This is a genomic window from Halapricum hydrolyticum (assembly GCF_025517535.1).
Lineage (GTDB): Archaea > Halobacteriota > Halobacteria > Halobacteriales > Haloarculaceae > Halapricum > Halapricum hydrolyticum.
This window is the reverse complement of sequence record NZ_JAOPKC010000005.1, coordinates 1-56,097: the sequence shown is the minus strand read 5'-3', so window position 1 is coordinate 56,097 and position 56,097 is coordinate 1. Positions and strand designations below refer to the sequence as shown.

Below are 56,097 nucleotides of genomic sequence, written 5' to 3'. Positions count from 1 at the left end.
GCGGCAGACGGTTACGACTGCCCGCCATGGTACACTCGGTCCTCACGGACCGTTTTCGACGGACACCGCGACTGATACTGCTGATTGTACTAGCCTGAAAGTATACGGCGTGCCGATTGACAACCGTTATGATGACTATTCAATCGTCGGATGGATGCCAGAGCGAACGGACGACCGGCCTCGCAACGGCACGCCCGACAAGACCCGTTCCAACAACGATGGTTATGAATCCAACTGTTGGCCAAACGGCATCGTTACTCTCACTCACAACCAGAAATCCGATAATGGTCAATTGCACACCAGCGAAGGCAAGTGATGTTTCTTCATTCATTGATAAATCACGTTGTTGTGTCAGCTTCCCCTGATCCTACAGCAATTTCATCTTCCCATAGAATAGTGCAGTTTTCCAGGTCCATCGTTATACCAACTGGCCCTATACCTGTTGAAGCTTCAGCATCGACTGGTCCGGGTAGATTTGTTAGATTGATGAATGGAGTGACGCTTCACCTCCGACCACGATGAGTCGGGGTACTCACGCTGTTCTCCTTATAGAAGGACTTTTTATCTCAACACGCTACTTTCGAAAATTTCGAGATGGAAGCCTCGCACTTCAGCGCCGGGGGGATGTCAAATCACCACCGACCCCAATCTGGTACTGCTGGCTGTGACAGTTCGAAAGAATTCGGCCCCCGAGGTGTCGAATATCTTTACGAATGTGCAGACAGCAGTATGAAAGGGAGCCCCTAGTCCGCCCGGAAGCCTTCGAGGACACCCTGTCCGTCAGTAACGCCGATGTCCGCGAGCGTCGCCCGCTCGGGGTGGGGCATCAGGACGGCGACGTGATCACCTTCCTCGCCCGTGACGCCCGCGATGCTGTGTTTCGAGCCGTTGGGATTCGCTTCTGGCGTGACGGTCCCGTCGGCTTCGCAGTACCGGAAGAGCACGCGCCCCTCGTCTTCGAGCGTCTCCAGGCGATCGTCGTCGATCTCGAATCGTCCCTCGCCGTGGGCGATCGGGAGTTCGATCACGTCGCCCTCCTCGTACTGTCGCGTCCAGGGCGTGTCGGCGTTCTCGACCCGGACGTGGACGTGTTCGCACTGGAAGCGGGCACTCTCGTTGGTCGTGAACGCACCGGGAGTCAACGAGGCCTCACAGCCGATCTGGGCCCCGTTGCAGATCCCGAGCACGGGCGTGCCAGCCACGGCCGCGTCCCGGACCTCGTCCATAATCGGCGAGTGGGCGGCCATCGCGCCGGCCCGGAGGTAGTCGCCGTAGGAGAACCCGCCCGGCAGGACGATCCCCTCGACGTCCGCGGGCAAGCCATCTTCGTGCCAGACGCGCTCGGCCTCGATTCCGAGCGATTCCAGCGCCTGGACGGTGTCCCGGTCGCAGTTGCTCCCGCCGAACTGAACCACGGCGACCGTCATCGCGGCCACCCCACAGGAGCGTCGTCGAGGAGTGTCTTCGTCGGGCGCGTCATCGTTCCGTCACGTCGACCTCGTAGTCGTGGATCGTCGGATTCGCGAGCAGACGCTCGGCCATCTCCTCGGCACGCTCGCGCGCGTCGGTCGCCGACGCCGCATCGAGGTCGATCTCGAAGCGATCGGCCGACCGGAGGTCCTCCAGTTCGAACCCGAGTCGCTCTAGCGCCTGCTGGGTCGTCTCGGCTTCCGGATCCAGCACCCCGCTCTTGAGGCGCACTGTCACCGTCGCAGTGTAGCCAGTCATTACTGAATCGGCCGTGTCGTCGGGAGAAAACGCTTGTGGATCGGCGTCACAGCGATCGGTGCAAGTCGGTACTCGGTCGACCACCGCAGGACGGGCGGTCGCACCGGTGCGTGGTTACAGAAATACAGGAGAAAGCCCACGACTTCAGTCGTGTGGAGGACGTCAAACCGGCCACCGTCACTCTCCGTCGATGTCGACCACGAGCACCGGCACGTCGGCGTTCTTGACGACGCGCTCGGTGACGCTGCCCAGCGTCGCGATCCGATCGCGTCCCGTGCGGCCGTGCGTCCCCATCACGATCATGTCGATCGGCTCCTCGTCGGTGTACTCCAGGATCGACTTGTAAGGGATCCCGCGCAGTCGCTCAGTGGTGACCTCCGCGCCGTGGTCTTCGATCCGGGTGACGGCGTCTTCGATCGCCCGGTCGCCCTCTTCCTCCAGCGACGCGATGACCTCGTCTTTGGCGTCTTTCGAGGCCGCACGGTAGAGGCGCTCGTCGATCACGTAGAGGACGTGGACGAGTGCGTCGTTGTTCCGGGCGATCGCGCTCGCGTGATCGATCGACTTCGCGGTCCCCTTGCTCCCGTCGGTCGGCACGAGGATGTGATCGTACATCACCCACCTATTCGGGCGCCCCCATCATAGTTGTACGTGAACATGCCACTCGGGTGTCTCCCGGTCTCCGCTACGTCGACTCGGTCTCTTCCTCTTTGAGGTCCTCGAGTTCGGATTCGACTTCCGACTGATTGATCTCCGCCTCGACGTCGACGTCTTCGACGTCAGCCGCCGCTTCATCGCCGGCCCCGTCTTCACCCGGAGACGCAGCAGTGCTGTCGGCCGACTCCGTTTCGGCCTCGGAGTCGCCCATCTCGGATTTGAGCGTCTCCAGTTCGGACTCGACTTCGCTGTCGGTGCCCAGTTGCTCCAGTTCTCGATCGATCTGGTCCTTGTCGGAGATGACGTCCTCGAACGCACCCGTCTCCTGGAGTTCGTCCATCGCCTGGGCGCGTGCCTCCATGTCTTCGGTGCGCTCCTCGGCCCGTTCGATCGCACGCCCGACGTCCTCGAACTCGTCGCCGGCACCGGTCATCGCCTCGCTGACCTTCGAGGACGCTTCGGCGGCCTCGTAGCGCGCCTTCATGGTCTCCTTTTTGGTCCGGAATTCCTCGATCCGGCTCTGCAGGGTGTTTTTCTGCTCGACGAGTCGGTCCTGCTGTTGCTGGAGGTCGCTGATCTGAGTCTCCAGTTGCTCGATCTGGTTCATCTTCTGTTTTTTCTTCTCGAGGGCTTTCCGGGCCAGATCTTCGCGATCCTGTCTGACCGCCTCGCGAGCCTGGTCGTTGTGTTTTTCGACGTTCTGTTCGAGACGGCGCTTCTGGATCTCCAGACGCTTCTTCTGAGTCGTCAGATCGGCGATCCCCTGTTTGACGTCCTGTAGCTGATCGCGGAGCTGTTCGTAGGAGTAATCGAGTGTCTCAGCCGGGTCTTCAGCCCGGTTGAGGAGGCTGTTGACCTTCGACCGGATGATATACGACGCGCGCGAGATGATTCCCATGCTCGTCGTTTGGGGGTGGCCACCCTTAAATCTCTTACACGATCAGCCGAGCTGTGCGTGCTCGAACCGCCAGTAGCTCAGCGCCAGCGGGAAAACGACCCAGACAGTGAGAGTGGCGAACATCTGTGCGAGTGCCGTTCCGATCACTCGCGTCCTGCAGGCGATGGCGAGCCCCGGGTTCCAGCAACATCTCCTGCGAACCGAAGGATGGCTTCTTCCCCGGAAAGACGTGTTCGACTCCGCTGCAGCCGACGAGACGCTGGGTGTACACGCGGAGATGCTTCGACTCGTCGGCGAACACGCGCTGCCAGGCCCCTACACCTCTGTCTGGGAGAGCCAGGCCTCGTCGATTGCGACGCACGTCAACGCCGTCCTCTCACGCGAGCAATCCCCACAGGCAGGGCTCGAATCGCTGGCGTCCGAACTCCGGCGCATCGAACGGAACGTCTGATACTGCCGGCGATACGTTCGGAACGATAGTCGGCACGCCGTCGGATTGAAGCGCGACGAAGGCAAGGCATCCGTATGGCCGATCGCGTTCCGATACCGGGTGGTCGCGACGTTCGTGCCGTCAGAGACGGCCCCGAGAACCCAGAGTCGATCGTCGTCGCGTGCCCGCCGCATCCACGGCAGGGCGGTTCGAGAGCCGACAGCCGATTGACCAGCGTCGCCGACGCGCTCGGGGAGCGGTCGATTGCGACGCTACGGTTCGATTACGGGCCCTGGGACGACGGGCGTGGTGAGGTAACCGATGCGGTCGCCGTCTGTCGATGGGCGCGCGATCGATACGATCGCGTCGGGCTGTTCGGCTACAGTTTCGGCGGCGGGGTCGCGATCCTGGCCGCACCCGAGGGCGGACCCGACGCGCTCTCGGTGCTCGCGCCCGCGGCGACGGTCGGCGATCGCGACGTCGCGGCGGCCGTCGGCGACGTCGACGTGCCGCTGCAGGTGGTTGTCGGCGAGCGCGACGAGACCGTCAAGTGGCGACACGTCCTCGAAGCCGCTCGTGAGCGCGGTGCCACCGTCGAACGCGTCGGCGGCGACCACTTCTTCGCCGGCCAGCGCGACCGGATCGCCGAGACGGTCGCGTCGTGGCTAGCAAGCGAACTCGCATAGCGGCGATCGGACTTGGCACTCACGACTCACAATCTATCCATAGCGATTCCGTTCACCGCATCTGTGAAGTACCCCGCGCACGGTGGCGCGGGGCGTCCGTGTTTACTCCGGCACTGCTGAGGCAACGGACTTGAATTCCCCCCGCGCTTGACTCTGAGAGTCGTGCGCCGACGTTCCGTGTCGGTCAACACCCGAACCCGAGCTGGGTCCGTGAGAGTCGGGGCCTCCACCAGCCCCCGATGCCGCCCGTCTCACCGTTCACACGCGTGGAAGGGTGTCGAGAGACGGCACAGTTCCATACTGCTCGTCCAGCCACTCCTGCACAACGCACACCGCCGCTTTCCTATCTGCATGGTCCTGGAACCACATTCACGGCACTTGAACCGCTTCTTGTGCCGATTTGCCCGCTCTGTATGCTGACACGCAGTACGCGGGCATCGCTGACTCGTATACTCCGGGTCAACATCGTCTGATGGAATCCCCAACCACGCCGCCTTATACGAGATGAATTCTCACAACTTGGCGAACGGAAGGCTAGCAAGCGACGGTTCATCCCGACCTGCTCGATGTCAGGCGGGTCCAGAGCCGGGACGGTACCGTCGAAAAAGCGGTGGTCGTCGACGCGGTCCGGAAAACGCGTCGCCGTTCCCCTACAGCGCGTCGAGGAGGTTCAGGTAGCCGCTGCCGTAGAACGTCTTGTCGTAACCCTTGGGGACATCGGCGGCTCGCTTGAGCGCTGACTCGACTTGGCTGGCGTTGTAGTTCGGGTTCGCGCTCTTGACCAGCGCCGCGGCGCCGGCGACGTTCGGCGCGGCCATCGAAGTGCCGGCCTTCCAGCCGTAGCCGGGCACCTGGGTATCGGGTTCGTCGTCGCCGTCGGTGTCCTCATAGGTAAACACCGTATTGAATACGAGGTCGTTGAACCACGGAACGCCGGTTCCAATGGCGTCGGAGTCAGCATCACCGCCCGGCGCAGCGAGTGTGACGGCGTTGGTGCCGTAGTTCGTGTAGAACGCCGGGCTCTCAGGCGGGGCGGCGAGATCCGTCACCTCGCCGTCGCCATCGGCGTCCCAGCCGTAGCCGATTGGGCCGGTCGCAGATACCGACAGCGCCTGTGCCCCCTCGTTCGGCAGGCTGATGAAGTTCTTGTCGTGCTGGAGGTCGGCGCTGTCGTTCCCGGCAGCGATGACCAGCAGGGTTCCCTCCTTGTTCGCGTAGGTCATCGCGCTGTTGAGCACCTTCCCATAGAACTCGCCGAGGCCCTGCCGCGGGACCGGATACGCCCCCAGCGAGAGATTCGCCACGTCCGCGTCGATGTTCGCGCTGTAGACGACCGCCGCGAGGATGTCAGCGAACGACGCGGTCGGCCCGGAGAACACGCGGCAGTCCACCAGGTCGGTCTTTGGTGCCGTGCCGTTGACCCCTATACCGCCCCCGTTGTCTGCGGCGACGATGCCAGCGACGTGGGTGCCGTGGTCGTCGCCGCCGACGGGATTGTGGTCGCCGCCGTCGTCGGTGAAGTTCCGCGAGAGATCGAGGTTCAGCGGTCCGGCGAGGTCCGGGTGGGTCTCCAGTACGCCGGAATCGATGACGGCGACGCGTGTGCCTTCACCCTCTGTCGTCTCGTGGGCCACTGGGACGTTCAGGGCAGCCTTGTCCCACTGCAGGAAGTCACCGGGCTGGCCCTCGTAGTCCGAGGCGTCGAAGGACGGCACCTCCGCGTTCACCGGCGGCTCGTTCAGTTCGAACTCGACGTCCGGCGCGAATCCTCGCACCCCCCTCGACGACTGCAGCGCTCCCTCAGTTCCGGAAACGGCTGCCAGGTCGGTCCCCGGCATCTCGTGGACCACCTCGATGCTCTTCGGCAACCCGCGCCCCTTGGTTTGGACGATGAACCGGTCCGTCGAAGTCGCCGCCGTAACCGTAGTCCCGACCGCGATCCCCCCGAGCAATGCTCCGCTTATCTTGAGAACGTCTCGTCTGGTACTGTGTACCATGATGTCACTTGAGAATCATGTGGGCATAAGCGTTATGTATGGGGGCCAATCTTTCCGGTAGAACAGGCTTCACATCGAGGCGATCATTATCGTGGTCGTCTGGGAGTTCAGAAAATCAAGCGGTCTAAGGGGAAAGTCGGGACCAGAGGCGAGCGCAGGACACGACGACCAGTCAAAGACCGAAGCCGAACTCGTCTATCGTCTCAGCTGGTTCTTCGAGGGAGACATCCAAGTCATTACGCAGTTGATGACGCTCGCCTGCCAGATTCATCTGCGGACAGACGAGACCGAAGCCTCTAGGACCTCTCAGAGTACCCTCCATTCGACCGGAACTAACGACCGTTCTCGCACAGACCATAGCAGGAGACCTTCTTTGACGTGGGCTCACCTTCCCTCGCAAATGTATGGAGAGAAAGCTGGGCTCGGCAATCAGAGCCGTTCGCGGACGGTCTCGAGGACATCCTGCCGGACGGTGTCGGGCGGCCGTTCGGCGTCGATCCGGACGAACCGATCGGGCTCGGTCTCGATTAGCCGTTCGTAGTTTGCGGCGACCGACCGGAGATAGTCCGTCTGTTCGAACTTGTTGGTCGCACCCGCTCGCTCGGCTCCGACGGCCGGCGAGACGTCCAGATAGATCGTCAGATCCGGCGGGCGCGTCCAGGGGTCGTGGATCTCGCGGACGAACGCGAGCGGATCATCCAGTTCGGGGTGGTCAGAAAGCGTCGCACCCTGGTAGGCGTACCGTGAGTCGGCGTAGCGGTCGGAGATCACGACATCGCCCCGGTCGAGCGCGGGCCGGACGACGCGCGAGAGGTGGTCGGCGTGATCGGCCGTGTAGAGGAACAGTTCGGCGAGCGGATCGGCGTCGTCGTCGGCGATCGAGCGGGCGACGGCCTCGCCGTACCACGACTCGGTCGGTTCGCGCGTGAACGTCGTCTCGACGCCCAGCCCGGCGTCTCGAAGCGCCTCCCAGGCACTCGTTTTGCCGCTGCCGTCGATTCCTTCCAGCGTGACGAGCATATCCGCACCTCGCGGCCCCGGCCCGTAAACGCCGCGCTTGCCCTCGTAGTGAGTACTGTAAGTCTGTTCCAGGTCGACCGCACGATGTAGTGCGGTCGCACCGGTAAATCGTTACAGTAATCACTATCAGCCCGGGCGGTCACATCCGTGGACGGTTTCAACGCCCGGCGACCGAACCGGTTGCGGCAGGGATTTATCAAGGATCCGACCTTGTATATCGACATGCGCGTCCTCGTAACCGGCGGTGACGGCTTCGTCGGCCGTCACCTGTGCGCCGAACTGACCGATCGCAACCACGACGTGGTGAGCCTCTCCCGGGATCCGGACCCGTCGGTGTTACCCGACGATGTCGAGACCGTCCGTGGCGACGTGACTGATCCCGATTCGCTGGACGGCGCGTTCGAGGACGTCAACGGCGTGGTCAACCTCGTGGCGCTATCCCCGCTTTTCACGCCCAGCGGTGGCGACAGGATGCACGAACGGATCCATCTCGGCGGCACCGAAAACGTCGTCACAGCCGCTGAAGAGGCGGGCGTCGATCGGATCCTCCAGATGAGCGCGCTCGGTGCCGACCCCAACGGCCCGACACACTACATCCGGGCGAAAGGACGCGCCGAAGAAGTCGTTCGGGAGTCGGACCTGGAGTGGACGATCGTCCGGCCGTCGGTCATCTTCGGCGAGGGTGGAGAGTTCGTCAGCTTCACCAAGCGTCTGAAGAAGCTGTTCGCGCCGGGCGTGCCGATCTATCCGCTCCCTGGCGGCGGGACGCACACGCGATTCCAGCCGATCTGGGTCGGCGACCTAGCCCCGATGCTCGCCGACGCGGTCGTCGACGAGGCACACGCGGGCGAGACCTACGAACTCGGCGGCCCGGAGGTGCTGACGCTCCGGGAGATCACGGAACTGGTCTACGAGAGCGAGGGCCGCTCGATCAAGATCGTCAACCTCCCGATGGGGCTGGCCGGCATCGGACTGAAGACGCTCGGCGTCGTTCCCGGCTTCCCGATGGGGGCCGACCAGTACCGATCGTTGCAGTTCGACAATACGACCGACGACAACGACCTCGACGCGTTCGGGATCGACCCCGGGGCGCTGACCACGTTCGCGGAGTATCTCGAGAGCGACTGATTCCTGAGCCGTGACTCCGCGATCATGTCAGTTAAGCCTCTCTTACCTCGTTGTGTGTTATTTACACACTATCGCTGTTCTTAGAAATGATAGTCGGGCACAAGGCTTTTAATGGTTATACGTTTCTTTTCGCGTCGAGAGACAGCTATGAAGCTCGCGATGATTGGCTTCGGGCAGGCCGGCGGGAAGATCGTCGACAAGTTCCTAGAGTACGACGATCGGACAGGAAGCGGAATCGTCCGCTCGGCCGTGGCGGTCAACACGGCGAAGGCTGACCTGCTTGGGCTCGAACGCGTTCCGGAGGAGAATCGGGTATTGATCGGCCAGACACGCGTGAAAGGTCACGGCGTGGGCGCCGACAACGAACTCGGCGCGGAGATCGCCGAGGAGGACATCGACGAGGTCCAGAGCGTCATCGACAACATCCCGGTCCACGAGATCGACGCGTTCCTCATTATCGCCGGTCTCGGTGGTGGAACCGGGTCGGGTGGATCGCCGGTCCTGGCGAAACACCTCAAGCGGATCTACACCGAGCCGGTGTACGGCCTGGGAATCCTGCCCTCTAGCGACGAGGGTGGGATCTACACGCTCAACGCCGCACGGTCCTTCCAGACGTTCGTCCGCGAGGTCGACAACCTGCTGGTGTTCGACAACGACGCCTGGCGCAAGACCGGCGAGTCCATGGAGAGCGGCTACGAGGAGATCAACGACGAGATCGTCAAACGGTTCGGGATCCTCTTCGGCGCGGGCGAGGTCACCGGCGGCAGTGAAGTCGCCGAGAGCGTCGTCGACTCCAGCGAGATCGTCAACACGCTCGCCTCAGGCGGCGTCTCGACGGTCGGCTACGCTGCCGAGCAGGTAACCGACGATTCGAGCAGCGGGCTGCTCTCGCGGTTCAAGAGTGACGGCGCAAGCGACAGTATGGACGCGGCGAACACGACCAACCGGATCACGTCACTGGTCCGGAAGGCCGCACTCGGCCGACTGACGCTGCCCTGTGAAATCGACGGGGCAGAGCGCGCGCTACTCGTGCTGTCGGGACCACCAACGCAGCTCAACCGGAAGGGAATCGAGCGCGGTCGCAAGTGGCTCGAAGAACAGACCGGCAGCATGGAGGTCCGTGGTGGGGACTATCCCGTCTCCGATTCCTCGTACGTGGCCAGCGTCATCCTGCTGTCGGGCGTCCACAACGTCCCGCGCATCAAGGAACTCCAGCAGGTGGCCATCGAGGCCCAGGAGAACATCGACGAGATCCGCGCCGAAAGCGAAGAAAACTTAGAGCAGTTGGTCGAAGACGATGAAGATGAACTCGATCCCCTCTTCTAAGGGTACGGCGGCACTGGTAGCGCTTTTGATCGCGGCGGCGGCAGTCGTCGGCACTGCCGCGGCTGTAGAGGCGTCTGATATCTCCGCGCCGGACGAGGCGCAGGTCGGCGAGGAGGTCACTGTCGAAGTCACGATCACAGAGCTGTATGAACCCGACAGCGACTGGACGCTCCGGGGAGCGACTCAGCTTGAGAACGTCACGGGCTGGCAGGTGACCCAGACCTACCCGAACGGGACAGCCGTCGAGGAGAGCTACGAAGGCGAATCGGAGTTCGAACTCGAGGTCTCCGACAGCGATAACTTCGAGTCGATCACCGTCTCGATAACCGGCGACGCGCCCGCAGTCGAGACGTTCTCCTATCAGCCACCGCAGTCGTTCGAGGCTGCCGAGCTGATAAAAATGATCGGTGACGGCGAAAGCGCCATCGAAACTGCCGAAGTACACCACTACACCGAGGAGAGCCGGAACGCACGCCAGACCATCGAGAGTGCCGAAGCAGCCGTCAACGACGCGGACAGCGCCGACGCGGAATCTGACCTGCAGAACGCGATCGACTGGTTCAACGAGGGCGAATTCGACCGGGCGGTCAGCAACGCTGAGGACGCCGAACAGACCGCCAAGAACGCCTCCCAGTCCCAGGACACGATGCGACTCCTCCTGTACGGTGTCGGCGTGCTCGTCCTCATCGCGCTGATCGGTGGCGGCATCTACTACTATCGCAGCCAGCGGGACGACTACGACAAGCTCCGGTAATGCACGTCGTCGTCCCGTTCGACGCTCGCGAGCCGAAAACCCGTCTTTCCCCCGTTCTCGACTCCAACGAGCGTCGCGAGTTCGCGCGTGTGATGCTCGAGACCGTCTGTACAGCGATCGCGAAGACGGGTCACGAGCCGACTGTCCTGTCGACGGCCGATCTCGACGCCGAGTGGCCCGTCCGCGTCGACGATCAGCCGTTGAGTGACGCCGTCAACGCGGTGCTTGCGGATCGTGACGGGGCCGTGGCAGTGGTCATGGCGGATCTCGCACTGGCGACTCCCGAAGCGCTGGACCGAGTCTTCGAAGCCGACGGCGAGGTCGTCTTCGTGGCAGGGCGTGGTGGCGGGACGAACGTCGTCCTCGCGCGCCACCCCGACTTTCGCGTGGACTACCACGGCGTCTCGATCCGCGATCATCGCGAGCGGGCCGCCGATATCGGGACCGAAACGACCGCTATCGACTCGTTTCGGCTCGCGACGGACGTCGACGAACCGACCGACCTGGTCGAGGTGTTGCTCCACGGCGAGGGCGAGACGGCCGGCTGGCTCCGAGATCACGCTGTCAGCGTGACGGTCTCCGGCGGACGAGCGACCGTGGAAAGAAGTGAATGAATATGCTCTCGATCCCGTTCCGAGACCGACTCCGCAGTCTGGCCACAGCCGACCGGCTCCTGCAGTTCATCGCGGTCGGGACGATCGGCGCGAGCGTCGACATGTCGCTGCTCGTCGTCTTTCACAGCGTCGTGGGCCTGCCGCTGGTCGTCTCGAAGCTGACGGGCGCGGAGATCTCGTATCTCGTGATGTTCGTCATCAACGAGCGGTGGACGTTCTCGTCGTTCGGAAAGACGTCGCTCCGTGCCCGGCTCCGGCGACTGGGAACGTCGAACGGTGTCCGCCTCGGCGGGCTGGCGACTGCGACGACCGTCCTGGTCGTCCTCACGGAAGTCGCGGGCCTCTGGTATCCACTCGCCAACGCCATCGGGATCGGCGTCGGCTTCTTCGTCAACTACGCCTTCGAGAGCCTGCTCACCTGGCGCGTCCACCGGAACTGATCAGTCGCAGTGATATGCCTGCTTGAAGGCGGGGATCGTCGATACCGGCGTCGAAGGATCGTCGCTGTCACGGCCGCTCGAAAGCAGGGGCGTCGTTGATACTGGCGTGTGGGTTTGTCTCCCAGACGGGCGGCGAACGGAACGCCCTTTGAGGCACTGGTTCGAACGGTCAGTCCTCGATGAATCCTCTCCAGTCGGTCCGGCAGTCCGTGGGAGCGTTGCGTGGCGAGGGTCACGGTCGGATCCTGGTCGCGATCGCGTCGGGCTGGGGACTGCTCGTCGGGACGCGGATGACCTACCCGGTCCTGTTGCCGTACTTCCGGGCGGAGTACGGGCTCTCGCTGTCGGTCGCGGGGCTGCTCGTGACGATCCTGTGGCTCGGCTCGGCCATCGGACAGTTGCCAGGCGGGATCCTGGCCGACCGCTACAGCGAGCGGCGCGTCCTGACCGCCGGTCTCAGTGTCGTCGCAGCCGCGCTGACGGCCGTCGTGCTGGCCCCCGGGCCGACCGTCGTCTTTCTCGCGACCGGACTCGTCGGCATCGGGCTCTCGCTGTATCCGATCGCCCGCATCACCGTCCTGTCGTCGATCTACCCCGATTCGGTCGGGCGCGCACTGGGGATGACGATGGCGACCGGTGACGTCGGACAGACAGTACTCCCGCCCGCGATCGGATTCGTCGCCGCCGGCGCCGCCTGGCAACTCGGCCTGGGTGCGCTCGTTCCGGTCTTTCTCGTACTCGCAACAGTCGTCTGGGTGGTCGTCCCCGACGGCGGCACGGACTCGGGGCGTGACGGGATCTCGGCCGAACTGGCGCGGGACGTGTTCGCGGTGTTGCGCACCCGAACGATGGCACTCGTGACAGTCGTGCTTTTCTTCTACATCCTCGTCTGGCAGTCGTTCACAGGGTTCTATCCGACGTATCTCGTCGAAGTGAAGGGGTTTTCCGAAAGCGTTGCAGGTGCGGTCTTCGCACTGTTTTTCGGCTTCGGCGTCGTCGTGAAGCCGATCGCCGGGACCGCCTACGACCGCTTCGGGATGCGCACGTCGCTGCTTTCCGTGTTGATCGGCCCGGTCGCGGGACTGGCCGCGCTCCCGTTCCTGGACGGTTTTTGGCCGATCGTCGCGCTCACGGCGCTGGTCAGCACGATGCTCGGTTCCGGGGCGATCACGCAATCGTATCTCGCCGACGCGATTCCCGAAGACATCCGGGGGACGGGACTCGGCGTCGTCCGGACGACGGCGGCGTCGCTGGGAGCGCTCGGACCGGTCGCGTTCGGATCGCTCGCCGACCGGGGATACTTCGACGCAGGGTATGTCGTCCTCGCCGGGCTGATGGTGCTCATCGTCGCCCTCACGACGCGGATGCCTCGATCGTCGTAGCGGGGTGGCGGTCGCCACGAGACCGGAAATATCGACCAGTGACGGTACGCTTTTCCCCGTGAGTCGGATATCGTTCGATGTGATTCCAGGGGCCGAGTCCCACGGCGTGAACGTCGACATCGATCGACAGGAGGTCGAGCGCCTGCTGTCGGTCACGCCGGCAGACGTCGAGGCAGCCGACGAGTTGACCTTCGCTCGAAACGTCTTTGTCCCGCTGACGACGGCCTGTCGGTACACCTGCACTTACTGCACCTACTACGACCCCCCGGGACAGGCCTCGCTTCTATCGGCCGAGGAAGTCCGGGATATCTGCCGGACCGGCGCCGAGGCGGGCTGTACGGAGGCGCTTTTTACTTTCGGCGATGATCCCGACGAGCGCTACACAGCGATCCACAGGCAGCTGGAAGCGTGGGGATACGATTCTATCCACGAGTACCTGCGAGCGGTCTCGGAGATCGCCCTCGAAGAGGGGCTGTTGCCCCACGCGAACCCGGGCGATCAGACGCGCGAGCAGATGAGCCAGGTGGCGGACGTGAACGCCTCGATGGGCGTGATGCTGGAGACGACGGCGGACGTCCGGGCCCACGCCGGTCCGCGATCGAAGTCCCCCGGCCAGCGGCTGGCGACGATCCGGACCGCCGGCGAGCTGGGGGTGCCGTTCACGACCGGCATCCTCGTCGGGATCGGCGAGGACTGGCGCGACCGCGCCGAGAGTCTCCTGGCCATTCGGGAGTTGCACGAGCGACACGGGCACGTCCAGGAAGTGATCGTCCAGCCGGTCGTCGAAAACGAGCGCTGGGACAGCGGCTCGCCGGATCTGGCGACGATGCGGCGGGCGACGGCGATGGCTCGTGCCGCGCTACCCCCGGAAGTCAGCGTCCAGTCGCCACCGAATCTCGCGCCCGTCCCCGAGTTGCTGGACTGTGGCGTCGACGACCTGGGTGGCGTCTCGCCGGTCACTGACGACCACATCAATCCCGAGCACGCCTGGCCCGCCGTCGACCGGCTCAGGGAGATCGCAGCCGAGGCCGGCGTCCCGCTGTCGGAGCGGCTCCCGGTGTACGAACGCTATCTCGACGACGGCTGGTGCTCCGATCGGATCGAAACCGCGATCGAGACCGATACCGACGCCGGGAAGCGGTTCCGGGCCGTCCTGGACGACGGTCAGTAGTCGTACCGGTTCGGCTGCGGACCCGTCGTTTCGCTACAGCTCGGACGCTTCTTCCGGTGGAGCCCGATCGGCGTCCGGGTCGTATTCGGCCAGTTCCTGATGCTGGGCCGGCATCCCGAGGACGTACAGCGAGTCGCCGGCCTGCAGCGTCACGCTCGCCTCGGGAAACGGGATCGCCTCGTCGCTTCGCTCGATCAGGAGGACCGCTCCTGGCAGCCATCCGACGAACTCCCCCTCGAGCAGATCGCCGGACGAGACCGTCGTGGTCGTCACCGTCGCCTCACTCTCCCAGACGTGCTCGGCCAGTTCGCGGGCGTCCTCAACCGCGGCCGGGCGCACGAGCAGTCGATACTGTCGGTCGCCGTCGAGTGCGAGCGCGTCGTCGGTATCGACCACGGCCGTCGTCACGTCGCCGTCGGTCGCGCGGACGCTGCCGGTCGCAACCGGCTGGGTCGCGTCGCCGCGGTCGTGCCAGACCTCGACCGGATCGCCCGATCCGACGGATGCGGGCGGATCGGCCTCGATACCGACGGCACTCACACCGGGCGGAAGGCGGGGGCTGAGCCCGCTCGGGCGTGCGCCGACCGCGAACCGCTCGACCGTCCCGCCGAGTGCGACCTCCGCGTGGACGTACTCGACGTCGAAGTCGTCCCGGACGCGTTCGGCGAGCCGATCACCGAGTTGGTCGGCGTCGAGCCGGCGCGGAAACAGCATGGTCCTGTCGGCCAGTCTGGCTCGCGTCGGCTCTCCGATCGGTTCGTAGCCGTCGAGTCGTTCGATCGTGTCCGGGACGGTCACGGACACTGCGAGACTGGCAGCGCGAACGAGCGCCGCCGCTGCCCCGCGGCCGGCCACGTCGTCGATGTCGTAGACGTCACACGCGAGTCGATCGCCGGTCCGGCGACCGGCCTCGGCAGCGATCGCGGCGGTGGCGAACACGCCGAGGACGTACGCGCCACTCGCCCGATGGAACAGCGGCGTCGGGGACACGAGCGGCCCACCGGCCGCCGTCCCGGCGTACAGCCACGCCGAGGGAATCGACAGGCCGGCGAACAGGCCGACACCGAGCGAGAGTCGCCCCCGGCTGTACCACCGGTAGACGAACGCGACGGTGACAGCGACGACGCCGGCGAGCAATCCGAATCCGAGTATCCGGACGAGTGCTCGAATCGTCCACTCACTGACGATCGCCAGCGGGATCACGAGCCATCATCCCCGTGTCGTCTCGCGTCGAAGCGCCTGAGGACGTCGCTTCCCGTCGTTCCAGCGACGAACGCAGTCCGGCCCGGCTCCAGTGCCTCGTGCGCCGGCGCGAACAGCCATCCGCCATCGAGCGCCTCGACCGCGAGCACGTCGACGTCGTCGCTGCGGAGTTCGGTCGGATCTCCCTCGCCGACGAGCACCTTCCGAACGGATCGACCTGCCCGTGAGAGCGCACGGAAGGCTTCGAAGGCGCTCGTCGTCCCGTCCGAGGTCACGACGACGTGGGCCCGGTCCACCCCCAGCAGTTCGCCTGCGTCTGCGGTCGGCACGCCGAGCGTGATGCGCGTCTCGCCACCGGCGGCGGTACCGTCGTGATCAGTCTCCGCCGGACCCGCCCCGACGTCGAGGACGGTCCCGTCGACCGACAATCCGTTCGTGTGAACGACGACGGCGTCCCCGGGCGAGAGCCCGGTCGGCGCGATCGCGCGTACCGAGACTGCTCTGTGGTCCGCCCGGAGTCGCGACGCGAGAGCCTTCGACGGCGGTGCCGCCGCGATCGTCGCCCGGCCCTGCGGGTCGATGTCGACGGAGACGGCCTCGAGATCGTACTCGGTGACGAGCGTCGCTTCGAGACGGGACGCGATCTCCGATAACGGGAGGTCGGCCGGGAAACGCCAGCTATCGTCGGCGATCCGGGTACGGAGCGCCGGCGGCAGCGGCGGATGCCCCTCCAGATCGCGGACCCGGCTGGCTGGCCGCACCGTTACCTGTCCGAGTCCGTCGATCCCGTCGATCGCGTCCGCCGAAAGCGTCCGCTCCGGTCTGACGGCGGCACCCACGTTTCGCGGGAGTGTCCGTGCGATCCGCTCGCCCTGACTCGCGGCGAACACCGACAGCAACACGCCGACGACGAGCACGACCGCGCACCGGGCGGCCAGGTCAGTCTCGAATGCGATCACGTCGGCGTAGGACGCGCTCGCGCCGACCGACGGCAGTGCGAGCAACGCGGTACCCGACGCCGGAACCCCCCGATCGGTGACGGACGTGACTATCGCATGCAGTACCCCCAACGCGATCGCCGGCAGCATGCCGGCGAGCAGTCCGAACGAGATCCCCAACAGGATCTCGACCGCGATATCCCCCATACGACCACGATATCTCTCGTCAACTAAATTAATGTCGATATACATCTGATACAGTAAATTCATCCAACGTTTTAAATACGAAGACGAGGCGATCGGGTGCGTGACAGACACGTATCCAGTCCACGTTCGGACAGTGCCGGCAGTCGACTACCGCTCCCAGACAGCGACGGACAGGCGCCCGGTTTCGACGACTCCCGGAGACGTTCGAACGGGGATCGGCCGCACGAACACGTCAGCCCGTTCCGGTGGGTCGACAGAACCGGCGTCATAGACACTCCCGTCCGGTGCGTACATCGCCTCGCCGTCTGCGTCCCATCCGTCGTCGGTGAGATACGTGACGTCGACGTAGACGTTGAATCCCCGGGGTAGCGCCGAGCGATCGACCGCGTTCGACGGGTTCGATAGCGTCCCGGTGTCGTAGACGCCGTCACGTTCGAGCTGTCCCCAGACGCGTTCCGCCGTCACGTCCGCCGGCGCTCGATCGGACTGTCCGGGCAGCAGATCCATTAGCACACCCCCGTACGTCGTGATCGCGATCGCGATCACCACGACGGCGAACAGTGCCGCGATCGGCTCGGTCTGTCCACGATCACATCGTGAGGAGGACGGCACGGCGCTCACCTCCTCCGACCTCGTAATCGACGACGCGCACGGACAGCGTCTCCCCGGCAGCACGCCACTCCGGATCGACCGAATCGACGCTCGCCAGCGCGGCCGCGACGTCCTCGTCGAATTGCCGCTGCGGTGATCTGGTAGCGTTCGAAGGATACACGTCGGTGAGACGCTCGCCGTGGAGGACGCGTTCGAGTTCCAGGTCGTCCCCGATCGGGACGACGGGACCGTATGCGAGCGTCGCCTTCGTGACGCCGTGCTCGTTTTGCATCGCGATGCGCTCCCCGTCGATCCAGTAGAAGCGAGCGTCGTGGTCGTAGGTCGCGCTCCCCTCGTGGGCGCTGCCGGCGGCGCGGTCGATGGCGTTGGCGGCCGCGTTCGCGTCCGGCGGTGGCCCCGACGGAAACCCGAGCGCGATCCCCATCGCGGCGACGCTCACCAGGGCGACACCCACCCAGACGTACCAGGCGTCGGCCGGTGCTTCCAGATCCATACCGTCGCTGGTCCGGCGATCACATATAAATCGTCACATCAGCTGTCCGACGAGCACGACCGATCCGACGTACAGCGGCATCGCGGTCAGCAGCGATCGGCCGACGCGATAGCCGACCAGCGGACGATCGAGACCGTGCCGGAGTCCGACCGAGAGCGTCGTCAGCACGACAGACATGATGAGGACGTAGACGCCGACGACGAGCCCGAGCGGTTCGGTCGCCAGCGGTTCGGCCCCGAATTGGCCGACTGAATCGGTCGTGCCGATCACGTCCGCAAGCGCCAGCACCGTCCCGGCGATGAGCGGGCCGAAATACGCAGCGGTCGTATCGAGCGTCCCGGTGACCGTCGAGAGCTGGCGCCTGGCCTCGCTTTCGACCTCCTGGAGTTCTTCGAGGTGGTCGGCCATCGAGACGACGGCACGACCGGCGGGCTGCCCCTCTTCGGCCGCGATCGAGAGCAGCGACGCCGTCCCGTGTGCGCGAGCGCTCGGGATGTCCCTGAGTGCACCGTATTCCCCGAAGAACGCCTCCTCGACGGTGAGATGGAGCCGCTTCTGGACGCCGGCGGCCCGTTCGAAGACCGCACCCGTTTCAGCGGGGACGCGATCGCCGGCCTGTCCGAGCGCGGCCTCGACGGCTTCGCCCTCCGAGACCTGACGGCCGACGAGATACAGCGCGTCCGTGAGGTGGGCTTCGACGTTCCGAACGTACTCGCGCACGTCGGTGATCGGGTCGAAATACGACAGCAGAAAGCCCCCGACCCCCATCCCCCCGCCAGCGACGGGCGAGAGATACCCGACGCCGAACAGCGAGGGGACGACGTACCCGATCGCGCCAACGACGGGTCCGATCACGAACGGCAGCCACAGCCGATCGGGCACGTCGGGATGGCTACGATCGACCCGTGGCGGTGGGAAAGCGACCGGGCGTCGCACGAGCAGCCAGACGCTGGCCCCGATCAGCACCGCCGGCAAGACGACGTCGTAGAGGACGACGAACGCCCAGACTGACACCGGCACGCCGGCCATCGCCGCGGCAGGAACCAGTGCGATGGCTGCCATCGGGATCATCACGCCGAACGCGTACAGCCCGGTCGTCGGTCCACGGATCGCGTTCGTGAAGTCGGCCATCTGCTCGCGCGTCCCGTCGAGTATCGCCTCCAAAGACCGATCGAGCGTGCGTGCACGCTCGCCGTCCGGTGCGTTTTCGGCCGTCGAAAGCAGATGTGCGGCTCGTCGCAGCGCCGGGAAATCGTCGGCCCAGTTCTCGGCGAACTCGATCAGCCCCGTCTGGGGCGTTCCCATCGCCCGATCGATACTCGACTGGAGACTGGCAGAGAGCGGTCCCCGACCCGTCTCGGCGGCGAACGCGACCGCCGTCTCGGTGGCCGGGTGGATCTCCATCCGCAAGACGGCACGCCCGATGAGGTTCGGAGCATCCCCCAGTGCCCGGGCGCGCTTGAACGCCGCGAGCAGCGCCGGGAGTTCGTGCACCGCGTGGACCGAGCCCAGTGCCAGTGCGAGCGTTACCAGCACGGCGACCAGTGGCGGCGTGGGCACGGAAGCGAACAGCCCGACGCCCGACACGACGCCGACGATTCCGGCACCGTATCCGGCCCGAACGACCGTCTCCGGGTCGTACGGCGCCTCGATGAACGCGACTGCGTACGCGAGTTCGTCCGACGGCTCCGCGTCGACCGGGGCGAGGAGGGCGAGCAGTTCGATGATGGCCACGAGCATGTTCTCACCACGGGTCCCCGACCGCAGTCGGGCGGTTGGCTGGCTGACCGGTGCCCCGGTTTCCGTAGGCGACGGCGACTTCACGGGGGTCTGTCGTGCCGTCCGCCGCGAGGTCAGCGAGCGACTGCCTGCGTGCGTCGACGAGCGCGACGAGATCGGCGTACTCCTCGGTCGGCTTCGCGAGTTGTCCCACGAGTCGACTCTCACCGCGGCCGATCCGGTCTGTCGACGTCGCCTCGTCACCGATAGGTTCGTACAGCGGTTCGAACCGAAGCTCCCCGTTCTCTTCGACGACTTCCTCGATCCGGGAGAGTCGACGCGTGCGGCCATCAGGTGTCTGATACGCCTGGACGGTCACGACGAGATCCGTCGCGCTGAACGACGACGGCGGCACGTCCAGGTCCGACACCACGCGCTCGTAGACGTCGGCCGCGCCGTCGCCGTGGATCGTTCCGAGGACTGCGTTGGCGTTTGCCCCGACGCGCATCGCCTCGTAGAGGACCTGTGCTTCCTCGCCGCGGATCTCCCCGACGACGAGAGCCCCGTCTCCGAGTCGGAGCGCCGTCCGGAGCGCGTCGACGACGGTGATCTCGGGACCGTCGCCGGTCCCGGTTCGCAACGCCTGTACGTCGCGATCGACTCGCTGGAGCTGTTCGACCGGGAGTTCCGGCGTATCCTCGATGACGACCGTCCGGGTCCCGGGCGCGAGTTCGTACATGAGCGTCCCGAGTAGCGTCGTCTTCCCGGCGCCGCGCGTCCCCGCGATCAGCGTCGCGGCGTTTCGCTCGACGGCCACCGAGAGGAACGCCGCGGCCTCGGCCGTGAGCGTCCCGTTCGCGATCAGCGCCGGAAGCGTGAACGCGTCCTCGGCTCGTTCGCGAAACGCGAAGGCGGCCCCGTCGGCGACTGGATCGGTCACACCGGCGATCCGGATGCCGGTTCCGTTGTTCAGCGACGCCGTGGCGTCGATAGTCGGACTGGCCCGAGAGAACGCGCGTCCGCTCGTCTTTCGCACTCGCGAGGCCAGCGCACCCCCACCGCTCCGGGTCACGTAGACGTTCGAGGAGAGGAGCTCGCCATCGACGACGACCCGGACCGGATTGGTCGTGACCGGCGACGTGACGTACACGTCGGTCACGCGCGGATCGGCGAAAAAGTCCTCCAGGATCCCGTAGCCGCTCGTGTGTTTCTCGAGCACCGCTGTCACGCGCGGGTCGACCGATCCGTCGGCGACGTATTTGATCGCTTCCGAGGCCAGTCGCTGGCCGTCGACCAGTCCCTTCGCGATCGCCTCGTACCCCTCCAGGACGAGCTGGCGTTGCTCGGCGTCGAGATCCGTATCGACGAGATCGAGCGCGTATAGCGGAACCCCCTCGGGTCGATCGTAGACCCGCGCCCGACTGCCCGTCTCCAGGGACGTAACGTCACGGAGTGACGCACGATCCGAGACGCGCCGATCGAGGAAGTAGTGTCCGACCGACAGCCCGACCGTCGGCGACAGCACCGCTTCGTAGTCATCGATTCTTCCGGCGGCGTCGAGCAGCCCGGATCTGCTCGCGATGTTCGCGATCGGATCGACGCGGTCGCGCAGTTCGTCGGCGACCGAAAGCGGATCGGTCACGGCTGTCTCCGACAGCCGGTCGTGGCGATCGCCGAGCAGGTCGACGAACCGGGCCCCAGCGGCCAGCAGGTCGACCGCGCGGTCACTGTAGCCGTACTTCAGGCCGCGGTCGCGGACACTCAGCTCCGTGACGCTACGGTCGACCATCGTCTCGATGACTGTTCGGCGACAGGCCGGTGACGCCGCCAGATCGCCACTGCAGTCCGAGGCGTCGACCCGCAACGTGCCGTCCGCAACCGTCGTCGTGCAGGTGCATGCGGGCGGTTCCCCTCCGGGTAGGATCGGATCCAGCAACGACTCGACACCCAGCGACGCAGCAACGGACCGGGCGGTCGTTCCGGCGGTGCGTCCGGACATACCGCGTGTGGTCTCCCGATCGGATTTAAACTCGCGGGTGGCTGATGGACGCTGAGACGACTCACGATCTAGCAGAGGACGGAGAGCGGGACGCCCAGGCGGATGAGGCGTCCCCGTCGGTCGATCAACAGTGGCGGGGCGTACACCGGGAGGTGACACCAACGGGGGAAAGTTAGTGTCGGGGACCTGCTGTCCATAAATACGAGGGGCACAAGTGTAAATCATATTGGAGAGACAGGACGAGCCGCTATCTCGGAGAGGTCACGAGCGTCCAGTCCGAACGTAGCGTGGTCGTCCGGGCACAGTGAGCAGGCGAGTCTGGGACGATCGACAACGAAGAACCTTACAGCGTCGGCGCCGAACTACCGGATGATGTCTGTACCGACAGTCACGCTTCCGGACGGTGAATTGCCCGTCGTCGGCAAAGGGACCTACCGACTCGACGGCGACACGGCCAGGACAGCCGTCTCGGCGGCTCTCGAAGCCGGCTATACCCACGTCGACACCGCCGAGGGCTATCACAACGAGCGCGAGGTCGGCGACGTGCTCGCCGACCACGACCGCGAGGACGTCTTCCTGACCTCGAAAGTATTGGCGAAAAACCTCGACTACGAGTCGGTGATCGACGCCTGTGAGTCCTCGCTGGACCGACTGGGAACGGACTACCTGGATCTGTACCTGATCCACTGGCCGAACCCGGCGATCTCGCTACGGGAGACCCTGAACGCGATGGCGACGCTGCGCGACCGCGGACTCGTCCGCAACGTCGGCGTCTCGAACTTCAGCCGGTATCAGCTCTCCGCGGCGCTGCACATCTCGGACGTCCCGATCGCAGTCAACCAGATCGAGTTCCACCCCTACCTCCAGCGGCCCGAACTGGTCGAATACTGCCAGGACAACGACGTCGTCGTCGAGGCCGCCGCGCCGCTGGCCCGCACAGAGGTGCTCGACGATCCCACGATCGAGGACATCGCCGAGAAACACGATCGCACGCCGGCACAGGTCGTTCTCCGGTGGGCGATCGAGAAGGACGTGGTCGTCCTGCCCCGGTCGACCTCCGAGGAGCACATCCAGCAGAACTTCGAGCTGTTCGGCTGGGAACTCGACGCCGAAGATCGGCAGCGAATCGACGACCTCGACCGCGACGAGCCCGTCTATGACGTCCGCGGCCGAAACTGGGACGACGACGTCTGGGGGATCTCGGAGTAGTTCCTTTAAGTGCTTCTCGTCGCAATGGCTGATAGTGAGCCTTCTGAGGTGCCCACTTCTGCAGCGCCCGCTCTTCGCTGGCCCGTTGTATCACCCACTCTTCGCTGGCCCACCCGCTTCGCATCCGGACGGCAGTCGCGCGCGGCGGAACGCTCTTGAGCTGGCCGGTCGAAGCCCGCGCTATGGCCGCCGCGGCGTCGCTGACCGAGCCGCACGTACTGGCCCACACGAAGAGCCACCTCTTTCCGGACGACGAGGGCGACAGCTACGTCGTCGCCGACACACAGTTCGCCCAGGATCGGTGGGTCGACGACCGCCCGATCGACGCCGGGACCAAATCGCGACTCGCGCCGTTCAACCACGTCCGGGTCGGCTCTGGCTATCCCGACCTGGTCGGCGTCCGGAGACTGGACCCGGAGTACCTGGCAGTCGAGCGGCTCGGCGAGGAGCCGCCGCTTGTCGTCGTCGAGGCGAAGGGTCGTGGCAGCGGCGGGGTCGACGTCGAGCGCGGCGTGATCCAGGCCTACGACCGGCTCAACGAGGCCAACGTCGCGTTCGTGAGCGCACCGGCCGACGCGATTACTGCGACCGACCGGACGCTGGCCCGACAGCTCAACGTCGGCGTGCTCGGCGTCGACGCGGACGGCTCGATCGCGGTGCTCGAACGACCCCGGGTCGTCGGCAACCGAACCGCGGACGAGGCCACGGCGATCCGGTTTCAGGCCAGCGCGCAGGGCGTCGCCGACCGCAACTTCAGCCTCAACCATCCCAAGAACTATCTGGCGGTCCCGCTTTCGATGGCGGGCGGCCGCGACCACCGCGAGGCGATCGAGGCGCACGTCGTCAGCGCGGTCGACGGCGCAATCGAAGGCGCGGCGTTCCTGGGGCTGATCGAGGAACGCGGGCCGGACTACCGGCTCACCCCGCTCGGCGAAGAAGTCGTCCGGTTCGGGCTCCGGGAGTATCCCTCGCTGGACGATGCGCTTGCGACCTTCGAGCAGTGGCAGCGCTCCCGAAAGCGCTTTCTCGACGTCGCGCCGCGCTGGGGCCAGCTCGCCCGCCGGGTCGTCTTCGACTATCCGGCCACCGAGTTGCTCGTCACGGAACTGCAGACGATGCACGACGACGGCCTCGCCAATCCGTCGCTGGTCGAGATCGTCGAGTGGCTCCACGGCCAACATCCGACGTTTACCGTCGAGTTGTTCCTGCGAGGAGACGAGGACGTCCGCGAGCGTGCGCTGACCGACGACGGTCGCCTCCGGACGCCAGTGCTCGAAGAAGGAGCGAGCTACCACTCGCCGACGGTCTTCCAGCTGAAAGCAATGTTGTTCCACGCCGGCATCCTCACCGAGCGCGGCAGCGAGCCCGCGAACCTCGATCCCCGGGACGACGAGTGGGCGCTCTGCGAACCGCTGGCTCGTCGGCGATAGGATCGATCACTGCTCCGGACCGGTCGGTTACGCGTCGTCGAACGTCTCCCACTCCGCTTCGGTTCCCAGAATGTCCGCCAGCGAAGAGACCATCGACTGGAGTTCCTCGATCTGTCGTCGCTGCTGTTCGACGACGTCCTGCAGTTCGTCGACGGTCGCCTGCGTCTGTTCGGACTTGGCAGTCGCCGTCTGTGTCTTCGACGAGAGTCCCTCGATCGCTTCCGAGAGATGCGTGATCTCCTCCTGGGTTGCCAGCCCGTGCTCCTGGGGTTCGCGGAGCATCTCCCGGTTCGTCACGATCGCGTCCGAGACGCTCGTGCTCCCGTCCGGAAGCGCGATAGTCAGCCTGGGCGAGTTCGACGCGTCGTCGCTCGGTGACTCGGTATCATTCGGGTTCGGATCCGCGGGTTCGCTACTCATACACACAGATCTGTCCCTCAGCGACATAAACTACCGTCAGACAATCAAATGGATACTGATACGAAAACGACATTCACGAGTTGTCGAGCCGGCCCTGCCATTCCTGCACTTTCGACAGCAGCTCGACCGGGGGCGTCTCGTCGACATCGATCCCGGACAGTGCTTCCAGCACCTCGTCGGCGTCTTCCCCGAACTGCTCGGCGATCGTGTCCTCGGTCGCCCCGCCGTCCGCGCTGGCCGATCCGTCGCTGTCACCCGTGAACTGCCCGGAAGAGAGATCGAAGACGGCCTGGGTCGTCCCGCCACCGCCGCCGCGGACGTCGATCGCCTCGTCGTTGCGGAGCCGGTCGAGCACGTCTCGCGAGCGCTCGACGACCGGCTCGGGCACACCCGCGAGATCGGCGACGTGGACGCCGTAAGAGCGGTCGGCCGGCCCCTCGCGGACGGTCCGCAGGAACGTCACCTCTTCGCCGTCGCGGTCCGAATCTGGGTCGCCGTCGACCGCTACGTGGACGTTCTGGACGGGATCGAGTCGGTCGCCCAACTCCGTCAGTTCGTGGTAGTGAGTCGCAAACAGCGTCTTCGCGCCGACCTCGTTGACCAGGTACTCCGTCGCCGCCCAGGCGATCGAGATGCCGTCGAAGGTCGCCGTCCCACGCCCGACCTCGTCGAGGATCACCAGCGACTCGGCGCTCGCGGAGTGGAGGATGTTCGAGAGTTCCTGCATCTCGACCATGAACGTCGAGCGGCCCTGCGCGAGTTCGTCCAGCGCGCCGACTCGGGTGTAGATCCCGTCGACGAGGCCGATCCGCGCGCTCCTGGCGGGCACGAAGCTCCCCACCTGCGCGAGGAGCATGATCAGGGCGGTCTGGCGCATGTACGTCGACTTCCCGCTCATGTTCGGGCCGGTCACGACGAGGAACCGTCGGTCGCGGTCCATCCGGATGTCGTTCGGAACGAACTCGGTCGTCCGCTCGACGACCGGGTGGCGACCGGCCTCGATCGTTATCTGGTCGCCGTCGGTCAATTCGGGGCGCGTCCAGTCGGCCCGGACGGCGTGGGTCGCCAGGCCCGCGAGAGCGTCGACCTCCGCGAGCGTCCGCCCCACGTCCTGTAAGAGTTCGGCGTGCGTCGCGACGTCCGCGCGGACCTCCTCGAACAGCCGGCGTTCGAGGTCGTGACGTTGCTCCTCGATCCGGAGGAGTTCCCGCTCTTTCTCTTCGAGTTCGGGGATCGTGTACCGCTCGGAATTCTTCAGCGTCTTGATCTGCTCGTAATTGTCGGGAACCGCGCCAGTCTCGCTCTTGCCGACCTGGATGTAGTAGCCGTCAGTCTTGTTGCGGTCGACCGAGAGATGGGTGATCCCGTGGCGTCGCTTCTCGCGTTTCGGGAGTTCGTCGAGCCAGCCCAGGATCTCCTCGTGGCGCTCGATCAGCGCGTCCAGCTCCTCGTCGAATCCCTTGCGGATCAGCCCGCCCTGAGTGATCGTCCCCGGCGGGTCCTCGACCAGCGCGGCCTCAAGCGTCGCCCGGAGGTCACGTGCTCGATCGAGGTCGGCCTGGTCGAGGACGGACGCGAGCGGCGAGTCGGCCAGCCGATCGGTTTCGGCGACGATCTCCCGGACCGTCGGCAGCAGGGAGAGGGTCTCGCGGGCGGCGACCAGATCGCGGGCGTCGGCACTCCCGGAGGCGGCCTTGCTCGCCAGCCGTTCGAGGTCGTAGGCGTCGCCGAGCACCTCCCGCAGCCGGTCGCGGGCGAGCGCGGCCTCGGCCAGCGCAGCCACGGCAGCGTGGCGCCGTTCGAGCTCCGCGCGGTCCCTGCGCGGTCGCTGGAGCCAGCTTTTCAGCAGGCGGCCGCCGGCGCTGGTGACGGTGTGATCGATCGTCTCGAACAGCGATCCAGAGCGGTCCCCCTGCATCGTCTCGGTCAGTTCGAGGTTGCGCTGGGTCGTCGCGTCGAGTTCGACGTGATCGCCGTCGCCGTGGGCCTGCAGCCGGGTGATCGAGGCCAGCACGCCCTGGCCGGTCTCCTCGACGTAGTTCAACACCGCCCCAGCCGCGCGGACGGCAGCGTCGGCCTCGATCCCGACGCTTTCGAGTGCGCCCTCGCCGAACTGCTCGCGGACGCGGTGGCGTGCCCGCCCGGGGGCGAAGGCCTCGGTGGTATGCAGCGTCAGCGCAGCGTCGGTCCGCCCTCGAAGGCGCTCCAGCAGGTCGTCGTCGTTTCGCACGTCGGGTCCGGGCAGGATCTCGACGGGATCGAACCGGTAGATCGTCGTCAGCAGTTCGTCGGCGTCGGCGGCGGTCGTGACGTGGAACCGGCCGGTTGTGACGTCCGTGAACGCCAGGCCGTAGACCTCGTCGTGGACGATCGTCAAGAGATAGCGCGCGTCGGCGTCGGTCACCGCAAGCAGGGTCCCGGGCGAGACGACGCGGGTGATCTCGCGTTCGTGGCCGTCGCCCGCCTCGCGCTGGTCGGCGACGGCGACGCGGTAGCCGCGTTCGACCAGTGCCTTCAGATACGGCGTCAGGTCGTCGACCGGGACGCCGGCCATCGGATACGAAGAGCCGTGGCTCGACTTCTGGCTCACCTTCAGGTCGAGTTCGTCAGCGACCAGTTCGGCATCGGAGTCGAAGAACTCGTAGAAGTCCCCCACCTGCATCGCGAGTATGTCCGCGTCTGTCTCGGCTTTCAGATCGAAGAACTCGCCGACGATTCCCGTCGCCTCGCTCATATCCACAGGTGAGTGCGGTATCGGCTAAAACACTTAGGAATGTCTCTGTTGAAACTCTCAGTGGTTGATACAAACGGCGTGTGCATATAGAGCGTATAGTCAGCATAGCGCTGTGCTTCTTTTCACCACCCCGATGCTGAACCAACTGCTCACTAAACATACACACTGAGCACAGACGGGGTATCCAGTTTTCCGCTCAGAGCGTAACACCCGCAGTGTCTTGACCTGGCCGGTTCCCGTCAGAACCGCCGGCAGGATATCGCGAACAGGTCAGCAGTTCGGCGGAGGCGGCCCTACTCAGTGTCGGTACTCGGTGGCCACGATTCACAGGGTGGCGTGAAACTGGTGACCGACGCATCGATTTCGATTTTCAGTCTAACCGAAGTACAGGCACTCTCAGTTTCGGATGAGACCGCGTGTGCGTTCCACGAAGGGGTCGCATCGACTCTCGTGTACACAGTCCAGTTGCCGGTCCCGTCAGTCCACGTGGAGTTGTTGAGAACGGCGAGGTCGATACTGAGATCTGCCTCATTCGAAGTGGACGAGACTCCATCCAACACGACCGACGTTCCGTACACAGGCACGGAGTCGCGCTCAACGAGAACGTGGACCCTGTGAGTGGTGTTATCGGCGTTCTCGACAGTGATTCGTCCCAGTTCCGTGTTGTTGGCATCGCTCCCGCCGGGCATCGCTGAGCATCCAGCAATCAGGATCATCGAACAGGCCAAGACGGTTGCGACTGTTTGTCGCCTGTCCAAAAAGAGGGCCATACTAGCGTTATTTCAATGATCTGTAATAAACGTTTTGTGTTTTCAGGGATGCATTCGAAGGGCTCGACAAGGAGTTCAGGATGCTCCTCCGAATTCGTGCTGTGTGTCTTTTTTGACGGTGCAGATTCCGTCTGAAGCTAGTAGGCCCCTGTAGTCAATTCGCGCTATGTCTCTTTCACTATGGCCACAAATAATATATAAATTGACAAATAGCTGTTTCTGAGCTGCCGGAATTCGGACGTCTCACGCCTGGAAAGGGGATTCGTTCGACAGTCGGACAAGCGCCTCCAGCGCCCATCGCCGAGATTCTTACCGAAATTACGGCCGACAGCCTCTGAGTTCGACGTTTCGTGTTCTGCTGTTGGAATGTGTTTGCTTTCGTTCGATGCGCAACCGGGTGAGTGGTGGCCACGGGAGTTCGCATCCATCCACACTGGTCGCAACAGAGAAAATCAATCGCCGATTGACACGACAGTTTCATATTCTGCCAGAATCCGCGTGCAAGACTTAGAGATTCAATACAGTACAGTCGCAGCTGTAGCTAGCCAATGTCGCGCCCTTGGACGGGTTCGGGAACCCCGGGAAATCTTACGAACGGTTGTTCAGGCCGTTTGTGTCGGCGTCCACGTGTATAGCTGGTAGAACATGCGCAGGACGGCAACGAGAATCGCAGCTTCCACCAGAAGACCGAAATAAGATGGGGGGTCCGTCACGGAGGAGAGCACGCCGATGGCAGCCACGGCGATGCCCACACGCAAGAGGGTGTTACCTGCAATGTCTCGGACGACATCGTCGGGGACCGGTGATGTGGATTCGCTGTAGCCAGCTAACAACCACGTCCAGCCGACGAACTTCACTAATCCGCCGAGCACTGCGACGATAGCGCCAGCAGCCAGCCACTCGACTGCCAAGGGACCAATGTCGAGCATACTCGAAGGTACAGACCAAGCGATGAAAAACGTTCCCGGAAATTTCAGAGATCGCAACTACTCCTCGCACCCGCCCCGATACCGTCGGCCAGAGATTCGTTCAGGCAGCGATTTGCTGTTAGCTCGCGCACGTATCTACCATGGGGTTTACCGTTGAACAGCGGGCAAGATACGCGCCTTCCGTCTTGCACAGGCACTATCGATCTACCTATTCCTTGTCCGAATCAGCGTGACCGACTCAGAGGTTGAACGAAGCATACAGAGTTGGTTTAATTCACGATTCGGAGGCTGAATCATCCGGTGGGTGGAAGATGCATCTATGATGTCCCAGCAAGGGGAAGAGCGACGAACGCCACGTACGACAGAGCGGTCGCCACTGATGGACCGATGATCCAGAACGCAACGAACCGCACGACTGCCGAGCGGTCGAAGAGCGCCGTCGCGTCTTGAACGTATTCAGGGTCTTCTTCCCCGGCACTCGACACGTTGTTCGGCGTGTCGGCCGTCACCGCACCCACCGCGATATCTGCTTCGAGATCGCCTCGCACCAGGTCGGTCGCCGCTGTCGGACGCGTCGCTCGGCCCCAGCCGAGGCCGACGATACACATCACCGTCGAGAGAGCCAGACTCATCGGGACTCCAAGCGCCGACGCTACGGTCGTGATACTCGCAGCCACGACCATGACGATTGTCGCCGCTAACAGCGGTAGATCAGTGAGATCGTTGCCAACTGATTCCATGGTCCGGCGGGCGATCGTGAACGCACCGAGTCCGATGGCGATCGTCCCTAATCCGACACCCCTCTCGACGCCGATTAGTCCTCCACCGACGAGTGGTGCGACTGCGTTCGCAACGTTACTTGCACCGGCACTAAACGCCATATAACAAGCGATCGCCAGCACTATCCCCGTACTGACCACCTCACGAGGCGTCGTTCCTGGCCCCAGTGTCGGCACGGGAATCATCCCAGAGCGGTCGAGCGTGAGAAGCGGCCCATTGGATTGTTCGAGTGCGATCCGCTGATCGAGATACGCATAGAAGTAGCGGCCGATGATAGCCCCGAACCAGAAACCAACAACCGGTGCGATGACCCACCAGACCATGATCGATCCAACCACGGCGTAATCCAATTGTCCCGTAGCGAGTCCCAACCCGGCAATCGCACCTACAGCTGTCATCGATGTCGAAACCGGAACGCCGTAGAGATTGGCAAGCAACATCCCTAATCCGATAAAGCCCAACACGACGACACTTGCTTCGGCAGAGAACGCTGTCGTCGGCACGAGTTCTCCGCCGAGCGTGTCGATCACGTTACGACCAACTGTCCATCCACCGAGGAAGACGAAAAACGTCATTAGTGCTGCGGCGGCGGTTTTATTGATGATTCGGGCACCGACAGGTGGCCCCCAGGCGACGCCCGTAGATGACCCGCCGATATTGAATCCGACGAAGACTGCGGCCGCAAGGGCGACGAGGAGGAGGATAGAAACCATACTATAACTTATGGATATAATCGGCATATAGGTTCTGATTGCGTTATCGACCGCGTCTCTATCGGTGTTTTATTCTTACTCCATCCGTAGCTATGGTATGACTTCACGCATCCTCGTCCCGATGGACGACTCGGAGATGGCCGAACACGCGCTCGAACACGCGCTCGAAACGTACCCTGACGCGGAGATCACGGTCCTTCACGTCGTCGGAGAGCCCTCGGGGATGATGGGAAAGGCGACGAGCCTCGCGCTGGCTGACGATATCGAGGAGGCCGCCGAAGAACGTGCGTCGGCGATCTTCGACCGGGCCCACGGGATCACCGGTGACAGGGAGATCTCGACCGACGTCGCGTGGGGCAACCCCTCGAAGGTGATCGTCAACCAGGCCGAGTCGTTCGACGCCGTCGTGATCGGTAGCCACGGCGGTTCGCTGGCCGACCGCCTCTTCGTCGGCAACGTCGCACAGCAAGTGTTCCGTCACTCGCCGGCCCCGGTGACCGTTGTTCGATAGACAATCTGTCTCTACCGATCTGTCTCCTCGTCAGTTGCCGAAAGACCGGTGACCGATATGCGCCCTGGGCCTTGTTTAGCTGAACACAGGCGCTAAGCCCCCGTCGTTAACGAGCAACACAGGCCGAAGGCCGAGTAGCGCAGTAGGGCGGGGATACAGCCACCGTGTTAACTTTGGCATCGATTCCACCAGACGGCGAACGCTTCGAGCCAAGACTCTGCTGTCGTCGGCTCGACGTTGCTAAATGTATTTGAAAACGAGGATGTTCGTCGTTTTACCTCACGAAAGACACGTTCGACGCTATTCCGATTTCCGTGGCGACGGATATGAAATCGGAGTCCGAGTCGCGACAGTGCCGCTTGGAGATGGTCGGCGTCGTCGATGAGAAACGTTGCATCGTCGATGTCGTGTTTCTCGCGGAGTTCACGCAGAAACACGTGCGTTAATCCTGAATTCGCGGTTGGAAACAGCCGCACATGCAGGAATTCGTTGGTCTTGGGATCGACGGCGGCGTACAGCCAATAGCGCTCAGTCCCGAGCTGAATTACAGTTTCGTCAAGCGCAACGTAATTCGAGGTTCTCGTACCCTTCGGCTGTAGATCGGCCTTTTGTACCCAGTTGTGGATGGCCGTGCGACTGCGTTGGACACCCAACCACTCAAGATGTTGTTTTGTATTTGAAATCGATAAGACAGCCAGATGCAACTGAATACCCATTTCAACGACCTCCTCGGGTGTCCGCTCGCGCTCCATAAACTCCAAATCAATCCAGCCGCTATCTCCGTTGAGGCGGTCGAATTCTGGCATAGAGCACTAGAACCGTCGGCCGCCTCATCCTTATCTTAACACGACGCGGATCACCCCACCACAGTCACGGAGATGCTAGTTCGTCGTTGAGGGGTCGGAGACGGCGACGACCTGCTTGCCGATGTTGTCGCCGGAGAAGAGCCCGAGGAACGCGTCGGGCGCGTTTTCGAGCCCGTCGACGACACTCTCACGGTGACTGATCTCGCCGGACACGACCCACTCGCCGAGCTGCTCGCTTGCCGCTTCGAACCGGGTAGCGTAGTCGCCGACGAGCAGCCCCTGGACTTTCGCGCGCACCGAGATGAGCTGGGGGAGTTTTCGCGGCCCGGTCGGCACGCTCTCGTCGTTGTAGTGAGCGATCTGTCCGCAGACGGCAACGCGGGCGTCGAGATTCAGCTTCGTGAACACGGCATCGGTGATCGGACCGCCGACGTTGTCGAAGTAGACGTCGACGCCGCTCCTGGCGGCGTCGTCGAGTGCTGTGCGGTAATCCTCGACCTGTTTGTAGTTGATTGCGGCGTCGAAGCCGAGGTCGTCGGTGAGCCACTCGACTTTCTCGTCGGTGCCCGCGAACCCGACGACGCGGCAGCCGTTGAGTTTCGCGATCTGGCCGACGACGGAGCCGACCGCGCCCGCGGCGCCGGAGACGACGACGGTGTCGCCGGGTTTGGGCTCGCCGACTTCCAGCAGCCCGAAGTACGCGGTCCGACCGGGCATTCCAAGGACGCCGAGGTACGCCGGCAGGTCCGCGACCGACGGATCGACGGGGGCGACGCTCTCGGCGTCGAGGACGCTGTAGTCCGCCCACGTCCCGTTGCCGGTCACGAGGTCGCCAGCCTCGTACGCGTCGCTCTCGCTCTCGACGACTTCGCCGACGACGGCACCCGCCATCGGGTCGCCGATGTCCCACGGTTCGGCATAGGACTCGGCGTCCCGCATCCGTCCTCGCATGTAGGGGTCCACGGAGAGATATCGCACGCGGACCAGGAGTTCGCCATGTCGTGGCTCCGGCACGTCGCCCTCGCGGAGTTCGAAGCTGTCCATGTCCGGTTCGCCGTCGGGGCGCTGTGCGAACACCCACTCGCGGTTCGAGTTACGCATATGCCGTCTTGCGTTCTCGCACCGAAAGCAGTTCCTCTTCCAGCAGCGGCTTCCGGTGTCGGAGGTCGTTGTCGTACGGTCCATCCACGTCACACTAGATGTCGCTCACCCACCACCGAAAGCGCTGATAGCAGAGGTGCGGTGGACCGACTGAGTCGGTGTGCTTGCACTCGGCGACGATTGTACCTCTGCGAACCTTCTTTTCCACGCCGCTCCACCACCCGCCATGAGCGTCATCGAGAGCGTCCACGAAGATCACGGGGCGACGTTTCGATCGGTCGGGGGGAAGCGAGTCGTCGCCGACTACGGCCGCCCGGAACGGACCCACCGGGCGGTGCGCAACGTCGCGGGCGTGATCGAGCTGGGCTACGACGTCCGCGAGGTAACCGGCCCGGACCGCATCGCAGCCGTCGAACGGGCGAGTACCGCCAACGTGCCGCGATCGGACGGTGAGGGGTGCTACGGGTTCGTCCTCGAAGACGGGGCGATCGCCGCCGACGCGTACGTCTACAACGCCGGCGAACGGCTGCTGGCTTTGCTCTCCCCCGGCCGCGGCGACCGACTCGACCGGGCGCTCTCGGAGTCGGGGGCCGAGAGTACCGATCTGACCGACGAGCTGGCGGTCTTCAGCGTCCACGGCAGCCAGGCCACCGAGAAGATCGCGAGCGTCCTCTCGACCGGTGGCGGCGCGCCGGTGCCGGCCCACACGTTCGTCCGCGGATCGATGGGCGACGAGGGCGTGACGGTCGTCGCCAGCGACGCTCCGACCGGCGAGGCGGGCTACGAGGTCGTCTGCGGGATCGACGACGCCAAGCGCGTGTTCGACACGCTGGTCAACCGGGGGCTCAACGCCGCGCCCTTCGGCTATCGGACCTGGGAGTCGCTGACGCTGGAAGCCGGGACGCCGCTGTTCGAGCCGGATCTCGCAGGCCGATCGCCGGCTGTGCTCACGCAGCGCGGCGACAGAGAGGGGCGGCAGCTAGTCGGACTTGTCTGTGAGGCGCTGCCCGATCCCGGCGCGACCGTCTACGGCGATGGGGCCGCGGTCGGCACTGTCACCCGGGCACTGGAGAGTCCGACGCTTGACGAGCCGATCGCGTTCGCGGTCGTCGCGGGCGAACCGACGGCCGTCGAAACCGACGCGGGCCGCGTCGAGGCCAGGGAGGCGTCGCTGCCGTTCGTCGAGGGGAGCGAGCGATCGCGGCGGCTCCCCGGCAATCGGTAGGGACACAGCCACCAGTCACGATCGAGAACGGTGGCCAATCACGTCCGTGACCGGGCGCCCGATCACGACCGCGAGAACATCGCCCGCAGCTGCTCGCGGGAGAACAGCGTCGAGGGCTCGTCCATGTGGACGCCGATCTCGCCGGAGAAGAAGCCGAGGCCGAGCCGCTGGACAGCCTGGGGGAGCGAGTAACACCGCCGGATCCACGCCCCCAGTTGGATCTCCCGACCGAGTGCAGATCGCCAGGCCGACTCGTAGTCCGCGAGCGTCGCCGGATCGCCGGGATCGACCGTCTCGGCGGCCCGATCGGCAGCCACCATCCCGTACCGGATCCCACCGCCGGTAAACGGCTTGGTCTGTGCGGCGGCGTCGCCCACCAGAAACGCGCGCCTGCTCGTCACCGTCTCGGGCGGGCCGATCGAGATCAGCCCCGAACAGCGGTTCGTCGTGTCCGCGCCGTAGCTGTCGGTGAACGCCTCGAACCACTCGCCGACTTCCGCGCCGGGGCTGGCCGCGAGGCCGTACTCGACGCCCGCCTCGCCGCGTGGGATCCGCCAGGCGAAAAACCCGGGGACAGTCAGGTGCACGTCGACGAAGTCCGCGCTGTCCGGCGAGTCGTCGAAACCGAGCACGCCGTGTAACAGCTCCGCCGGTTCGGGCAGACCGAGTTCGCCCCGAACTTTCGAACGCGGGCCGTCCGCGCCGGCGACCATCCGGGCCGCGTGCGTGTCGACGCCGTCGGGGCCCCTGACCGTGACCTCGACGTGATCTCGGTGCTCTTCGACGGCGGTGACAGTATGATGGTCGCGGACGTCCGCACCCGCGTCGCGGGCAGCCTCAGCGAGCCAGCGGTCAAGTCCGACGCGGTCGATGACGTTCGAGACGACCGACTCCTTGTAGAAGGGGTAGGCTTCGCTGTCAGGGCCCCCGAGCCGGAAACGTGCGCCGTAGATCTCGTTCTGCAGGAGCGCCTCGCGAGCGCCGTCGGGCGTGAACTGCCAGACATCGGTGCTGACGTGTCCCGAACACGCCAGCGGCTCGCCGATCGCCCCCTGCTCGAAGACGAGGACATCGTGGCCGGCCTCGGCGGCCCGACGGGCGAACCGCGAGCCGGCCGGTCCCGCACCGACGACGACGAAGTCGCGCATGGGTATCCAAAGTCCGCTCTCGGCTAAATACCTTCTCGAATCGAACGGACAACAGTGATCCTTCTCGAATCGGCCGGCCGATAGTGATCCGCCACGAGACAGCGATCGGATCGGTCGAAACCACAGTATCAGATCTTGTACTGGGGACCGAGAGCGTTTTGCCGCAGAGGGCAACAGCCGTGTATGGAGCCCGGAGCCGCCGGATCGAAACACTCGAGTGCGGTTTGCGGGATCAGCGTCCGTGAGGTGAGTCAGCCGTGAGACGACGGGCCGTTCTCGCCGTCTTCCTGGCCGTTTTGCTCATCGCCACCGGCCTGCTGACGACGAACGTCGTCGCACTAGACGACGACGGCGTTACGGCAGGGGCGGAACTGCTCGCCGGAACGGATCCACTCGGGGCCGACACCGACGGCGACGGACTCGATGACGGTCGAGAACTCGACGGCCCGACCGATCCGCTCGACCCAGACACTGACAGCGACGGATTGACGGACGGCCGAGAGCACGACCTCGAGACGGATCCACTGGTGGTCGACAGCGACGGCGACAGTCTAAACGACAGTCGAGAACTCGACCTTGGGACCGATCCGCTCGCGGCGGACACGGACGACGACGATCTCGGAGACGGCCGGGAGTACGACGTCGGAACGGATCCGCTCGATCCCGACACTGACGGCGACAGCCTAAGCGATAGCCGCGAACTCGGCCTTGAGACCGATCCGACAGAGACGGACACTGACAGCGACGGCCTGAACGACAGCCGTGAACTCGATATCGAAACCGATCCGCTCGTAGCGGACACCGACGACGACGAACTAAACGACGGTCGCGAGCACGACATCGGGACAGATCCCGTAGCCGCAGACACTGACAGCGACGGCCTGAACGACAGCCGCGAACTCGCTCTCGAAACCGATCCGCTAGCCTCCGACACCGACGGCGACAGTCTGAACGACAGTCGAGAACTCGACCGTGAGACCGACCCCCTCGACGCTGATACCGACGGAGACGGGCTAGACGACAGTCGAGAACTCGACCTTGAGAGCGATCCAACGGATCCGGACACTGATAGCGACGGCCTGAACGACAGCGGAGAGTTGGACATCGGGACCGATCTCCTTGACGTTGACACCGACGGCGACAACCTGAACGACAGTCTGGAACTCGACTTTGAGACGGATCCGCTCGTGCCGGACACCGACAGCGACGGGCTGGAGGATGGCCGCGAACTCGACCTTGAGACCGATCCACTCGATCCCGACACTGACAGCGACAGCTTGAACGACAGCCGCGAACTCGATCTGAAGACTGACCCCCTTGATCCCGACACTGACGGCGATAGACTAAACGACAGCCGCGAACTCGATCTGGAGACCGACCCCCTCGACGCTGATACCGACGGAGACGGGCTAGACGACGGTCGAGAACTCGACCTCGAAACGGATCCGCTGATCGGGGATTCGGACGCAGATAGTCTCGAAGACGGGGCCGAGACCGACCTGGGGACGGATCCACTCGATCCCGACACCGATGGTGACGGACTCGAAGACGGGCGCGAGCGGGACCTCGGAACGGACCCTTCGGTAGGTGATACAGACAGCGACGGCCTGAACGACAGCCGGGAGCTCGAACTCGACACCGATCCGACGGAGCCAGATACCGACAGTGATGGACTGGACGACAGTCGCGAAGTGGATCTGGGGACCGACCCGCTCGCGGCGGACACGGACGACGACGGGCTCGAAGACGGGCGCGAGCTGGCGCTTGGCGCTGATCCGGTCGTGGTTGACACGGACGGCGACGGGCTCAACGACGGCCGAGAGGACGAACTGGGGACCGACCCCACGACGTCCGATACGGACGACGATGGCCTGGGTGACAGTCGAGAACCCGATCTCGGGACGGACCCGACCGCGGCCGACACGGACGGCGACGGGTTCGACGACGACGCCGAACTCGCGTTCGGAACCGATCCGACGACGCCGACGCCCGACACCGACGACGACGGGTTGCCCGATGAAGTCGAACAGGAACTGGGGACCGACCCCGGAATTGCCGATACGGACAGTGACGGGCTCGGCGACGGGCGGGAGTACGATCTGGGAACCGATCCGCTCGCTTCCGATACTGACGGCGATGGTCTCGAAGACGGTGTGGAAGTCAGCGGCGAGACCGCGGGCGGAGCAACGATTTCAGGTGCCGACCCACTCCGGATGGATCTGTACGTCACGCTGCTTGCGAGTGCGAACGCCGACGGCCTCAGCAGCGCCGAACGTGCCGGCCTCCGGCAGGCCTGGGCCGAGATGCCGATCGACAACTCCGACGGCTCGACCGGCGTCACGGTTCACATTACTCGAAAGAGTCTCGGAGAGTCGGTCACGACGGACGGCAGCTCCGAAGAATTCAACGAGCTGTCCGATACCTACTACACCGAGCAGTACGTCGGAGAGATGCTCAGCGTGACGCGCGCTGCCATGATCGTTCCGATCGAGTCCGACAGCGTCGCCGGACGCGGTTACGCACCGGGATACTTCTCGATCAACGACGCCGGTTCGAGCGGCACCGTCGGCGAGTACAGCGTCCGAACGCGGATCGTCGTCCACGAGCTCTTACACAACGTGATAGGCGAACTCGACGAGGAGAACAAGTGTTACTCGGAGTTCGACGGCGGCTCGGCCGACTATCACTCCTGTGAAGGATGGCTCAGCTACGATTTCGACGCCTCGGAGACCTATCTGCCCGAGTCACTGGCCGAGGAGATCGAACGCGACGGACTCCTGCCGTCGTGATCGTGCCACGGCCGAGGAGAGTTCCCGCTACGCACGCGGATCGCTGTCCGGCCCGGGATACGTGTCGCCCTCGACCAGCCCGTGGAGGCTCGCGGGATCGAACAGCCGGGCGAACGCGTCCGGCGGACGGACGCTCAGGTCCGCGTGCGGCTGGACGGACAGCCCCGTCTGTGCCGAGCGAAGCGACGCGTCGTAGCTCAGCAGGTGGGCGGCCCCACCCCGGTAGGCCGTCGCCAGCGCCGGGTGATCGCCCGCCGGGTGTTCGACGCGTTCTGTCGCCGCTGCCAGCCGTTCGTGGTGTGCGGCCGCCAGCTCCGGATCGGCGAGTTCGGCCACGACTGCCTCGGTATCCTCGAGTAGCGGGTCACTGGCCAGCAGCGCCAGCCAGGAGTGGCGACGGACGTGATCGAGCGCCTCGCGGGCCAGACCGCCTACGAGCAAGTCCGCCACAAGCACGTCCGCGTCGGCCACGACCCGCGCCGGCGACGCGTCAGTCATCGTCCTCCCGACGGGTGGCGAGCGTCTCACGGATCGCTTCGACCGTCGTCTCGTACGTCCGGGCGCGTTCGAAGAGGTCGGCCCACGTCGCCATACGGAAGCGAACGCCCGCCGGGCGGAAAAGACGACCGCCTGGCGAGCAGAAAAGACGACCGCACGGGTGGAGAGATGAGAACGTTCAAAAGCAGGGGAAGCGTACCGCGACGTATGCATCGAGTGCGATCGGCCGACGACGCCGTCGCGGGGACGGAGTCGCAGGTCCACGGCTCGCTGTCCCGCTCCCAGCGGGTGACACGCCCGAATCGCATCTCTTCGCGACGTGCCACGGACTGTTTCTGTACCTGCTGTCGCTGTTGTTGAGGACGCACAGCCGAGCGCGACACACCGCTCGCCGATCGAAACCAGGTAGCCCCGCTCCCAGACCGCCAGAGATTACAGAGACATGACTCGACATACCGACTCACACGAACTGTCCGAACGTACCGACTCACACGAACCGTCGTCTGAACGTACCGACTCACACGAACCGTCGTCTGAACGTACTGACCCACGCGGATCACTCCTCGAAACGATCGGCCACACGCCGCTAGTCGAACTCGAAACCGGACCGCCATCAGTGCCGGTCTACGCGAAGCTGGAGACGTTCAACCCCGGCGGCAGCGTCAAAGACCGGATCGGCAAACACATCATCGAGCGGCTGCTCGACCGCGGCGACCTCCCCCCGGGCGGCACTGTCGTCGAGCCGACGGCCGGCAACACCGGCATCGGGATGGCCGTCGCCGCGAACCAGCTCGGGCTGGACACCGTCTTCGTCGTCCCGCGCGGATTCAGCGAGGAGAAGCGGCGGCTGATGGCTGCACTCGGAGCTGAGATCGTCGACGTCCCCGGCGATATCGGGATGTCCGGGGCTGCGGAACGCGCCCACGAAATCGCGGAACAGCGCGAGGACGCGGTCGTCCCACAGCAGTTCGCGACGCCGCTGAACGTCGAGGCGCACTACGAGACGACCGGCCGGGAGATCCTCGAGGCGCTGGGCGAGGAGATCGGGGCGGTCGTCGCCGGCGTCGGCTCCGGCGGGACGCTGATGGGAATCGCCCGGGCCGTCCGCGAGCGCGTCCCCGACGTCCACGTCGTCGCCGTCGAACCCGAGGGCTCGACCTTCGGCGAACTGCTCGACGAGCACCGCGAGGAGGGTGACTACAAGACCGAGGGGATCGGTACCCACGACCCGAGCGTCGCCGAACTGCTCGACCCAGACGTGCTCGACGAGGTCGTCACTGTCAGCGACCGCGACGCCCACGCAGAACTGCAGCGGCTCGCCAGCGAGGCGGGCCACCTCGTCGGATCGAGTTCCGGCGCGGCCAGCGTCGCCGCCCGACGGGTCGCCGAACGGATCGCGAGCGGCGACCTCGACGCGCCGGCTGAGACGGTCGTGACGGTCTTCCCCGACTCCGGAGAGCGATACCTCTCGAAGAACATCTACGGCTCCTTCGAAGCGTGGGAGGGGAAAGCATGAGCGACGAGCCGTCCCCATCGAAAGACGACACCGAGTTCGCCACGCGCGCGATCCACGCTGGCCAGCACCCCGACCCGGAGACGGGCGCGGTCATGACGCCCATCTACGCGTCCTCGACGTTCGCCCAGGACGGCCCCGGCGAGCATCGGGGCTATGAGTACTCCCGGACGGGCAACCCGACGCGGACGGCTCTGGAGGACAACCTCGCCAGCCTCGAAGGCGGCGAATACGGTCGCGCCTTCGCCAGCGGGATGGCCGCGATCAACACCGTCCTCAATCTGCTCGAAGCCGGCGACCACGTCGTCGTCGGCGAGGATGTCTACGGCGGGACCCACCGGCTCTTCACCGAGGTCTACGAGGACTACGACCTCCGGTTTTCCTTCGTGGACACGACCGATCCCGACGCGGTCGCCGGGGCGGTCACGCCCGCGACGGAGTTGCTCTGGATTGAGACGCCGACCAACCCGCTGTTGCAGGTGATCGATCTCGACGCGATGGCCGAGGTGGCCGAGGCCGCCGACGCCCTGCTGGCGGTCGACAACACCTTCGCGACCCCGGCGCTACAGCGGCCCCTGGAACACGGCGCGGACATCGTCGCACACTCGCTGACGAAGTATCTCGGTGGCCACTCCGACGTGGTCGGTGGCGCACTGATCACCGACGATCCAGAGCTGGACGAGCGGCTGGGCTTTTACCAGAATAGCGTCGGCGCGACGCCGGATCCGTTCGCCTGCTTTCTGGTCCTTCGCGGCACCAAGACCCTGCCGGTGCGGATGGAACGCCACAGCGAGAACGCCCGGACGCTGGCGGCGTGGCTCGAAGACCACCCGGCGATCGAGCGGGTGTACTATCCCGGGCTCGAATCGCATCCACAGCACGAACTGGCGGCCCGGCAGATGGACGCCTTCGGCGGGATGGTGAGTTTCGAACTCGACGGCTCGCTGGAGGCGACCGAGCGACTCGTCTCGAGCACCGAGGTGTTCACGCTCGCGGAGAGCCTCGGCGGCGTCGAGAGTCTGCTCGAACAGCCGGCGACGATGACCCACGCGGCCGTCCCGCGCGAGCAGCGCCTGGACGCGGGCGTCACCGACGGGCTGGTCCGCGTCAGCGTCGGCCTGGAAGCCATCGAGGACCTGCGGGCCGACCTGGCGGGGGCGATCGACGCCGCGCTCGATCGCTGATACCCAGCGAGGTTGAGGGCGACTGCCCGCCTCAGAACCGGTTCCACTACCGCTTTGTATCAGCCCCGAATAGACGAAGGTATGGCTCGACAGGAAGCCCCCGTGTCGCCGCCGGTCGTGTTGACCATCGCGGGCAGCGACTCCGGCGGCGGGGCCGGTATCCAGGCCGACCTCAAGACGATCGAAGCCGGCGGCGCGTTCGGGACGAGCGCGATCACCAGCGTCACCGCACAGAACACCCGCGGCGTCCACGGCTCACATCTGCTCCCGATCGAAGACATCGAGGCGCAGATCGACGCCGTGTTCGATGACTTCGACGTGGCGGCGGTCAAGACGGGGATGCTCGCGACCGAAGACGTCATCGAGACCGTCCGCGGGTACGCCGATCGGCTGCCGAACCTCGTGGTCGATCCCGTGATGGTCGCCGCCTCGGGGGACCGGCTGCTCGAGCCCGACGCGGAGGACGCCTACGAGGCGCTGATCGCCGAGTCGACGCTGGTCACGCCCAACGCCGATGAGGCGGCCGTCCTGACCGGGATCGACCCCGAAAACGAGGGCGAAGCCCGCGAGGTAGGCCAGCGACTCGTAGAGATGGGGGCCGACGCCGCGCTGGTCAAAGGTGGCCACATTCCGGTCCCGGAGGTGACGGACGTGCTCGTCACCGACGAAGACGTGACGACGATCCGCCACCCCCGGGTCGACACCGACTCGACGCACGGCTCGGGCTGTACGCTCTCGAGCGCGGTCGCGACGCGGCTGTCTCACGGCGACAATCTCGCGGCCGCCGTCGAGTCAGGCGTCGACCTGCTCTCGCGGGCGATCCGGTACAACCTCGACGTCGGCGAGGGGGCGGGCGCAGTCCACCACACCGTCGAGGCGCGCGATCGAGCCGCTCGCGAGCGGACTGCCGAAACCGTCGAGGGGATCGTCGCGGCGCTGATCGATCGGGACGTCACGCCCGTCGTTGACGCGGCCGGACTGGACGTAGTTGGAGCGACCCCCTACGCCGAGCACGAACACGACGTCGCAGCCGTCGAGGGGCGGGTCGCCCGGACGCTGTCGGGACTCCGACCCAATCGCGGCGTCCGGTTCGGCGCGTCGGGTCGGACCGCCGAACTGTTGCTCAACGCCCGCGAAGAGCGTCCGGCACTGTCGTTCGCCTGCCGCTGTCGCAACGATTCACGGGTCGAGGCGGCACTGAAAGAACTGGAATGGGGGACGATCGATCTCGAACGCGACGGCGGACCCGGCCGCGTCGAAGACGCAATCGGTCCGGAGACGGTCGCGCTGCTCGACCGTCGAGCGTCCTCGACGATTGTCCTCGCTGAACGCGCGCCCACACTGCGGGAACGCGTCGTGACGCTGGCTGAGACGATCGCGTAGTCGCGCCGCTGCAATCAAGCGTGTGCGACACCTAGCACGGCCAGTGCCGTCGACCACCTACCGCTGTTCGAGCTGTCTCGATCACACGCTGACGCGGGAGTACAACGTCTCCCATTTCTCGATCCGGTGTCCGAACTGCGGCGAGTTTGCTCGTTTCGTCCACGCGGGCGTCCTCGAACAGTACGAGGAGTTCGAGGCGTCGCCGCCCGAGGAACTCGACTGGGAACGGCTCGACCGGATGGAGAAGTTCGTCGTCGCCGAGAAGCTCGTCCGGCAGGGCAACACGCTTGAGGACTTCGAGGTCGAAGTCCACGACGAGGAGTGACTGTCGAGAAGGACGCTACGACGTCGCTTACCACTCGACGCTGAGCCGGCCGTCACCCTCGGGATCGGGCGCGACCTCCTCGTCCGTCCGGCGGTCGACCACGTGGATCACGCCGCGGCCGTTCTTGGCCGGACAGCTCTCGGCGGCGTCGACGTGGTGCGCCAGGTCACTCTCGTCAATGTAGTACGTGCTCGGTCGGGCCAGACCGGTGTCGAGATCGAGATCCCAGTGCGGGGAGTGGGCAGCGCACTTGCCCGCCCCGATACAGAGATTGGCCTCGAAGACGATCTTGTATGGCTTGGCCTCGATCGGCGGCGCGTCCGTCCCGCCGATCTCGCTCGGTCGAATCGGGTCGCCATCTTCCCCCTCGTCGTGCTTGATCGGTTCGTCATCCGTCATCTCAGAACCCCCGCAGTTCTCCGAGGACGGCCGCGGCCGAACCGTCGTCGATGACCTCGCGAGCGGCGTCGAGACCGCCGTCGAGGGAATCAGCGTCGCCACCGGCGTAGATCCGGACCGCGGCGTTCAGCGCGACGGCGTCGCGCCAGTGGTCCGTCCGCTCGCCACCGAGAACCGCCCGGGTGAGTCGGGCGCTATCGGCGGCCACGTCCGGGACTGCCAGGTCCTCGTTCTCGAAGTCCATGCCGTACTCGGCGGTCTCGATCTCGTCGTCAGCGAGTCCACCCTCGGGCGTCCATTCAGCGAACTTCGTGTACCCTGGCCGGATGTCGTCGTAGCCTTCCAGTCCCTGGAACATGATGATTCGATCCGGGTCGTGTGCCCGGCTGCGCTGCAGTGTCTCGATCACCTTCTTGGCGAACGCGAGGTGATAGAACGAGCCCAGATGGACGCTCGCGCCGGCCGGGTTGGCCAGCGTCTCGACGGTGTTGAGGAACGTGCGGACGCCCATCCGATCCCGGCGGTCGGCGAGTGCGTCGACGGCGGGGTTGAACGCCGGCTGGTAGTAGAAGCCGAAGCCAGTCTCCTCGACCATCTCGGCCGACTCGCCGGGCCGGAGCTCGGTGCGGACCCCGAGCTCATCGAGGACGTGCTTGTAGGCGTCGTCCTTCTGTGTCGGGACACGGTCGCCGGAGTGGACGACGACGGGCGTACCCGCGGCAGCCGCGACGACACCCGCTGCGACCCCGAGGATGGCCGTCCGCGCTTTGCCGTCGTAGTTCGCGCCGCAGTCGACCGGGTCGACGTCGGGCACGGTGCGCTCGACTCGCTGGGCCATCACGTCGGTGAACGCGGCGAGTTCAGTCGGCGTGTTGTGCTTCCAGCGGTTGGCGAGCCAGAACGCGCCGAGCGTCGTCGGATCGGGATCACCCTCGACGATCCGCGTCATCGCTTCGGTCGCCTGCTCGCGGGTCATGTCCTCGGCGGACTTGCTGCCGGAGCCGACTACCTCGGTCATGAGGCGTTTGAGCGGCCACTCGCCGGGCGCGTCGCTCATCGGTGGTTCACCCCCGCGAGTTCCTCGCCCCGCCCGGCGGAGGGAGTCTCGGCGGCCGTCCCTTCCTCGCCGAGGCAATGGGCGACCGTCTCGCGGACGTCGACCACGTCGCCGACGACGGTCACGGCTGGCGGTTCGATCCCCGCTGCCTCGGCCCGGTCGACGATCGTGTCGATCGTCCCCGTGACGACCCGTTCGTCAGCCAGGGTCGCGCGCTCGACCATCGCTACGGGGGTGTCGGGCCCGACCGCCCCCTCCCTGAGTGCGGCCACGTTGTCGGGCAGGCGGCCGACCCCCATCAGGATCACCAGCGTCCCGCCGGTGGCGACGATCCCGGAGAGGGCGTCCCAGTCGAGGGACGAGTCGTCCTTGCTCGGGTCTTCGTGACCCGTAACGACGACGAACGCCGAGGCGTGATCCCGGTGGGTCGCCGGAATGCCGGCCACGCCGGGCCCCGCGACGGCGCTCGTGATCCCGGGGACGATCTCGAAGGGGACCCCGTGGCGCGCGAGGTGTTCGGCCTCCTCGCCGCCGCGGGCGAAGACAGTCGGGTCACCACCCTTCAGCCGAACCACGTCCCGGCCCGCTGAGGCCTCACAGACGAGTCGCTCGTTGATCGCCGCCTGCGGCGTGCGCTCGCCGTCGGCGCGTTTGCCGACGTGCTCGGCGCGCACCCGGTCGGGTATCGATTCGACGACGCCGTCCCCCACGAGCGAATCGTGGAAGACGACGTCGGCCTCGTCGAGCAGGCGGCGGGCTCGAACCGTCAGGAGCTCGGGATCGCCCGGGCCGGCACCGACGAGATAGACAGTTCCGTTCGTTGTCATAGCCATTAGTCTGGGGTAGAAAGGGTGCCGCGTGCCCGCCGGTAGCGGACCCGGTATCGGTTGTCCGGATCGGGCAGATCGCCCGGCGGCACGTCGGCGTCGCGGTGGTCGGACAGCTGTGCGCCTGCGTGGTCTGCCTCCAGTATCTCACGGGCCGCGGCGACGAGGAACGAACACGGTTCGCGACAGGGGAGTTCGGTCCCGCCGTCGCCTGCCGGATCGCCGGTCTCGCTGCGGTCGGGCAGCCGGTCCCCGTCCGCGCGCTCGTCCCACTCGCGGCGCTTGGCGCAGTTGCCACACACCGCAGTCGTGAGATCGCGGAGTTCCGCACCGGAGAGGTCGGCAACGCCAGCGTAGATCCCGGTCTGGCGCGCGGCTACCTCCTGGAAGGGGACGGGTTCGGGATCGTCGGCCCAGATCTCGATGGCGGCCGGGTACACCGCCGCGAGTGCTCCGAGAAGCTCCCTCGAATCCAGGTCCGGCAACACCCACCCCGTGGGGAGCGATCGCTCGCCGGCAAACGGCCGAAAGCGGCCCTCGTCGTCGCTGCGGACGAATCGTCTGAACGTGTCGGGGTCGCGCTCGATTAGGGTCTCGCGGTCGGCGTCGCGGTCGGCGCAGTGGCGCAGTTCGTAGGCGTCGCCGTCCCCGGTCACGAGGAGGTCGCCCCACTCCCGGCCGCGGCTGTCGCCCTCACAGCGGGCCCGATCGAGCCACGACAGGAAGGCCTCGGCTGCGTCGGGCCGGACCGCCGTCTCCCGATCGGCGTCCCGATCCACGTCGGCACCGGCCTCTGCGACCCGTTCCAGGATCACCTCGGGTACGAGCGGGTCGGTACCGACGGCCGAGGCGTACCAGATCCGCCGGCCATCGACCTCGCCGGGGACGGGATACCCCGATTGCGGGTCGTCGGTAATCCCCAGGAGTTCGGGGATCTCGTCGCGGGTGTGAAAGCCGTCGGCGACGAACAGCGGGACGACGGCGATCTCCGCGGCTGCGAAGCGGTCGAGGGCCTCGGAGACGTACGGCGCCTCGTCCATGAACAGCGCGCCGACCTCCGCGAAGTCGGTTCGCGATTCGAGGGCAGCGACGTGATCGTAGACGGCCTCGGCGCTGTTGGGATTGCGCTCGGTCCCGTGGCCGACGACCGCGAGCGCGGCCGTCTCCTCGGCTACGTCACCGAGCAGACGGCGGGCTCGGGACGCGATCACGTCGGTCATCGCCGGGTGGGTACCGACGGGCTCGGTGTAGACCAGTTCGGGTTCGATCGGTTCGCCCGCCACGTCCTCGATCCCGAGTCCGAACTCACGCGGGAGGACCCGATCGACGAAATAGCCCTCGCTCACGAACAGGGGGACGACGTAGGCCGTCTCGGAATCGACCGTCCGCACGACCGAGCGGAAACTCGGTGACTCCTTCCAGAACGCAGCCCGGACCTGGTCGAAGCACCCGCGTTCACGGATGGCGTCAGCGTGTTCGAGCGTCGGGGTCGCGGAGTCAGGGTTGCGATGGGAGCCGTGGGCCGCGACGATCAGCGCCTGTTCGGTCATGCACTCTCACCGCCGTCGCCAGCACGGTTCGTCGCATCGATGCGGTCTGCTGCCTCGCGGAGTTCAGTCGCGAGGGTCCGGGCCTCGGAAGACGAGAGCGTCACGCGGTCGGCGTGTGGCGGCACCGAATCGAGGTCGACGTTGTCGAGTTCGAGTTCAAGCGTGACTTCGTCGGGATCGCGACGGGCAGTCCGGACGTTGAGCACGGCGGGCGCTTGCTCGGCGAAGCCGTGGCCCTCGACACGCCCTTCCAGGAGATCGAACGTCGTGAAGGCGTTGGCCTTCAGTATGCGGTCGGCCATCTCAATCGTCGGTCGCGAGGGGTTCGTCGTTCGGGCCCGTCGGCGCGGGCGAGGCGCTCATCGCGTCGTCCTCGGCGTAGGGGTACCACGTCATCTTCGTGTTCGCGAGGTACGGATCCTCGTAACTCGTCTCCTCGGGGTCGGCGAGGTCGGCGAGGTCGTCCTCGTCGCGATCGGCGACGAACGACCGGAAGGACTCGCCGTCCTCGCGTTCGCGCTCGTATGCCGCGAGCAGGTTAGCGACGTATCCCGGCACCTCGTCAGCGGGCACGCGCATCTCCACCCAGTCGGCGAACCGCGGGTTCTCGCCGAGGCCACCGCCGAGCCCGATATCGAAGGCCTCGACTGCGTCGCCGTCCTTGCGGGTTTTCATCCCGCGCAGGCTGACGTCGGCGATCTGGGGCTGGGCGCAGGAGGCGGTACAGCCCGAGAGGTGGATGTGGAAGTCCTCGACGCCCGCGGGGACGGAAACGTTGTCCCGCAGCCAGCGCGCGTACCTGACCATCCTGTTTTTCGTCTCGACGATCGACAGTGAGCAGTACTCGGTGCCGGTACACGCGATCGATCCCCGCATGAACGGATGGGGGTCGGGCGAAAACTCCTCGAGTAGCGACTCCTCGAGGAATTCCGAGAGGTCCTCGTCGGCGATGTCCCCGACGATGACGTTCTGGCGCTGGGTCAGGCCGATCATCGAAGAGTCGTAGGCGTCGGCCAGATCGGCGAGTTCGATCACGTCCCCGGCGGCCATCCGCCCGACCAGCACGGAGAGGCCGACGAAGTGCTGGCCGTCGCGCTGCTCGTAGACGCCGACGTAATCGCCCGGCGCGTCGGCGCGGCCGGCGTTGTAGTCGTAGTTCTCGCGGAGATCTTCTCCTGCGGCCGGCAACTCGTCGTCGACGTACTCCTCCTGGAGGACCGACCGGACCTTCTCGGGCCCCCACTCGTCGACCAGGAACTTCATCCGGGCGTTGAACCGGTCTTCGCGGTCGCCGTAGTCCCGGAAGAGCCCGGAGAGGCCGGCCGCGACCGCGGGGACGTTCTCGGGGCGGCAGAAGACGTCGATGTCCCGGGCAAAGCGGGGCTCCTTGCGAGCGAGGCCGCCGCCGACGCGGACGTTGAACCCCTCGATCGTCTCCCCGTTTCGCTCCTTGACAGCGGGTTCGAACGCCAGGTCGTTGATGTCACCCTGACCCGCGCCGCGGTAGTCGCCGGTGACCGCGACCTTCCACTTCCGGGGTAGGTTCGTGTAGAGGTCGTTGCCCTTGAACCGGTCGTGGAGCTCCTGGACGATGGGCCAGACGTCGACGTGCTCGTCGGCGTCGCGGCCGGCGACGGGCGAGCCGACGATGTTGCGCCAGGAGTCGCCACACGCCTGCATCGTCGAGAGGCCCACGGCCTCCAGTTCCTCGAAGAGGGCGGGCACGTCCTCGATGTCGATCCAGTGGAGCTGTATCGACTGTCGGGTCGTGAAGTCGGCGTACGCCTCGCCGAACTCGGGGTTGTCCACGGGGCCGGTGGCGTACTCGCGGGCCACCTCACCGACGGTCCGGAGCTGCTCGGGGGTCATCCGGCCCATCGGCGTCCCGATACGCAGCATGAAGTAGCTCTCCTGACCCTTTCGCTGGTGGTACAGTCCCCACCACTTGAAGCGCTCGAACCACGCGTCGCGTTCGTCCTCGGGGATGGAATTGAACCCCTCGGAGGCGAACCGTTCGAGGTGGTCGCGTATCTCCATCCCGTAGGCTTCGTCCTTCCAGCGTTCGACCTTGGTCGGCATGTGCGTCGGGACGTGAGCCGGACGTATAACCGCGGCCGCCCCGTCAACCTTGCCCGTCTCTCCGGCACCGGGACAACGATTGCCGGTATGTCCGAGCCGCTAGCCCGAGTCGTGAGACGCACAGCCGGAATGGCGGACTGCGTCCGGAGCGACAGGGTAGAAGGTGTCTGTGTCGGGATCGACGCGGCCGAGCGTCAGCCAGTCGGTCACGCCGCGTGCCCCACACCGAATGCATTGACCAGCGACGCGGGCCTCGACACGGGCGCCGTCGATCCCGACCTCGACGAACCCCTCGGAGAGAAAGTCGACGAGACGGCACGGGCAGAAATCGTCGGTATCGAGCCGCCAGAGGTCGCTGACGGTCACTTCGCGAGTGTCGTTGACGCTGATCCAGGCGCCGTCGTCGAGCTGGTGAACGGCTGTCGGCATGGGGTATACTCCGGCTGCGCCGGGAGTAAGCCCGTCGGCACCCGCGACGATTGCCGGGCGTCACCAGCGTCTGAGCGACCGATCGAGAACGAATCGACAGACTGCACCGGCCCGACACGCGAATCGCCCGCCCATGAGAAGCGGCAAAAAATTCTCATTCCCGACAGAACTGGTAGCGATTACGCCTGAACGCGGCCTTATGAGAGCGTGGCGAGTACGGGTAGTCGATGACCGAGCGCAGACAGGCTACGAGTAAAGTCGAACGCGAGAGAGACGAAGACGACGAGAGCCGAGCGCACGTCTCCGACGTCGAAGTCGGTGCCGGGTGCACGGAAATCTGGGAACACCTGAGCGAGCAGCGGTCCGAAGCCAGTGACGACTGATACTGCCAGCGGTGACGCCGTCCCATGATCCCGTTGCTTCACGACTTCTCCGGCTCGCGGGTCCTCGTGTTCGGCGGCGGGCCGGTCGGGGCCCGGAAGGCCCGGCGATTCGCCCGCGAGGCAGAGGTCGTCGTCGTGTCCCCGTCGTTCGCCGACGCGGACTTCGGTGACGCGACCCGGAAGCGAGCGGCTCCCGATCCGGCGGAGGTTCCGGACTGGATCGATCGAATCGAGCCGGCGCTCGTCGTCGCAGCGACGGACGATTCCGAGGTGAACGCGGCCGTCGAGGACGCCGCCCGGGAGCGTGGGCTGCTCGTCAATCGAGCGGATCACTCCGGAGAGCGCGCCCCTGGAAGCGTCGTCCTGCCAGCGATGGCCCGTTCGGACCCGGTCGTCGTGGGCGTCTCGACGCAGGGCCACGCGCCGGCGGTGAGTGCGGTGCTTCGAGACGAGATCGACGCACAGCTCGACGGAGCGGGCGAGCTCGCGACGTTCGTCGGCGCGCTTCGCGACCGACTCGACGAGCGCGACATCGACAGCCGCGATCGGCGCGACGTACTCGCCGCAGTCGCAGCCTCGGAATCGATCCGAACGCGACTCGCAGAGGGCGAGACCGATCGGGCACACGACGGCGTCGAGAAATTGCTCAGGAAAACGAAGGCGTGAGGACCCTCGCGAACCACGAGCGGGGAGTCTGAGGGAATGGCGCAGTCGAGCGGAGATCGGTCGGTGGGAAGACGAGCCATGGTGGTCGGACGTCCGTCTGACGGGTGTTTATTGTATGGGTATTCGTACCACACAGTATGCCGACCCGGTACACAGTCGTCTGTGACGACGACTTATCGCGGGCGGTCGAGCAACTGGCGCACAAGAACGATCTCACCGAAGAAGAAGTGCTACGGCAGTTACTCGACATCGGTCTCGAAACGCTCGAAGCGAGAGACATCGAGGCGGTCTAGACCGGGTGCACAGACAGTTAGTTCGTCTCGAATGACGCGATAGGATCGCACGCGAAACACCCTGAAGACGGTACAGTTTAGTTGCCCCATCGAGAACGTCGAAACGCGCGGGCCCTTAGCTTAGTCTGGTTAAAGCGATCGGCTCATAACCGATTGAGCGCTGGTTCAAATCCGGCAGGGCCCATGCTTCTGCGACGAACGGGCGTGAGGAGCGAAGTATGCCGCCGGAGGATTTGAATCCCGGCAGACGAACGAAGTGAGTCTGCAGTCGCTTCAAATCCGGCAAGGCCCCACCCCATATATTTTATGTTTTTGGGGATCAAAGCTAGCGACGGTATCGTCGAATTTCACCTACGTGTTCTGATTGGATTTCGTCCCGTGAAGCGTTCATCCAGCCGATTGACGCGGATCTCTGTCGTCGTGCGCCCACTGATGAGCGACAGAACGTGGGATCATAATCAATCTCCAATTGACGATCCCGATCTGCAGGCTCACTACGGTATATTTCGCTCAACCTTCGACGGCGTCTTCCAACTCGGACAGTGCTCGCTCGAATTCTTCTCGATGTACAGATGCCCCCGACTCGATTCGCTCGACCAGAAACGCTTCGTACTCGTCGTACTCGGGCGGAGAGATATCCGCCGCGGCGACGCACTCGATAAAGGCGTCCAGGCCCTTCCGGAAGACCGTCGCGTAATGACCGTAGGCGCCATCGACGAGGTCGATATTGTCGTCGATTCCAGTGACCAGTCCGCGGTAGACCGCCGCAGCCTGTCGATACCTCTCTTGCGCCCGATAGCGTTCGCCGAGGTCGGTAAGCCGACTGAAATCGATCGCCTCGAAAACGACAGGATGCTCCTCGGTGTGTTCCTCGAACAACTTGACGACGTCCTCGCGGTACGCTTCGTGAGACTTCTCGGACGCGGCACCAAATTCTGCGAGAAATCGATCTAACATTGCGTCGTCGCGAGCGAGTTCCTCGCGAACGAACGCCTGAAGCGCACTCGTCTCGATATCCGCGAAGACCTCGTCGATGCGCTCGCCTTCATCTTCTGGCAGCTCGTCGATCAGCGACAGCAGCAGGGCGACGACGTGCTTGCACTCGCCCGGACCACCGTACGGACAGGTACACCAGGGATCGAAGTCGGGCTCAGAAAGTGAGAGCGTCACGTCGTACGGCTTCGAGCCTTCGACTGTGGCAGTGACGACGTCGTCAACGCGCCGTCGCTCGCGGATGCGACCATCGCCGTAGTAGTTCTGCCCGCGTTCGAACACCGCATCGGTGCAGAGTTCTCGGATGTCAACCCGATCTACTGGCATCGTCCCTGTGTTCGAAGCCCCAGAAGAAATCTTTCCCGACGACTCGTTCGAGATTCGGTCGGACAGAGCGACATCCTGTACCCAGCGGCGGTGGCCTCAGATCCAGTTCTTCCCGCCATGCCGTGCTGCCTGCATCGAATCTGTTTATGCGATTCACGCCGCGACTGAACGGCCTATTGGTGACTGGTAACACGACAGGAGGTCCCGATACCTTTTCGTCATCCTTCGCAGAAGCCAACGTACGGGATCACAGACGACGGTTCGATCTCGTGGTGAGAATTCGTGAAGGTGTATCCGAAGATACCGCGATACGATCATCCGAGCGTTCCGGAATTGTTCTTCGAGGACGAAGACCTCACGCTCGTCGAGAAGTTCGACGGGAGCAGCTTTCGGTTCACGCTATACGACGAACGGTTTTCGGAACGCTATCCGGACCAGGTCGAATCCGCGGCGGCCGGCGACGGCAGCCTCGTCTTCGGAACTCGCAAAGCCATCAGAGGCAGTCACCGAGACGACCTCGAAGACATCGACGGTGCCCTCCACCGCGCGGTTCGCTGTCTACGCGAGAGTGTCGATACCGCGGAACTCCGAAGCCTACATGCGGAATACGACTCACCACTGGTCGTCTACGCCGAAAACCTCGTCTACTCGACGCTGGACTACGGCTACACCGAGCGTGACCTGCCAGCACTCGTCGGATCCGACATCCTTCCGTACACTGCAATCGAGACGATGACGTCTCCTGAAAACCCCTACGACGAGACGTTCGAGGGCTTTCTCTCGACGGGGGCAGCCTGGGACTGTTTCCAACGGATCCGCGTCGAGACTGCGCCGACGGACCTCTCGTTCGTTCCTGCGACGATTCTCGAAACACCCAGTGGTTGGTTCGACCCGGAAGCCTACACGTTCCCGTCCTCGTCGCTGGCACCTGACGTCACGGTGGAGGGGGTGGTCGCGAGGAGCGACGATCGCGCTCGGCGAGTCAAACTCGTCCGTGAGGAGTTCGAGGAGTTGAACCGCGACCAGTTCGGTCGTCAGCCCGAGGACGCCGAATCGGGGGCGGAGTACGTGGTCGCGTGCTACTGCACGCCGGCGCGAATCCGCAAAGAGATTCGGGCGATGGTCCTCGAAGACGGTCGTGAATTCGGCCTCCATCTGAACGACGACCTGTATCCTCGCGTCGTCGAGGACATGTGGGCCGAGAACTGGCCGGAACTAATGCGTCTCGACGTCTCGTTCACGCCCGCCGACGTGTATCCGCTCGTCGCCGAGCGCTGTATCACAGAACTCCGCAAAATGAAGACAAACGCCGAACTGAACGAGACCGACCCGACGACTGTGTGGGAGCACCTCTCCTGACAGATGGCACTACGGCGGACAAGCGGGTCCGATCTGGATGCCCAGTTATCGAAGTGAAAATCCCCAAGCGTTATTACTCAATACACGAATTATGAATTGTATGTCGAAAGCCGCCGGAGATCCTGAACGAGCCGTCAACGGCCTCCTGTCGGTCGCCCGGCTCCTGGAGGAGCCACGACTGGCGCGACTCTACACGTTCGTCCTCCGCGAAGGCGAGGTCACCATCGACGACATCGCGGACGCGCTGGAGATGCCGCGGACGACCGCCTACTCGGACACGGGTACGCTCGTCGAACTCGGAGTGTTGACGCGAGACGAGGAACAAAAGACGCACACGTACTCGGCAGTGCCCATCACCCTTACCGCGAACTTCGGTAGTGGCGAGTACACGGTCACACCAACTCTCATCGAAGCGTTCGGGCGCTCCCCCCGGGATCAGGATCTCGATCTCCTCCTCGAAAAACACGGCCTGGGAAAACTCGCCGCCGCGCTGACGTACGCGATCCCCTACGCTGAAGGTGAAATGTCGGAGCGAGTGGCTGCCCGAGAACTCGATCTCCAGCACGCCTTTGCGATCGCTGTATTGCAGGCGCTCCGGGAGGTCGTCCTCGACATGGAGTCGGTTGATCCGTACTTCGAGGACATTCGAAGTGCCCGTGACCGACCGCCCGAGACAGAGGACTGATCGGTCGCAACGATGAGTGGGTCATTCGATCCGACGCGAGAGGACGCCGTCTGGGTCGCGGACTCGGGACTGTTCGTCGCCTGTGGTCGCCAGCAGAACAACAAGTACACCGCCCTAGAACGGTTTTCCCGGCGAAACGATATCTCGTTCGTGATCCCACAGCGCGTCTACGAGGAACTCGGCGGCGCTCCCGATCGGAGCACGCCGGGTCAAACCCCGATCAATAGTGCGATCAACGCAGGCTGGGTGACCCTCGCCGACGAACCGAACTACGCCAACAGCATCGTGTCGCGAGTGATGGACGACGTTCGGACGTTCATCGCACAGTCGTCGAACCGCCGAGAGGATCAGATCGAGAAGGCCGATACCGCGCTCGCGGCCGTTGCGGCGGAACGACTCGATTCGGGTGACGCTGCCTTCGCGTATATCGTGACGACCGACATCGACGCTGGTGAGGGAATCGTCTCCGCGTTTTCGAGAAACGGCTTCGACGAGCAAGTCGAGCTGAAAGACGGATTCGAATTGATCGAGGAAATTACCTGAGGCGCATTCTCTACAGATTCGGCATCTCAGCGGGTGAATCGCCACCGAATAGCTAGCTCATAGCCATGCAGACTGCGGACCTTCCCCGGCAGGGCCCACCCACAGTTTGCACGATGGTGACCTATGAATTCGTGACTTTCAGACCCAGTATCGACCATTTTCTAATATGGCGCCGGTCGAGAGACGCACGCAGGTTCTGGAATTCAACCATGCGATGAATGCGGGCCGCTGACGTCGCGCCTTCTGTGATGTCCGGTTCTGTTGAAACTGTCGAGGAGGTATACAAACGGACGCTGAATCTAGAGGACGAGTGGAGCAAGATAAACGAGAATTATTCGTCAGTCAGTCGTTGGCTTTTCTCGAAGCTACCGAATCTGATGCGCGATTCAAATCTAAGACCTTGTGCGTCACTTCGCTGGGTAGCTACATGAGATTATCATCAAATTCAGAGACGATCGAACCAAGCATCCCGTCGGAGGCTCCTTCTTGAGTTTCTATTGCCGATTCTGAGCGTGAAGTCGTCTCAGTTGTTTTTGCTTGGTTATCCTCGCTATCCTGGGTATCATTTGAGGCGTCGTGTCCGCACGGATAGTTGGCGAGTGAGAGGAACGAAACCTACCGCCGGCCGGTCCTGCGCAACATGGCTGCGCAGATGGACCCACAGCCAGTAGGCCAGATCTCCAGCGCCCGACGCATAGAGCGGGCCACAGTCTCTCTCTCGGGACAAATGACCAGGGTCTTCGTTTTATATAATACTCTCTTCAGTTCCACAATCCCGTGAGAAACGCCACTCACCGTGGTTACTCCCGGATTCGTCGGAGTGGCGTTCTCGTCTTCAGGTGCGATGACTTTGTATTTGAAGCGGAAATTCGGTTGAATCAGGACTGTCTCTATACACTTATGGAAGCGACAGTCGAGCAGACTGAATCAGCGCCCGACAACGAGACGCTCGTCCGCGCAAAAGGTATCGAGAAAACGTACGACTCGGTAGTGCCGTTCACCCGTTCGGTGTCGGTCCTCTCCGGAGCCGACCTCGAGATCCAGCGAGGAGAGGTCGTCGGCATCGTCGGCGCGAACGGGGCGGGGAAGTCCACACTGATGAACATCCTCGTGGGCGTGCTCGACCACGACGGTGGAGCCGTCAAACGGTCCGGCACCGTCGGCTGGTGTCCCCAGGAACCGCTGCTCTACGACCGACTCACGGTATCCGAGACGTTCCGACTGTTCGGGTCGGGCTACGGGATGAGTCACGAGGAGATCGAAGACGCGAAACGTCGCCTCGCCGAGAGATTGGATTTCGAGCAGTACCTCGATTACCGGATCGATCAGCTCAGCGGCGGCAACCGACAGAAGGTCAACCTCGGCGTCGCGCTCATGCACGATCCGGACGTACTCATGCTCGACGAGCCCTACACCGGCTTCGACTGGGAGACGTACCTCCAGTTCTGGGATCTTGCGAAGGAACTCGCCGCCGACGGCACCGCCGTCGTGATGATCTCGCATCTCATCGAGGAGCGAAGCCGCCTCGATCGCATCTACGAACTCAGCTTTGCACGTTAGCGTCAGCTGTTGAATGAACGAACAGGTGATCGATTTCTTCCATCAGGTCATCGACGCCACGATCATTATTGTCCCGA

General features: G+C 64.8%; 55 protein-coding genes, 1 tRNA gene and 1 pseudogene. 27 read left to right on the top strand and 30 right to left on the bottom strand.

Annotated features, from left to right (window positions below):
• Window positions 1-154: 154 nt before the first annotated feature.
• Window positions 155-316 carry a hypothetical protein gene (locus OB916_RS06875; protein ID WP_315908554.1) on the top strand — a complete coding sequence of 54 codons (162 nt, stop codon included), beginning with the start codon at window positions 155-157 and terminating at the stop codon, window positions 314-316.
• A gap of 427 nt (window positions 317-743) precedes the next feature.
• Here the strand turns inward: OB916_RS06875 and purQ are convergent, their stop codons facing one another.
• The 4 genes from purQ to OB916_RS06855 form a co-directional block, all read right to left on the bottom strand.
• On the bottom strand, window positions 744-1,427 hold the full coding sequence (gene purQ, locus OB916_RS06870) for a phosphoribosylformylglycinamidine synthase I (protein ID WP_315908553.1): 684 nt from the start codon (window positions 1,425-1,427) through the stop codon (window positions 744-746).
• Window positions 1,428-1,476: 49 nt separating this feature from the next.
• Window positions 1,477-1,728: a phosphoribosylformylglycinamidine synthase subunit PurS gene (purS, locus tag OB916_RS06865; protein ID WP_315908552.1), complete on the bottom strand. Its 252-nt coding sequence runs from the start codon at window positions 1,726-1,728 to the stop codon at window positions 1,477-1,479.
• Window positions 1,729-1,905: 177 nt separating this feature from the next.
• A complete protein-coding gene (locus tag OB916_RS06860) occupies window positions 1,906-2,343 on the bottom strand; it encodes a universal stress protein (RefSeq protein ID WP_315908551.1) in 438 nt (145 codons plus the stop codon).
• A gap of 70 nt (window positions 2,344-2,413) precedes the next feature.
• Window positions 2,414-3,283, bottom strand: a complete 870-nt coding sequence (locus tag OB916_RS06855) for a PspA/IM30 family protein (RefSeq protein WP_315908550.1) — start codon at window positions 3,281-3,283, stop codon at window positions 2,414-2,416.
• A 106-nt stretch (window positions 3,284-3,389) separates the two neighbouring features.
• Between OB916_RS06855 and OB916_RS06850 the strand changes: the two genes are divergently transcribed.
• Together OB916_RS06850 and OB916_RS06845 are read left to right on the top strand one after the other, a co-directional pair.
• Window positions 3,390-3,734 carry a hypothetical protein gene (locus OB916_RS06850; protein WP_315908549.1) on the top strand — a complete coding sequence of 115 codons (345 nt, stop codon included), beginning with the start codon at window positions 3,390-3,392 and terminating at the stop codon, window positions 3,732-3,734.
• 74 nt (window positions 3,735-3,808) lie between these two features.
• A complete protein-coding gene (locus OB916_RS06845) occupies window positions 3,809-4,399 on the top strand; it encodes an alpha/beta hydrolase (RefSeq protein ID WP_315908548.1) in 591 nt (196 codons plus the stop codon).
• Between the two features lie 102 nt (window positions 4,400-4,501).
• On the opposite strand, the pseudogene OB916_RS17005 reads toward OB916_RS06845, so the two are convergent.
• The 3 genes and pseudogenes from OB916_RS17005 to tmk all read right to left on the bottom strand — a co-directional run.
• Window positions 4,502-4,941 (bottom strand): annotated as a pseudogene (locus OB916_RS17005) (transposase); the annotation flags it as partial.
• Window positions 4,942-5,049: 108 nt separating this feature from the next.
• Window positions 5,050-6,396: a S8 family peptidase gene (locus OB916_RS06835; RefSeq protein WP_315908546.1), complete on the bottom strand. Its 1,347-nt coding sequence runs from the start codon at window positions 6,394-6,396 to the stop codon at window positions 5,050-5,052.
• A gap of 429 nt (window positions 6,397-6,825) precedes the next feature.
• A complete protein-coding gene (gene tmk, locus OB916_RS06830; protein WP_315908545.1) occupies window positions 6,826-7,416 on the bottom strand; it encodes a dTMP kinase in 591 nt (196 codons plus the stop codon).
• A 222-nt stretch (window positions 7,417-7,638) separates the two neighbouring features.
• On the opposite strand from tmk, the gene OB916_RS06825 reads away from it, so the two are divergent.
• The 7 genes from OB916_RS06825 (at window position 7,639) to cofG (ending at window position 14,231) form a co-directional block, all read left to right on the top strand.
• A complete protein-coding gene (locus tag OB916_RS06825; RefSeq protein ID WP_315908544.1) occupies window positions 7,639-8,544 on the top strand; it encodes a complex I NDUFA9 subunit family protein in 906 nt (301 codons plus the stop codon).
• Window positions 8,545-8,691: 147 nt separating this feature from the next.
• A complete protein-coding gene (locus tag OB916_RS06820) occupies window positions 8,692-9,870 on the top strand; it encodes a tubulin/FtsZ family protein (protein WP_315908543.1) in 1,179 nt (392 codons plus the stop codon).
• Window positions 9,848-10,624 carry a hypothetical protein gene (locus tag OB916_RS06815; protein WP_315908542.1) on the top strand — a complete coding sequence of 259 codons (777 nt, stop codon included), beginning with the start codon at window positions 9,848-9,850 and terminating at the stop codon, window positions 10,622-10,624. Before OB916_RS06820 ends, OB916_RS06815 begins: the two co-directional genes overlap by 23 nt.
• On the top strand, window positions 10,624-11,238 hold the full coding sequence (cofC, locus tag OB916_RS06810; RefSeq protein WP_315908541.1) for a 2-phospho-L-lactate guanylyltransferase: 615 nt from the start codon (window positions 10,624-10,626) through the stop codon (window positions 11,236-11,238). Before OB916_RS06815 ends, cofC begins: the two co-directional genes overlap by 1 nt.
• A gap of 2 nt (window positions 11,239-11,240) precedes the next feature.
• Complete coding sequence (locus OB916_RS06805) at window positions 11,241-11,678, top strand: GtrA family protein (protein ID WP_315908540.1); 438 nt, start codon at window positions 11,241-11,243, stop codon at window positions 11,676-11,678.
• 179 nt (window positions 11,679-11,857) lie between these two features.
• Window positions 11,858-13,060 (top strand): MFS transporter, encoded by a 1,203-nt coding sequence (locus OB916_RS06800; protein ID WP_315908539.1) that lies wholly within the window; start codon window positions 11,858-11,860, stop codon window positions 13,058-13,060.
• Window positions 13,061-13,139: 79 nt separating this feature from the next.
• A complete protein-coding gene (gene cofG / locus OB916_RS06795) occupies window positions 13,140-14,231 on the top strand; it encodes a 7,8-didemethyl-8-hydroxy-5-deazariboflavin synthase subunit CofG (RefSeq protein WP_315908538.1) in 1,092 nt (363 codons plus the stop codon).
• Between the two features lie 33 nt (window positions 14,232-14,264).
• On the opposite strand, the gene OB916_RS06790 is transcribed toward cofG, so the two are convergent.
• The 6 genes from OB916_RS06790 to OB916_RS06765 form a co-directional block, all read right to left on the bottom strand.
• Window positions 14,265-15,434: a hypothetical protein gene (locus OB916_RS06790; protein WP_315908537.1), complete on the bottom strand. Its 1,170-nt coding sequence runs from the start codon at window positions 15,432-15,434 to the stop codon at window positions 14,265-14,267.
• Entirely contained in the window at window positions 15,431-16,579 is a 1,149-nt protein-coding gene (locus tag OB916_RS06785) for a hypothetical protein (RefSeq protein WP_315908536.1), read from the bottom strand. Before OB916_RS06785 ends, OB916_RS06790 begins: the two co-directional genes overlap by 4 nt.
• A gap of 147 nt (window positions 16,580-16,726) precedes the next feature.
• Window positions 16,727-17,200: a DUF7285 family protein gene (locus OB916_RS06780; RefSeq protein ID WP_315908535.1), complete on the bottom strand. Its 474-nt coding sequence runs from the start codon at window positions 17,198-17,200 to the stop codon at window positions 16,727-16,729.
• A complete protein-coding gene (locus tag OB916_RS06775) occupies window positions 17,169-17,684 on the bottom strand; it encodes a DUF7283 family protein (RefSeq protein ID WP_315908534.1) in 516 nt (171 codons plus the stop codon). Before OB916_RS06775 ends, OB916_RS06780 begins: the two co-directional genes overlap by 32 nt.
• A 33-nt stretch (window positions 17,685-17,717) precedes the next feature.
• A complete protein-coding gene (locus tag OB916_RS06770) occupies window positions 17,718-19,424 on the bottom strand; it encodes a secretion system protein (protein WP_315908533.1) in 1,707 nt (568 codons plus the stop codon).
• 4 nt (window positions 19,425-19,428) lie between these two features.
• Window positions 19,429-21,402: a type II/IV secretion system ATPase subunit gene (locus OB916_RS06765; RefSeq protein WP_315908532.1), complete on the bottom strand. Its 1,974-nt coding sequence runs from the start codon at window positions 21,400-21,402 to the stop codon at window positions 19,429-19,431.
• A gap of 372 nt (window positions 21,403-21,774) precedes the next feature.
• Between OB916_RS06765 and OB916_RS06760 the strand changes: the two genes are divergently transcribed.
• The gene (locus OB916_RS06760) at window positions 21,775-22,611 is read left to right on the top strand and encodes an aldo/keto reductase (RefSeq protein ID WP_315908531.1); all 837 of its coding nucleotides are present in this window, start codon (window positions 21,775-21,777) and stop codon (window positions 22,609-22,611) included.
• 182 nt (window positions 22,612-22,793) lie between these two features.
• Window positions 22,794-24,041 (top strand): hypothetical protein, encoded by a 1,248-nt coding sequence (locus OB916_RS06755; protein ID WP_315908530.1) that lies wholly within the window; start codon window positions 22,794-22,796, stop codon window positions 24,039-24,041.
• A gap of 27 nt (window positions 24,042-24,068) precedes the next feature.
• Here the strand turns inward: OB916_RS06755 and OB916_RS06750 are convergent, their stop codons facing one another.
• The 5 genes from OB916_RS06750 to OB916_RS06730 all read right to left on the bottom strand — a co-directional run bounded on the left by OB916_RS06750 (window position 24,069) and on the right by OB916_RS06730 (window position 30,387).
• The gene (locus OB916_RS06750) at window positions 24,069-24,461 is read right to left on the bottom strand and encodes a hypothetical protein (RefSeq protein WP_315908529.1); all 393 of its coding nucleotides are present in this window, start codon (window positions 24,459-24,461) and stop codon (window positions 24,069-24,071) included.
• Window positions 24,462-24,534: 73 nt separating this feature from the next.
• Window positions 24,535-27,195 (bottom strand): DNA mismatch repair protein MutS, encoded by a 2,661-nt coding sequence (gene mutS, locus OB916_RS06745; protein ID WP_315908528.1) that lies wholly within the window; start codon window positions 27,193-27,195, stop codon window positions 24,535-24,537.
• A 293-nt stretch (window positions 27,196-27,488) separates the two neighbouring features.
• Entirely contained in the window at window positions 27,489-27,965 is a 477-nt protein-coding gene (locus OB916_RS06740) for a hypothetical protein (RefSeq protein ID WP_315908527.1), read from the bottom strand.
• 602 nt (window positions 27,966-28,567) lie between these two features.
• The gene (locus tag OB916_RS06735; RefSeq protein ID WP_315908526.1) at window positions 28,568-28,894 is read right to left on the bottom strand and encodes a hypothetical protein; all 327 of its coding nucleotides are present in this window, start codon (window positions 28,892-28,894) and stop codon (window positions 28,568-28,570) included.
• Between the two features lie 317 nt (window positions 28,895-29,211).
• Window positions 29,212-30,387: an inorganic phosphate transporter gene (locus OB916_RS06730; protein WP_315908525.1), complete on the bottom strand. Its 1,176-nt coding sequence runs from the start codon at window positions 30,385-30,387 to the stop codon at window positions 29,212-29,214.
• 97 nt (window positions 30,388-30,484) lie between these two features.
• Here OB916_RS06730 and OB916_RS06725 point away from each other — a divergent pair, with 97 nt between their 5' ends.
• Window positions 30,485-30,898: a universal stress protein gene (locus OB916_RS06725; RefSeq protein ID WP_315908524.1), complete on the top strand. Its 414-nt coding sequence runs from the start codon at window positions 30,485-30,487 to the stop codon at window positions 30,896-30,898.
• 167 nt (window positions 30,899-31,065) lie between these two features.
• Here the strand turns inward: OB916_RS06725 and OB916_RS06720 are convergent, their stop codons facing one another.
• Window positions 31,066-31,704: an IS6 family transposase gene (locus OB916_RS06720; protein WP_315908523.1), complete on the bottom strand. Its 639-nt coding sequence runs from the start codon at window positions 31,702-31,704 to the stop codon at window positions 31,066-31,068.
• A 75-nt stretch (window positions 31,705-31,779) separates the two neighbouring features.
• Window positions 31,780-32,805, bottom strand: a complete 1,026-nt coding sequence (locus tag OB916_RS06715; protein WP_315908522.1) for an NADP-dependent oxidoreductase — start codon at window positions 32,803-32,805, stop codon at window positions 31,780-31,782.
• A 226-nt stretch (window positions 32,806-33,031) separates the two neighbouring features.
• Between OB916_RS06715 and OB916_RS06710 the strand changes: the two genes are divergently transcribed.
• A complete protein-coding gene (locus tag OB916_RS06710; RefSeq protein ID WP_315908521.1) occupies window positions 33,032-34,030 on the top strand; it encodes a glycine cleavage T C-terminal barrel domain-containing protein in 999 nt (332 codons plus the stop codon).
• Window positions 34,031-34,092: 62 nt separating this feature from the next.
• Here the strand turns inward: OB916_RS06710 and OB916_RS06705 are convergent, their stop codons facing one another.
• On the bottom strand, window positions 34,093-35,178 hold the full coding sequence (locus OB916_RS06705; RefSeq protein WP_315908520.1) for a geranylgeranyl reductase family protein: 1,086 nt from the start codon (window positions 35,176-35,178) through the stop codon (window positions 34,093-34,095).
• A 257-nt stretch (window positions 35,179-35,435) separates the two neighbouring features.
• Between OB916_RS06705 and OB916_RS06700 the strand changes: the two genes are divergently transcribed.
• On the top strand, window positions 35,436-37,967 hold the full coding sequence (locus OB916_RS06700; RefSeq protein WP_315908519.1) for a hypothetical protein: 2,532 nt from the start codon (window positions 35,436-35,438) through the stop codon (window positions 37,965-37,967).
• Between the two features lie 27 nt (window positions 37,968-37,994).
• Here the strand turns inward: OB916_RS06700 and OB916_RS06695 are convergent, their stop codons facing one another.
• The gene (locus tag OB916_RS06695) at window positions 37,995-38,465 is read right to left on the bottom strand and encodes a DUF7384 family protein (RefSeq protein ID WP_315908518.1); all 471 of its coding nucleotides are present in this window, start codon (window positions 38,463-38,465) and stop codon (window positions 37,995-37,997) included.
• Window positions 38,466-38,907: 442 nt separating this feature from the next.
• Here OB916_RS06695 and OB916_RS06690 point away from each other — a divergent pair, with 442 nt between their 5' ends.
• The 4 genes from OB916_RS06690 to OB916_RS06675 all read left to right on the top strand — a co-directional run bounded on the left by OB916_RS06690 (window position 38,908) and on the right by OB916_RS06675 (window position 42,870).
• Complete coding sequence (locus OB916_RS06690) at window positions 38,908-39,981, top strand: PLP-dependent cysteine synthase family protein (RefSeq protein ID WP_315908517.1); 1,074 nt, start codon at window positions 38,908-38,910, stop codon at window positions 39,979-39,981.
• Window positions 39,978-41,162 (top strand): cystathionine gamma-synthase, encoded by a 1,185-nt coding sequence (locus OB916_RS06685; RefSeq protein WP_315908516.1) that lies wholly within the window; start codon window positions 39,978-39,980, stop codon window positions 41,160-41,162. The genes OB916_RS06690 and OB916_RS06685 overlap by 4 nt, the downstream gene beginning before the upstream one ends.
• 81 nt (window positions 41,163-41,243) lie before the next feature.
• A complete protein-coding gene (gene thiD, locus OB916_RS06680; RefSeq protein ID WP_315908515.1) occupies window positions 41,244-42,545 on the top strand; it encodes a bifunctional hydroxymethylpyrimidine kinase/phosphomethylpyrimidine kinase in 1,302 nt (433 codons plus the stop codon).
• 43 nt (window positions 42,546-42,588) lie between these two features.
• Window positions 42,589-42,870, top strand: coding sequence for a hypothetical protein (locus OB916_RS06675; protein ID WP_315908514.1), 282 nt, complete (start codon window positions 42,589-42,591; stop codon window positions 42,868-42,870).
• A 27-nt stretch (window positions 42,871-42,897) separates the two neighbouring features.
• Here the strand turns inward: OB916_RS06675 and OB916_RS06670 are convergent, their stop codons facing one another.
• The 7 genes from OB916_RS06670 to OB916_RS06640 all read right to left on the bottom strand — a co-directional run bounded on the left by OB916_RS06670 (window position 42,898) and on the right by OB916_RS06640 (window position 49,211).
• Window positions 42,898-43,269 (bottom strand): ferredoxin, encoded by a 372-nt coding sequence (locus tag OB916_RS06670; protein WP_315908513.1) that lies wholly within the window; start codon window positions 43,267-43,269, stop codon window positions 42,898-42,900.
• Window position 43,270: 1 nt separating this feature from the next.
• Window positions 43,271-44,326, bottom strand: coding sequence for an anthranilate phosphoribosyltransferase (locus OB916_RS06665; RefSeq protein ID WP_315908512.1), 1,056 nt, complete (start codon window positions 44,324-44,326; stop codon window positions 43,271-43,273).
• Window positions 44,323-45,159, bottom strand: coding sequence for a uroporphyrinogen-III C-methyltransferase (cobA, locus tag OB916_RS06660; RefSeq protein WP_315908511.1), 837 nt, complete (start codon window positions 45,157-45,159; stop codon window positions 44,323-44,325). The genes OB916_RS06665 and cobA overlap by 4 nt, the downstream gene beginning before the upstream one ends.
• A complete protein-coding gene (locus tag OB916_RS06655; RefSeq protein WP_315908510.1) occupies window positions 45,159-46,703 on the bottom strand; it encodes a CbiX/SirB N-terminal domain-containing protein in 1,545 nt (514 codons plus the stop codon). Before OB916_RS06655 ends, cobA begins: the two co-directional genes overlap by 1 nt.
• Entirely contained in the window at window positions 46,700-47,005 is a 306-nt protein-coding gene (locus OB916_RS06650; RefSeq protein ID WP_315908509.1) for a DUF6360 family protein, read from the bottom strand. Before OB916_RS06650 ends, OB916_RS06655 begins: the two co-directional genes overlap by 4 nt.
• A gap of 1 nt (window position 47,006) precedes the next feature.
• Entirely contained in the window at window positions 47,007-48,782 is a 1,776-nt protein-coding gene (locus tag OB916_RS06645; protein ID WP_315908508.1) for a nitrite/sulfite reductase, read from the bottom strand.
• Window positions 48,783-48,881: 99 nt separating this feature from the next.
• A complete protein-coding gene (locus tag OB916_RS06640; protein ID WP_315908507.1) occupies window positions 48,882-49,211 on the bottom strand; it encodes a hypothetical protein in 330 nt (109 codons plus the stop codon).
• A gap of 227 nt (window positions 49,212-49,438) precedes the next feature.
• Between OB916_RS06640 and OB916_RS06635 the strand changes: the two genes are divergently transcribed.
• The 4 genes from OB916_RS06635 (at window position 49,439) to OB916_RS06620 (ending at window position 50,737) form a co-directional block, all read left to right on the top strand.
• Window positions 49,439-49,594 (top strand): hypothetical protein, encoded by a 156-nt coding sequence (locus tag OB916_RS06635; RefSeq protein WP_315908506.1) that lies wholly within the window; start codon window positions 49,439-49,441, stop codon window positions 49,592-49,594.
• 24 nt (window positions 49,595-49,618) lie between these two features.
• Complete coding sequence (locus OB916_RS06630; protein ID WP_315908505.1) at window positions 49,619-50,260, top strand: precorrin-2 dehydrogenase/sirohydrochlorin ferrochelatase family protein; 642 nt, start codon at window positions 49,619-49,621, stop codon at window positions 50,258-50,260.
• Window positions 50,261-50,397: 137 nt separating this feature from the next.
• Window positions 50,398-50,553, top strand: a complete 156-nt coding sequence (locus OB916_RS06625) for a CopG family transcriptional regulator (protein WP_315908504.1) — start codon at window positions 50,398-50,400, stop codon at window positions 50,551-50,553.
• Window positions 50,554-50,662: 109 nt separating this feature from the next.
• Window positions 50,663-50,737 (top strand) — tRNA-Ile (locus OB916_RS06620).
• Window positions 50,738-51,063: 326 nt separating this feature from the next.
• Here OB916_RS06620 and OB916_RS06615 read toward each other — a convergent pair.
• Entirely contained in the window at window positions 51,064-51,873 is an 810-nt protein-coding gene (locus OB916_RS06615) for an SWIM zinc finger family protein (protein ID WP_315908503.1), read from the bottom strand.
• A gap of 282 nt (window positions 51,874-52,155) precedes the next feature.
• Between OB916_RS06615 and OB916_RS06610 the strand changes: the two genes are divergently transcribed.
• From OB916_RS06610 to OB916_RS06595, 4 genes are all read left to right on the top strand, one after another.
• Window positions 52,156-53,232, top strand: coding sequence for a hypothetical protein (locus OB916_RS06610; protein ID WP_315908502.1), 1,077 nt, complete (start codon window positions 52,156-52,158; stop codon window positions 53,230-53,232).
• 100 nt (window positions 53,233-53,332) lie between these two features.
• Window positions 53,333-53,917 carry a DUF7437 domain-containing protein gene (locus tag OB916_RS06605; protein WP_315908501.1) on the top strand — a complete coding sequence of 195 codons (585 nt, stop codon included), beginning with the start codon at window positions 53,333-53,335 and terminating at the stop codon, window positions 53,915-53,917.
• 12 nt (window positions 53,918-53,929) lie between these two features.
• Window positions 53,930-54,460 (top strand): hypothetical protein, encoded by a 531-nt coding sequence (locus tag OB916_RS06600; RefSeq protein WP_315908500.1) that lies wholly within the window; start codon window positions 53,930-53,932, stop codon window positions 54,458-54,460.
• A 900-nt stretch (window positions 54,461-55,360) separates the two neighbouring features.
• Window positions 55,361-56,020 (top strand): ABC transporter ATP-binding protein, encoded by a 660-nt coding sequence (locus OB916_RS06595; protein WP_315908499.1) that lies wholly within the window; start codon window positions 55,361-55,363, stop codon window positions 56,018-56,020.
• The last annotated feature ends 77 nt before the right edge of the window (window positions 56,021-56,097 follow it).

Coding starts and splice junctions, on each gene's coding strand:
- OB916_RS06875 (WP_315908554.1), top strand. CDS start 155: ATGCCAGAGCGAACGGACGACCGGCCTCGCAACGGCACGCCCGACAAG.
- purQ (WP_315908553.1), bottom strand. CDS start 1,427: ATGACGGTCGCCGTGGTTCAGTTCGGCGGGAGCAACTGCGACCGGGAC.
- purS (WP_315908552.1), bottom strand. CDS start 1,728: ATGACTGGCTACACTGCGACGGTGACAGTGCGCCTCAAGAGCGGGGTG.
- OB916_RS06860 (WP_315908551.1), bottom strand. CDS start 2,343: ATGTACGATCACATCCTCGTGCCGACCGACGGGAGCAAGGGGACCGCG.
- OB916_RS06855 (WP_315908550.1), bottom strand. CDS start 3,283: ATGGGAATCATCTCGCGCGCGTCGTATATCATCCGGTCGAAGGTCAAC.
- OB916_RS06845 (WP_315908548.1), top strand. CDS start 3,809: ATGGCCGATCGCGTTCCGATACCGGGTGGTCGCGACGTTCGTGCCGTC.
- OB916_RS06835 (WP_315908546.1), bottom strand. CDS start 6,396: ATGGTACACAGTACCAGACGAGACGTTCTCAAGATAAGCGGAGCATTG.
- tmk (WP_315908545.1), bottom strand. CDS start 7,416: ATGCTCGTCACGCTGGAAGGAATCGACGGCAGCGGCAAAACGAGTGCC.
- OB916_RS06825 (WP_315908544.1), top strand. CDS start 7,639: ATGCGCGTCCTCGTAACCGGCGGTGACGGCTTCGTCGGCCGTCACCTG.
- OB916_RS06820 (WP_315908543.1), top strand. CDS start 8,692: ATGAAGCTCGCGATGATTGGCTTCGGGCAGGCCGGCGGGAAGATCGTC.
- OB916_RS06815 (WP_315908542.1), top strand. CDS start 9,848: ATGAACTCGATCCCCTCTTCTAAGGGTACGGCGGCACTGGTAGCGCTT.
- cofC (WP_315908541.1), top strand. CDS start 10,624: ATGCACGTCGTCGTCCCGTTCGACGCTCGCGAGCCGAAAACCCGTCTT.
- OB916_RS06805 (WP_315908540.1), top strand. CDS start 11,241: ATGCTCTCGATCCCGTTCCGAGACCGACTCCGCAGTCTGGCCACAGCC.
- OB916_RS06800 (WP_315908539.1), top strand. CDS start 11,858: ATGAATCCTCTCCAGTCGGTCCGGCAGTCCGTGGGAGCGTTGCGTGGC.
- OB916_RS06785 (WP_315908536.1), bottom strand. CDS start 16,579: ATGGGGGATATCGCGGTCGAGATCCTGTTGGGGATCTCGTTCGGACTG.
- OB916_RS06775 (WP_315908534.1), bottom strand. CDS start 17,684: ATGGATCTGGAAGCACCGGCCGACGCCTGGTACGTCTGGGTGGGTGTC.
- OB916_RS06770 (WP_315908533.1), bottom strand. CDS start 19,424: ATGCTCGTGGCCATCATCGAACTGCTCGCCCTCCTCGCCCCGGTCGAC.
- OB916_RS06765 (WP_315908532.1), bottom strand. CDS start 21,402: ATGTCCGGACGCACCGCCGGAACGACCGCCCGGTCCGTTGCTGCGTCG.
- OB916_RS06760 (WP_315908531.1), top strand. CDS start 21,775: ATGTCTGTACCGACAGTCACGCTTCCGGACGGTGAATTGCCCGTCGTC.
- OB916_RS06755 (WP_315908530.1), top strand. CDS start 22,794: ATGGCCGCCGCGGCGTCGCTGACCGAGCCGCACGTACTGGCCCACACG.
- OB916_RS06750 (WP_315908529.1), bottom strand. CDS start 24,461: ATGAGTAGCGAACCCGCGGATCCGAACCCGAATGATACCGAGTCACCG.
- mutS (WP_315908528.1), bottom strand. CDS start 27,195: ATGAGCGAGGCGACGGGAATCGTCGGCGAGTTCTTCGATCTGAAAGCC.
- OB916_RS06740 (WP_315908527.1), bottom strand. CDS start 27,965: ATGGCCCTCTTTTTGGACAGGCGACAAACAGTCGCAACCGTCTTGGCC.
- OB916_RS06735 (WP_315908526.1), bottom strand. CDS start 28,894: ATGCTCGACATTGGTCCCTTGGCAGTCGAGTGGCTGGCTGCTGGCGCT.
- OB916_RS06730 (WP_315908525.1), bottom strand. CDS start 30,387: ATGGTTTCTATCCTCCTCCTCGTCGCCCTTGCGGCCGCAGTCTTCGTC.
- OB916_RS06725 (WP_315908524.1), top strand. CDS start 30,485: ATGACTTCACGCATCCTCGTCCCGATGGACGACTCGGAGATGGCCGAA.
- OB916_RS06720 (WP_315908523.1), bottom strand. CDS start 31,704: ATGCCAGAATTCGACCGCCTCAACGGAGATAGCGGCTGGATTGATTTG.
- OB916_RS06715 (WP_315908522.1), bottom strand. CDS start 32,805: ATGCGTAACTCGAACCGCGAGTGGGTGTTCGCACAGCGCCCCGACGGC.
- OB916_RS06710 (WP_315908521.1), top strand. CDS start 33,032: ATGAGCGTCATCGAGAGCGTCCACGAAGATCACGGGGCGACGTTTCGA.
- OB916_RS06705 (WP_315908520.1), bottom strand. CDS start 35,178: ATGCGCGACTTCGTCGTCGTCGGTGCGGGACCGGCCGGCTCGCGGTTC.
- OB916_RS06695 (WP_315908518.1), bottom strand. CDS start 38,465: ATGACTGACGCGTCGCCGGCGCGGGTCGTGGCCGACGCGGACGTGCTT.
- OB916_RS06690 (WP_315908517.1), top strand. CDS start 38,908: ATGACTCGACATACCGACTCACACGAACTGTCCGAACGTACCGACTCA.
- OB916_RS06685 (WP_315908516.1), top strand. CDS start 39,978: ATGAGCGACGAGCCGTCCCCATCGAAAGACGACACCGAGTTCGCCACG.
- thiD (WP_315908515.1), top strand. CDS start 41,244: ATGGCTCGACAGGAAGCCCCCGTGTCGCCGCCGGTCGTGTTGACCATC.
- OB916_RS06670 (WP_315908513.1), bottom strand. CDS start 43,269: ATGACGGATGACGAACCGATCAAGCACGACGAGGGGGAAGATGGCGAC.
- OB916_RS06665 (WP_315908512.1), bottom strand. CDS start 44,326: ATGAGCGACGCGCCCGGCGAGTGGCCGCTCAAACGCCTCATGACCGAG.
- cobA (WP_315908511.1), bottom strand. CDS start 45,159: ATGGCTATGACAACGAACGGAACTGTCTATCTCGTCGGTGCCGGCCCG.
- OB916_RS06655 (WP_315908510.1), bottom strand. CDS start 46,703: ATGACCGAACAGGCGCTGATCGTCGCGGCCCACGGCTCCCATCGCAAC.
- OB916_RS06650 (WP_315908509.1), bottom strand. CDS start 47,005: ATGGCCGACCGCATACTGAAGGCCAACGCCTTCACGACGTTCGATCTC.
- OB916_RS06645 (WP_315908508.1), bottom strand. CDS start 48,782: ATGCCGACCAAGGTCGAACGCTGGAAGGACGAAGCCTACGGGATGGAG.
- OB916_RS06640 (WP_315908507.1), bottom strand. CDS start 49,211: ATGCCGACAGCCGTTCACCAGCTCGACGACGGCGCCTGGATCAGCGTC.
- OB916_RS06635 (WP_315908506.1), top strand. CDS start 49,439: ATGACCGAGCGCAGACAGGCTACGAGTAAAGTCGAACGCGAGAGAGAC.
- OB916_RS06630 (WP_315908505.1), top strand. CDS start 49,619: ATGATCCCGTTGCTTCACGACTTCTCCGGCTCGCGGGTCCTCGTGTTC.
- OB916_RS06625 (WP_315908504.1), top strand. CDS start 50,398: ATGCCGACCCGGTACACAGTCGTCTGTGACGACGACTTATCGCGGGCG.
- OB916_RS06615 (WP_315908503.1), bottom strand. CDS start 51,873: ATGCCAGTAGATCGGGTTGACATCCGAGAACTCTGCACCGATGCGGTG.
- OB916_RS06605 (WP_315908501.1), top strand. CDS start 53,333: ATGTCGAAAGCCGCCGGAGATCCTGAACGAGCCGTCAACGGCCTCCTG.
- OB916_RS06600 (WP_315908500.1), top strand. CDS start 53,930: ATGAGTGGGTCATTCGATCCGACGCGAGAGGACGCCGTCTGGGTCGCG.
- OB916_RS06595 (WP_315908499.1), top strand. CDS start 55,361: ATGGAAGCGACAGTCGAGCAGACTGAATCAGCGCCCGACAACGAGACG.